55 protein-coding genes are annotated in these 46,859 nt (G+C 32.8%); 6 read left to right on the forward strand and 49 right to left on the reverse strand.

Annotated features, from left to right (window positions below; all coding sequences use genetic code 11):
- Positions 1-32: 32 nt before the first annotated feature.
- Genes arsB through CAAU_RS05995 form a run of 3 tightly spaced genes read right to left on the reverse strand, consistent with a single transcriptional unit; the run spans position 33 to position 2,162 of the window.
- Positions 33-1,076 (reverse strand): ACR3 family arsenite efflux transporter, encoded by a 1,044-nt coding sequence (gene arsB / locus CAAU_RS05985; RefSeq protein ID WP_008908529.1) that lies wholly within the window; start codon positions 1,074-1,076, stop codon positions 33-35.
- Between the two features lie 16 nt (positions 1,077-1,092).
- Positions 1,093-1,803, reverse strand: a complete 711-nt coding sequence (locus CAAU_RS05990; RefSeq protein ID WP_008908530.1) for a metallophosphoesterase family protein — start codon at positions 1,801-1,803, stop codon at positions 1,093-1,095.
- A gap of 11 nt (positions 1,804-1,814) precedes the next feature.
- Positions 1,815-2,162 carry an ArsR/SmtB family transcription factor gene (locus CAAU_RS05995; protein WP_008908531.1) on the reverse strand — a complete coding sequence of 116 codons (348 nt, stop codon included), beginning with the start codon at positions 2,160-2,162 and terminating at the stop codon, positions 1,815-1,817.
- A gap of 461 nt (positions 2,163-2,623) precedes the next feature.
- Here CAAU_RS05995 and CAAU_RS06000 point away from each other — a divergent pair, with 461 nt between their 5' ends.
- Complete coding sequence (locus tag CAAU_RS06000) at positions 2,624-3,292, forward strand: beta/alpha barrel domain-containing protein (protein ID WP_008908532.1); 669 nt, start codon at positions 2,624-2,626, stop codon at positions 3,290-3,292.
- On the opposite strand, the gene CAAU_RS06005 is transcribed toward CAAU_RS06000, so the two are convergent.
- The 6 genes from CAAU_RS06005 to CAAU_RS06030 all read right to left on the reverse strand — a co-directional run bounded on the left by CAAU_RS06005 (position 3,289) and on the right by CAAU_RS06030 (position 17,965).
- Positions 3,289-3,987 carry an NAD-dependent protein deacylase gene (locus tag CAAU_RS06005; protein ID WP_008908533.1) on the reverse strand — a complete coding sequence of 233 codons (699 nt, stop codon included), beginning with the start codon at positions 3,985-3,987 and terminating at the stop codon, positions 3,289-3,291. The genes CAAU_RS06000 and CAAU_RS06005 overlap by 4 nt on opposite strands.
- 73 nt (positions 3,988-4,060) lie before the next feature.
- On the reverse strand, positions 4,061-5,752 hold the full coding sequence (locus CAAU_RS06010; protein WP_008908534.1) for a methyl-accepting chemotaxis protein: 1,692 nt from the start codon (positions 5,750-5,752) through the stop codon (positions 4,061-4,063).
- Positions 5,749-10,038 (reverse strand): 2-hydroxyacyl-CoA dehydratase, encoded by a 4,290-nt coding sequence (locus tag CAAU_RS06015; protein ID WP_008908535.1) that lies wholly within the window; start codon positions 10,036-10,038, stop codon positions 5,749-5,751. The genes CAAU_RS06010 and CAAU_RS06015 overlap by 4 nt, the downstream gene beginning before the upstream one ends.
- Positions 10,039-10,245: 207 nt before the next feature.
- Positions 10,246-11,919: a putative ABC transporter permease subunit gene (locus CAAU_RS06020; RefSeq protein WP_008908536.1), complete on the reverse strand. Its 1,674-nt coding sequence runs from the start codon at positions 11,917-11,919 to the stop codon at positions 10,246-10,248.
- Entirely contained in the window at positions 11,912-12,640 is a 729-nt protein-coding gene (locus tag CAAU_RS06025; RefSeq protein ID WP_008908537.1) for an ABC transporter ATP-binding protein, read from the reverse strand. Before CAAU_RS06025 ends, CAAU_RS06020 begins: the two co-directional genes overlap by 8 nt.
- 51 nt (positions 12,641-12,691) lie before the next feature.
- Positions 12,692-17,965 carry a diguanylate cyclase gene (locus CAAU_RS06030; protein ID WP_008908538.1) on the reverse strand — a complete coding sequence of 1,758 codons (5,274 nt, stop codon included), beginning with the start codon at positions 17,963-17,965 and terminating at the stop codon, positions 12,692-12,694.
- 199 nt (positions 17,966-18,164) lie between these two features.
- Here CAAU_RS06030 and CAAU_RS06035 point away from each other — a divergent pair, with 199 nt between their 5' ends.
- The 5 genes from CAAU_RS06035 (at position 18,165) to amrS (ending at position 23,185) form a co-directional block, all read left to right on the forward strand.
- Positions 18,165-18,392, forward strand: coding sequence for a hypothetical protein (locus tag CAAU_RS06035; protein ID WP_008908539.1), 228 nt, complete (start codon positions 18,165-18,167; stop codon positions 18,390-18,392).
- Positions 18,393-18,394: 2 nt separating this feature from the next.
- Complete coding sequence (locus CAAU_RS06040) at positions 18,395-19,966, forward strand: Na/Pi cotransporter family protein (protein ID WP_008908540.1); 1,572 nt, start codon at positions 18,395-18,397, stop codon at positions 19,964-19,966.
- 96 nt (positions 19,967-20,062) lie between these two features.
- Complete coding sequence (gene cwlD, locus CAAU_RS06045; protein ID WP_008908541.1) at positions 20,063-20,746, forward strand: N-acetylmuramoyl-L-alanine amidase CwlD; 684 nt, start codon at positions 20,063-20,065, stop codon at positions 20,744-20,746.
- Positions 20,747-20,795: 49 nt separating this feature from the next.
- Positions 20,796-22,193, forward strand: a complete 1,398-nt coding sequence (amrA, locus tag CAAU_RS06050; protein ID WP_008908542.1) for an AmmeMemoRadiSam system protein A — start codon at positions 20,796-20,798, stop codon at positions 22,191-22,193.
- A 5-nt stretch (positions 22,194-22,198) separates the two neighbouring features.
- Entirely contained in the window at positions 22,199-23,185 is a 987-nt protein-coding gene (amrS, locus tag CAAU_RS06055) for an AmmeMemoRadiSam system radical SAM enzyme (protein ID WP_008908543.1), read from the forward strand.
- Positions 23,186-23,502: 317 nt separating this feature from the next.
- Here the strand turns inward: amrS and CAAU_RS13910 are convergent, their stop codons facing one another.
- The 40 genes from CAAU_RS13910 to CAAU_RS06255 all read right to left on the reverse strand — a co-directional run.
- On the reverse strand, positions 23,503-26,277 hold the full coding sequence (locus CAAU_RS13910) for an EAL domain-containing protein (protein ID WP_008908544.1): 2,775 nt from the start codon (positions 26,275-26,277) through the stop codon (positions 23,503-23,505).
- Between the two features lie 115 nt (positions 26,278-26,392).
- Positions 26,393-26,785: a 30S ribosomal protein S9 gene (gene rpsI / locus CAAU_RS06065; protein WP_008908545.1), complete on the reverse strand. Its 393-nt coding sequence runs from the start codon at positions 26,783-26,785 to the stop codon at positions 26,393-26,395.
- 24 nt (positions 26,786-26,809) lie between these two features.
- The gene (gene rplM / locus CAAU_RS06070) at positions 26,810-27,244 is read right to left on the reverse strand and encodes a 50S ribosomal protein L13 (protein ID WP_008908546.1); all 435 of its coding nucleotides are present in this window, start codon (positions 27,242-27,244) and stop codon (positions 26,810-26,812) included.
- 110 nt (positions 27,245-27,354) lie between these two features.
- Positions 27,355-28,089 carry a tRNA pseudouridine(38-40) synthase TruA gene (truA, locus tag CAAU_RS06075; protein ID WP_008908547.1) on the reverse strand — a complete coding sequence of 245 codons (735 nt, stop codon included), beginning with the start codon at positions 28,087-28,089 and terminating at the stop codon, positions 27,355-27,357.
- Complete coding sequence (locus tag CAAU_RS06080; RefSeq protein WP_008908548.1) at positions 28,086-28,889, reverse strand: energy-coupling factor transporter transmembrane component T family protein; 804 nt, start codon at positions 28,887-28,889, stop codon at positions 28,086-28,088. Before CAAU_RS06080 ends, truA begins: the two co-directional genes overlap by 4 nt.
- Positions 28,886-29,746, reverse strand: coding sequence for an energy-coupling factor transporter ATPase (locus CAAU_RS06085; protein WP_008908549.1), 861 nt, complete (start codon positions 29,744-29,746; stop codon positions 28,886-28,888). Before CAAU_RS06085 ends, CAAU_RS06080 begins: the two co-directional genes overlap by 4 nt.
- The gene (locus CAAU_RS06090; protein WP_008908550.1) at positions 29,731-30,573 is read right to left on the reverse strand and encodes an energy-coupling factor transporter ATPase; all 843 of its coding nucleotides are present in this window, start codon (positions 30,571-30,573) and stop codon (positions 29,731-29,733) included. Before CAAU_RS06090 ends, CAAU_RS06085 begins: the two co-directional genes overlap by 16 nt.
- 72 nt (positions 30,574-30,645) lie before the next feature.
- Complete coding sequence (gene rplQ / locus CAAU_RS06095; protein WP_040306110.1) at positions 30,646-30,990, reverse strand: 50S ribosomal protein L17; 345 nt, start codon at positions 30,988-30,990, stop codon at positions 30,646-30,648.
- Between the two features lie 24 nt (positions 30,991-31,014).
- On the reverse strand, positions 31,015-31,962 hold the full coding sequence (locus tag CAAU_RS06100; RefSeq protein WP_008908552.1) for a DNA-directed RNA polymerase subunit alpha: 948 nt from the start codon (positions 31,960-31,962) through the stop codon (positions 31,015-31,017).
- A 58-nt stretch (positions 31,963-32,020) separates the two neighbouring features.
- Complete coding sequence (rpsD, locus tag CAAU_RS06105) at positions 32,021-32,641, reverse strand: 30S ribosomal protein S4 (protein ID WP_008908553.1); 621 nt, start codon at positions 32,639-32,641, stop codon at positions 32,021-32,023.
- 18 nt (positions 32,642-32,659) lie between these two features.
- A complete protein-coding gene (gene rpsK, locus CAAU_RS06110) occupies positions 32,660-33,058 on the reverse strand; it encodes a 30S ribosomal protein S11 (protein WP_008908554.1) in 399 nt (132 codons plus the stop codon).
- A 17-nt stretch (positions 33,059-33,075) separates the two neighbouring features.
- Positions 33,076-33,453: a 30S ribosomal protein S13 gene (gene rpsM / locus CAAU_RS06115; protein ID WP_008908555.1), complete on the reverse strand. Its 378-nt coding sequence runs from the start codon at positions 33,451-33,453 to the stop codon at positions 33,076-33,078.
- A 79-nt stretch (positions 33,454-33,532) separates the two neighbouring features.
- Positions 33,533-33,646: a 50S ribosomal protein L36 gene (gene rpmJ, locus CAAU_RS06120; RefSeq protein WP_008908556.1), complete on the reverse strand. Its 114-nt coding sequence runs from the start codon at positions 33,644-33,646 to the stop codon at positions 33,533-33,535.
- Between the two features lie 12 nt (positions 33,647-33,658).
- Positions 33,659-33,877, reverse strand: coding sequence for a translation initiation factor IF-1 (gene infA, locus CAAU_RS06125; protein WP_008908557.1), 219 nt, complete (start codon positions 33,875-33,877; stop codon positions 33,659-33,661).
- Between the two features lie 17 nt (positions 33,878-33,894).
- Positions 33,895-34,164 carry a KOW domain-containing RNA-binding protein gene (locus tag CAAU_RS06130; protein WP_008908558.1) on the reverse strand — a complete coding sequence of 90 codons (270 nt, stop codon included), beginning with the start codon at positions 34,162-34,164 and terminating at the stop codon, positions 33,895-33,897.
- 16 nt (positions 34,165-34,180) lie between these two features.
- Positions 34,181-34,927: a type I methionyl aminopeptidase gene (map, locus tag CAAU_RS06135; protein WP_008908559.1), complete on the reverse strand. Its 747-nt coding sequence runs from the start codon at positions 34,925-34,927 to the stop codon at positions 34,181-34,183.
- Positions 34,924-35,577 (reverse strand): adenylate kinase, encoded by a 654-nt coding sequence (locus tag CAAU_RS06140; RefSeq protein WP_008908560.1) that lies wholly within the window; start codon positions 35,575-35,577, stop codon positions 34,924-34,926. The genes map and CAAU_RS06140 overlap by 4 nt, the downstream gene beginning before the upstream one ends.
- 24 nt (positions 35,578-35,601) lie before the next feature.
- Entirely contained in the window at positions 35,602-36,876 is a 1,275-nt protein-coding gene (gene secY / locus CAAU_RS06145; protein ID WP_040306102.1) for a preprotein translocase subunit SecY, read from the reverse strand.
- A gap of 1 nt (position 36,877) precedes the next feature.
- On the reverse strand, positions 36,878-37,318 hold the full coding sequence (gene rplO, locus CAAU_RS06150; protein ID WP_008908562.1) for a 50S ribosomal protein L15: 441 nt from the start codon (positions 37,316-37,318) through the stop codon (positions 36,878-36,880).
- 19 nt (positions 37,319-37,337) lie between these two features.
- Positions 37,338-37,517 (reverse strand): 50S ribosomal protein L30, encoded by a 180-nt coding sequence (gene rpmD, locus CAAU_RS06155; protein ID WP_008908563.1) that lies wholly within the window; start codon positions 37,515-37,517, stop codon positions 37,338-37,340.
- Positions 37,518-37,529: 12 nt separating this feature from the next.
- Positions 37,530-38,030 (reverse strand): 30S ribosomal protein S5, encoded by a 501-nt coding sequence (rpsE, locus tag CAAU_RS06160; RefSeq protein ID WP_008908564.1) that lies wholly within the window; start codon positions 38,028-38,030, stop codon positions 37,530-37,532.
- A gap of 19 nt (positions 38,031-38,049) precedes the next feature.
- The gene (gene rplR, locus CAAU_RS06165) at positions 38,050-38,418 is read right to left on the reverse strand and encodes a 50S ribosomal protein L18 (RefSeq protein ID WP_008908565.1); all 369 of its coding nucleotides are present in this window, start codon (positions 38,416-38,418) and stop codon (positions 38,050-38,052) included.
- A 19-nt stretch (positions 38,419-38,437) separates the two neighbouring features.
- Positions 38,438-38,980 (reverse strand): 50S ribosomal protein L6, encoded by a 543-nt coding sequence (gene rplF, locus CAAU_RS06170; protein WP_008908566.1) that lies wholly within the window; start codon positions 38,978-38,980, stop codon positions 38,438-38,440.
- A gap of 24 nt (positions 38,981-39,004) precedes the next feature.
- Positions 39,005-39,403 (reverse strand): 30S ribosomal protein S8, encoded by a 399-nt coding sequence (rpsH, locus tag CAAU_RS06175; protein ID WP_008908567.1) that lies wholly within the window; start codon positions 39,401-39,403, stop codon positions 39,005-39,007.
- A 28-nt stretch (positions 39,404-39,431) separates the two neighbouring features.
- Complete coding sequence (locus CAAU_RS06180) at positions 39,432-39,617, reverse strand: type Z 30S ribosomal protein S14 (RefSeq protein ID WP_008908568.1); 186 nt, start codon at positions 39,615-39,617, stop codon at positions 39,432-39,434.
- Positions 39,618-39,633: 16 nt separating this feature from the next.
- Positions 39,634-40,176: a 50S ribosomal protein L5 gene (rplE, locus tag CAAU_RS06185; protein WP_008908569.1), complete on the reverse strand. Its 543-nt coding sequence runs from the start codon at positions 40,174-40,176 to the stop codon at positions 39,634-39,636.
- Between the two features lie 22 nt (positions 40,177-40,198).
- On the reverse strand, positions 40,199-40,516 hold the full coding sequence (rplX, locus tag CAAU_RS06190; RefSeq protein WP_008908570.1) for a 50S ribosomal protein L24: 318 nt from the start codon (positions 40,514-40,516) through the stop codon (positions 40,199-40,201).
- A 15-nt stretch (positions 40,517-40,531) separates the two neighbouring features.
- Entirely contained in the window at positions 40,532-40,900 is a 369-nt protein-coding gene (gene rplN / locus CAAU_RS06195; RefSeq protein WP_008908571.1) for a 50S ribosomal protein L14, read from the reverse strand.
- A gap of 24 nt (positions 40,901-40,924) precedes the next feature.
- Complete coding sequence (gene rpsQ, locus CAAU_RS06200) at positions 40,925-41,179, reverse strand: 30S ribosomal protein S17 (RefSeq protein ID WP_008908572.1); 255 nt, start codon at positions 41,177-41,179, stop codon at positions 40,925-40,927.
- Positions 41,180-41,197: 18 nt separating this feature from the next.
- Positions 41,198-41,410, reverse strand: coding sequence for a 50S ribosomal protein L29 (gene rpmC, locus CAAU_RS06205; RefSeq protein WP_008908573.1), 213 nt, complete (start codon positions 41,408-41,410; stop codon positions 41,198-41,200).
- Positions 41,400-41,840: a 50S ribosomal protein L16 gene (gene rplP / locus CAAU_RS06210; RefSeq protein ID WP_008908574.1), complete on the reverse strand. Its 441-nt coding sequence runs from the start codon at positions 41,838-41,840 to the stop codon at positions 41,400-41,402. Before rplP ends, rpmC begins: the two co-directional genes overlap by 11 nt.
- Positions 41,841-41,865: 25 nt before the next feature.
- The gene (rpsC, locus tag CAAU_RS06215) at positions 41,866-42,540 is read right to left on the reverse strand and encodes a 30S ribosomal protein S3 (protein WP_008908575.1); all 675 of its coding nucleotides are present in this window, start codon (positions 42,538-42,540) and stop codon (positions 41,866-41,868) included.
- 19 nt (positions 42,541-42,559) lie between these two features.
- Positions 42,560-42,904 carry a 50S ribosomal protein L22 gene (gene rplV, locus CAAU_RS06220; protein WP_008908576.1) on the reverse strand — a complete coding sequence of 115 codons (345 nt, stop codon included), beginning with the start codon at positions 42,902-42,904 and terminating at the stop codon, positions 42,560-42,562.
- An 18-nt stretch (positions 42,905-42,922) separates the two neighbouring features.
- A complete protein-coding gene (gene rpsS / locus CAAU_RS06225) occupies positions 42,923-43,207 on the reverse strand; it encodes a 30S ribosomal protein S19 (protein ID WP_008908577.1) in 285 nt (94 codons plus the stop codon).
- A gap of 74 nt (positions 43,208-43,281) precedes the next feature.
- The gene (gene rplB / locus CAAU_RS06230) at positions 43,282-44,109 is read right to left on the reverse strand and encodes a 50S ribosomal protein L2 (protein WP_008908578.1); all 828 of its coding nucleotides are present in this window, start codon (positions 44,107-44,109) and stop codon (positions 43,282-43,284) included.
- A 63-nt stretch (positions 44,110-44,172) separates the two neighbouring features.
- Positions 44,173-44,472 carry a 50S ribosomal protein L23 gene (gene rplW / locus CAAU_RS06235; protein WP_008908579.1) on the reverse strand — a complete coding sequence of 100 codons (300 nt, stop codon included), beginning with the start codon at positions 44,470-44,472 and terminating at the stop codon, positions 44,173-44,175.
- Positions 44,472-45,092: a 50S ribosomal protein L4 gene (gene rplD, locus CAAU_RS06240; protein WP_008908580.1), complete on the reverse strand. Its 621-nt coding sequence runs from the start codon at positions 45,090-45,092 to the stop codon at positions 44,472-44,474. Before rplD ends, rplW begins: the two co-directional genes overlap by 1 nt.
- Before the next feature lie 23 nt (positions 45,093-45,115).
- Positions 45,116-45,757, reverse strand: coding sequence for a 50S ribosomal protein L3 (rplC, locus tag CAAU_RS06245; RefSeq protein ID WP_008908581.1), 642 nt, complete (start codon positions 45,755-45,757; stop codon positions 45,116-45,118).
- A gap of 48 nt (positions 45,758-45,805) precedes the next feature.
- Positions 45,806-46,114 carry a 30S ribosomal protein S10 gene (gene rpsJ / locus CAAU_RS06250; RefSeq protein ID WP_008908582.1) on the reverse strand — a complete coding sequence of 103 codons (309 nt, stop codon included), beginning with the start codon at positions 46,112-46,114 and terminating at the stop codon, positions 45,806-45,808.
- A 343-nt stretch (positions 46,115-46,457) separates the two neighbouring features.
- Positions 46,458-46,859, reverse strand: a 402-nt coding sequence (locus CAAU_RS06255; protein ID WP_083852824.1) for an EF-Tu C-terminal domain-related protein, incomplete at its 5' end; no start/stop codon positions are given.

A 46,859-nucleotide genomic window follows, 5' to 3' on the forward strand; every position in this document is an offset into this window, starting at 1 on the left:
CTTTTTATACATAGCATGGGACTTTTTTATAATTATTTATGTGCTTCAAAATACCCTCTTGTAGCATTAGCAATTCTAACTAATGTTAACATGATTGGAACTTCTGTTAAAACACCTACAACCGTCGCAAGGGCTGCTCCAGATGTAAGTCCGAATAAGGATATTGCAACTGCAACTGCAAGCTCAAAGAAGTTGCTTGCTCCAATCATAGCTGCTGGTGCTGCAATATCGTGTGGAAGCTTCCAAACCTTTGACCAGCCATAAGCTATGAAGAATATTAAAAAGGTTTGAATTGTAAGTGGAACAGCTATTAAAAGTATGTGGAATGGATTATTTACAATTATTTCACCTTGGAATGAGAATATAATCACTAGTGTCAATAAAAGTCCGATTATAGTTATATTATCAAACTTCTTTAAAAATACGTTTTCAAAATAATCTATTCCCTTGTTGGCTATTACTCTTTTTCTTGTAAAGTATCCAAAGGTCAATGGAATTACCACAAATAATATTGTTGAAAGTATTAATGTATCATATGGAACCCTTACATTAGAAACCCCAAGTAAAAATGCAACAATTGGTGTAAATGCAAATAAAATTATAAGGTCGTTTGTTGCAACTTGAACAAGCGTATAGGCTGGATCTCCGTTTGTTAAATAGCTCCATACGAACACCATTGCTGTGCATGGTGCCGCACCAAGCAATACTGCACCTGCAAGGTATTCTGTCGATAGGTTTTCAGGAATATACGCTTTAAATACTATTTTTAAAAAGAAATATGCAATTAAATACATTGTAAAGGGTTTTATAAGCCAGTTTGTAACCCAAGTTACAATAAGTCCCTTTGGTTTTTGCCCTATCTTTTTAACGCTTGAAAAGTCAATTTTAAGCATCATAGGATAAATCATAAGCCAAATTAAAATTGCAACTGGAATTGATACATGAGCATATTCCATTCTACTTAGAAATTTGGGAATGGATGGAATATACTGTCCAATTAAGACTCCAGCGACGATACAAAGTGCAACCCATATACTTAAATATCTTTCGAATAAACTTAAACCCTTTTTAGCCATAAAAACTCCCCCTTAATTATGCTTTTCCTGTTCTTATATTTTCAGCGAACTTTTCTGGAAGTCCATTTTTTAAAATTTCTTCTGCAACAGTTTCATAATTATAAGGAACAGAATGGATTTCAACATCTAACTCTTCCCCTACGTTTATTATAATATAGTTAGCATTTGGACTTCCGTTTTTGGGCTTTCCAACGCTACCTGCATTTATAAGATATTTATCTTTATATTTCTTAACATAAGGAATATGTGTATGTCCACAAACTAAAGCATCATATTTAAACTCGCCCATAACCTCTTCTGCTTCCTTAGAATTCTCCTTTAAATATTCGTTAATTCTTCTTGGGCTTCCATGAACAAACATAATATTCTTACCCTCAAATTTTAAAACCATTTCTAATGGAAGTTCCCTTAAAAATCTTTTATTTTCTTCAGTTACCGTTTCAATTGTATAATTTAACGAAATAGAGGCATTCTCCATATCCTTTGGATCTGGATAGTCACAACCACAAATAAACTTTTCATAGCCAACTGCATCATCGTAATTTCCCATAATCGTTAGAATATTTTTTTCCCTTAAAAGTTCAATTACCTCATTAGGATAAGTGCAGTATCCAACTAAATCCCCTGTGCAAACTGTAATGTCAACCCCCCTTTTCTTTATATCTTCTAATACAGCCTTTAGGGCTAATAAATTGCTGTGAATGTCTGAAATAACTGCAATTCTCATAAAAATCCTCCTTAATCTAAATTATCACAGCCTTTACCTTGGGCTTTAAATTTTAAAAGGTTTTCATATTCTTCCTTCAGCTTTTTAACCTTTTCTGTTTCATGGAATAGTAATTCCTTTAAAAATGGATATTTATTTAATATTTCTTCATTTAACCTATAGTAAACATATTGCTGTTTTTTGGTTCCAGTTATCATCTTGCTTCTACTCAATCTTGTAAGATGTCTTGATGCATTCGATTGAGTTAGATTAAGTAATTTTTCAATTTCACAGACGCAAAGCTCTTCACCTTTTAAAAGGTTTAATATTCTAAGTCGCGTTTCATCTGCAACTTCTTTTAATATCTCTACAAGTTCCATAAAAGCACCTCTTTGTTATATGATTATATAATCATATTCAGACTGTTGAAAAAGTTGTTTTTTGATAAGCCCCGTGAAGGATTTCCTTGGCATTCGCTCATTTCGCTAAGCAATTCTAAGCTTTTCTTTGTTTTCAAAAGTCCTACCCTCGTGAGCCGACATCCGTGTCGGCCACTCGGCTCTGCACGTCCGTGTGCAGAATTACGGACTTTTGAAAAGTCGAAAAGCAAGAATTGCTAGAGCTTATGAGAGATGCCTTTTTGAAATCCATTCACGGGGCTCTTGCAAAGTCTAAACACCAATGAGAGTTTGTCTACAATCTGATATGATTATATAATCATATTATCATATTGTAATAGTAAAGTAAATATTCCATGTAGAAGTTTGTTATAATTTTTTTCTTTATTTAATTTTAAAGTTGGTATAAAATATCAAAAAGGCTAAAAATGGGAGGAATGAATATGCCGGATAAATATATTCCAGAAATAAAGGGTATATTGCGCAATAACATTATTGAAGTTCCCCAGGTTATAAGGGAAGCAAGTGGTATTATAGTATTTGGTAGAAGAATTAAGTCTTTAATATTTTCAACCGATGTCGCAATCATTAGAAATACAAACGCAGATGCAGTAATTGCCGTTTATCCCTTTACTCCACAGCCGGTTATTGCAGAGGCTATACTTAACGTTTCTGAAGTTCCAGTATTTTGTGGTGTAGGCGGAGGCATAACTACTGGAAAAAGGGCAATAAGAATCGCACGACATGTTGAATTCCAAGGTGCAATTGGCGTTGTAGTAAACGCACCAACACCAAATGAATTAATAAAAGCTATGAGGGAAGAAATAGATATACCTATAGTAGTCACGGTGGTTTCTGAAAAGGAAGACTTCAGAGGAAGGATAGAGGCTGGTGCAAGCATTTTCAATGTTTCAGGAGCTGCTAATACACCTAACATCGTAAGAAGGATAAGGGAGGAGTTCCCCCATGTGCCCATTATAGCAACAGGAGGCCCGAGTGACGAAACAATAAGGGAAACAATAAAGGCTGGTGCAAACGCAATAACCTATACTCCTCCAACTACTGGTGAAATATTTGGAAAAATCATGGATAAATACAGAACTACATTTTAAAAGGACATGATCTCCTTCATCGCTATTGAAAAAGGTTTTCTAATTATTATAGTTGCCATAGAATCATATGGTGTTGGACTTGTGTTTATAAAAATAACCTCATCTCCATTAAAATAATCTAAAAGAGAATTTGCTGGATAAACGGTTAAACTTGTTCCTGCAACTATTAAAACATCCGCCTTCTTAATATGATAGACAGCCCTTGATATTTTGTCTGGATCTAGGACTTCACCATATAGAATTATATTAGGCCTTACTATCCCTCCACAGTCACATATAAAAAATTTATCATCCTCCCTGCCGCATCCCATACAGTAATATTCTCTTAAACTGCCATGAAGTTCTACAACTTCCTTAGATCCAGCCTTCTGGTGTAGTCCATCTATGTTTTGAGTAATTATAGCTTTTAATTTACCTAATTTTTCAAGCTCAGCTAATGCCCTATGTCCATCATTAGGTTCAACATCAAAGGATAGTTTCTCCTGTAAAAAGGAATAAAATATTTTAGGATGCTTAAGGACAAAATCTATATGCAATATTTCTTCCGGATTATATCCCATAAATGTTTTTTTGTATAAGCCCTTGTCACCTCTAAAGTCTGGTATTCCTGATTCTGTAGATGTTCCAGCCCCACCAAAGAAAACAATATATTGGGCATTTTTAATAGCTTCCCTTGCTTTATCAATTTCTTTCACTATAATCACCCCTTACAGTTATATTTATAACCAAAAACAAAACTAAAATTACAAAAGGTGCCCTTTGGCACCTTTATAGTTTAAACTGTTTTACATCTTCAACTAAAGCATCCATCATACTACTTAAGTTTTGTGCAGAATCTGCAACCTTTGAAGATAATGATGACATCTCCTCAGACGTTGCTGATATTTCCTCAACTGAAGCTGAAGTTTCTTGAATTATAGCACTTAGATTCTCAACACTTGAAAGAACACCATCTTTATCGTTTACTGTTTCATTTAAAAAGACATATGCGTCTTCAATTAAAGGAACTGTATTTTGTATTGAATGTATTATTCCTTCTAACTTCTCAGCCGTTCTATCAACAGTTGTGATTTGTTCATTAATAAATTTATCAACTTCTTCAGCTGCAGAGTAAACATCCTTTGCTTCTTCACCTAGCCCTCTTATAATATTTCTTATTTCATCTGAAAACTTTTTAGATTCTTCAGCAAGTTTTCTTACTTCATCGGCTACAACTGCAAAGCCCCTTCCAGCTTCACCAGCCCTTGCGGCTTCAATTGCTGCATTTAGCGCTAAAAGATTTGTTTGTTCAGAAATATTATTTATTATATCAACTATATTTTCAATCTGATTAAAGGAGCTTGATAAAGTTTGTAACTTAGTTGTAACAACTTCAAAGGATTGCTTAATTCCATTTATTGCCCTTAATAGTCCATCCAATTCATCCTTACCTTCATTTGCCTTATAGGATGTATCCTCTGCTCCTTCTTTTACTTCCTTTAGCTTAGAATACATTTTGTCTATCTTTTCTCCAAAGGATTCAAAAAGCCTTACAACCTGTGCAACTTCTAAGTTTTCATTTTCCGTAGCGGTTGCAACCTGAGAAATTGAGGAAGAAACCTGTTCTGAAGATGCAGCCATTTCTTCAGCTACTGAAACAAGTTCCCTTGAGGAAGTCTTTACTGAATTTGCATTTTCATTTATCTTGCTTATAATACCCACTAAAGATTGTTTTAAAGAGACTATAGCCTTTGATATTTCTCCTATTTCATCACGTCTTTTTAAATACCTTTCTTCTATATTTGCCGTTAGGTCACCCTTTGCAATTACATCTAATATTTGCTTGGTAGACTGCAGTGGATTAATTATTATTCTATCCATAAATATCATAATAAGAATCGATAAAACAACAACCAAAGCTAAAGTAAACAACACAAGAGCTTTAACAACAGGCATAACTAATTTATCTATTTTTTCCTTGTCAAGCCCCACAAAGAACATACCAATGGGAGTTTGGCTTGTATCCTTTATAGGAATATATATACCTTGGTATGTTTTTTGCTTTAACTTTATATCCCCAACATAATCTTTACCCTTTTTAATTACTTCTTCTATAACTTTATTATCGACCTTACTTCCAACAATCCTCATACCATTTTCTTCAATTGTTGTCGTAACTCTTGTGTCATATAAAAAGATCGAACATTCAATATCTGCTTTTTTCTTCAAGTTATCAACTGAAGAAAAATCATAATTTATCTTATGGCTTCCCTTGTAAAGCTCCCCATAGGAAACCCTCCAGGAACCTGGGTATTGAAAATCAAAAATCTCAAGAGCAAGATTAGCCGTTTGCCTTAGCATCCCTCGAGTTAACGCTCTAGTAAACTCTACATAAACAATTCCATTAATGACAATACTAAATAGCACTATTATTGAAATTACTAAAAACCATATCTTTTCTTTTGTAGTTGTTTTTTTCATAGTTTGCCCCCCGTATCTGCTTTAATCATTCTATAATTTTCAAAATTATTTACGTTTATATTATCGTCTTTCTTCTCTAAATTTTTATATGCATTTGACAACATTAATTTAATTCTGTTGATTTGATTTACTTCACTTGCACCTGGGTCATAGTCTATTGCTACAATATTGGACTGTGGATATCTTCTTCTTAATTCTTTTATCATGCCTTTTCCTACGATATGATTGGGCAAGCATCCAAAGGGCTGAAGGCATACGATATTGGGCACATCATTTTCAATCAGCTCCATCATCTCACCAGTTAAAAACCATCCCTCTCCAGTCATATTACCAAGGGAAAGTAGAGTTTTTGCAAGGTTTGCCTTTTCCTCTATAGTGGATGGAGGAGTAAATCTTTTACTTTCATTAAGTGCCTTCCTTATTTCTCTTCTATAAAGTTCAATAACTTTTATTGATAATAAACCTCCTAATCTTGCTTTAAGATCCCCAGTAAGATTATGATATTTAAATTCTTCATCATAAGCAGAATAAAGAAGAAAATCTGCAAGATCAGGGACAACTACCTCTGCTCCTTCTTCTTCTAGTAGCTTAACTATTTGATTATTTGCTGTAGGATGATACTTTACTAGAATTTCTCCTACAACTCCAACCCTTGGCTTTTTTATCTTAGCAATTTCTATATTATCAAATTCCTCAACTACTTCCCAAACATTCTTTTTAAAATCTTTTAAGCTACAGGATTTTATATTCTCAATTATTTTTTTCTTCCATTTTTCATATAAAAGTTCTGTAGAACCCTTAATTTTTTCATAGGGCCTTGTTCTTAATATGAGTCTCATTAATAAATCTCCATAGCAAACTGCCATAAGTCCCCTATGAAGTAAGATAGGTGTTATTTTGAATCCTGGATGTTTTTCTAATCCCTTCGCATTTAAAGATAAAATAGGAATATTAGAAAGGCCTGCATCCTTTAAGGCTTTTTTCAGTAAGCTTATATAATTTGTAGCTCTGCATCCTCCTCCCGTCTGACTCATTATAACTGCAGTAGAATTTAAATCATATTTGCCTGACTTTAAGGCATTTATAATCTGCCCTATAACGACGATTGCAGGATAGCATGCATCATTATTTACATATCTTAACCCCTCATCAATTGCATTTGCATCAACAGATGGCAATACTTCAAGTTTATAACCGCTAAATTCAAAGGCCTTTTCAAGAATTTCAAAGTGAACAGGTGACATTTGTGGAGCTAAAATAGTATATTTCTTTTTCATTTCCTTGGTAAATACCACTTTGCTTTCAACATTATATTTGATTTCACTTTTTTGATTTTTCCTTTTTCTTTCCTCTAGTGCTGCAAAAAGGCTTCTAATTCTTATTTTAATTGCTCCTAGGTTTGTTCCTTCATCGATTTTAATTGAAGTATATATCTTTCCTCTATTTTCCAATATTTCTTTAACCTGATCAGTTACAATTGCATCGAGACCACATCCGAAGGAATTTAATTCAATAAGATCTATATTATCATGTTTTGAAACAAAATACGCTGCTCTATATAGTCTTGAATGATATGTCCACTGGTCAACAACCCTAAGCCTATTTTTAACTTCACCTAAGTGGTCCACAGAATCCTCAGTTAAAACCGCAGCATTAAATGAAGTTATTATGTTAGCTATCCCATGATTTATTTCAGGATCTATATGATAAGGTCTTCCTGCAAGAACTATAGCCCTAATCCCCTCTTTTTTGATGTATTCTAAGGTTTCCTCTCCTTTTTTTCTAATATCATTTTTAAAATTTTCAAGTTCTTTTAAACCTAATGCTAATGCATTATCAAGTTCAGCTAAAGAAATATTAAATCCTTCAAAAGTCTCAAACAAAACCTTCCTTAACATTTTATAATTATCTAAACTTATAAAGGGATTTAAAAACTTAATATTTTTCTCCTTTATTACATCCATGTTGTTTTTTATAACCTCAGAATATGAAGTAACTATAGGGCAATTATAGTGATTGTCCGCTTCATTAAATTCTTTTTTCTCATAAACAACAGATGGATAAAATATAATGTCAACTCCCTTTTTAACTAAGTTCATAATATGACCGTGAACAACCTTTGCAGGATAACATATAGTATCTGATGGTATTGTTTCCATTCCATCCTCATAAAGCTTCTTAGTAGTCTTGTCTGATAACACCACTTCAAAGCCTAAAGCAGTGAAAAAAGTATGCCAAAGAGGATAATTTTCATAAATATTTAATACCCTTGGTATTCCGATTTTACCCCTTGGTGCATTTTTTAAGGCTTTATAATCAAATAGTCTGTTATTCTTATATTCATAAAGATTAGGCACCTCTTTTTTTGCAATAAAGTTTCCAGCTCCTCTTTCGCATCTATTCCCTGTTACAAATTTTCTCCCATCTTTAAAAGTGCTAATAGTTAAAAAACAGTTATTGCTGCACAATTTACATCTTGTAAAGGATTGTTCTACTTGAAATCTATTTAATTCTTCTAAATTTAATATCTTTGACCTTGCCCCTTCTTGATATCTTTCCTTTGCAATCAATGCAGCTCCAAAGGCTCCCATAAGCCCTGCTATATCAGGCCTTACTATATCTTTTCCTGATATTATTTCAAAAGCCCTTAATACCGCATCATTATAAAATGTTCCCCCTTGAAGTATTATTTTTTCACCAAGATCATCTATGTTCCTTATCTTTATTACCTTCATAAGAGCATTTTTAATAACCGAATAGGATAACCCAGCAGAAATATCCCCAATTGTCGCTCCCTCTTTTTGTGCCTGTTTAACTTTAGAATTCATGAATACTGTGCATCTTGAGCCTAAGTCAACTGGCTTTTTAGCAAAGAAGGCTTCCTTTGAAAATGTTTCAACATCCATCCCTAAAGATTTAGCAAAGGATTCAATAAATGAGCCACATCCTGAAGAGCAGGCCTCATTTAAAATTATGCCTTCAATTACCCCATCCTTAACTTTTATGCACTTCATATCTTGTCCACCAATATCCAGGATAAAATCTACCCCATTTAAGAACTTTTCTGCTGCCTTATAGTGGGCAATAGTTTCAACTTCACCTTCATCTATTGATAGGGCTGTTTTAATGAGTCCCTCTCCATAACCAGTTATGCAGGAGTTTGCTATATAAGCATCCTTTGGTAATTTACTATAAATATCTTTTAAAACATTTATCACAGATTTTAAAGGATTTCCTTCATTGCTTGAATAATAGCTATATAATAAATTGTCTTCTTCATCTATTAAAACCGCCTTTGTAGTAGTCGAACCAGCATCTATACCTAAAAAACATCCTCCTGAAAAATCATTTAAGTCCTTTCGTTTTATTCTATGCTTATCATGCCTTCTTTTAAAATCATGATACTCTTTTTCAGTTATAAAAAGAGGTCTAAGAAGGCCTACTTCCTTTGAACCAAAACTACCATTATTAATCTTATCTATTACCTTCTCTAAATTAACCGGTGCCTTTTCCTTAGAAAGTAGAGCAGCACCAAGTGCTACAAAAAGATGCGAATTCTCCGGAATTATAACTTCATCTTCTATTAAATTAAGGGTTTTTATAAATCTTTTTCTAAGTTCACTTAAAAAAAACAAAGGTCCTCCTAAAAAAGCAACTTTTCCTTTTATTTTTCTTCCTGCTGCTAGGCCTGCAATAGTTTGATTTACAACAGCCTGAAAAATCGATGCTGCAATATCCTCCTTTTTTGCACCTTCATTTATAAGAGCTTGAATATCTGTTTTAGCAAACACTCCACATCTTGATGCTATAGGATAAATTATTTTATGCATTTTTGACAGTTCATTAAGCCCCATAGCATCAGTTTTTAAAAGAGCGGCCATCTGATCTATAAATGCGCCCGTTCCACCTGCACAGCTTCCGTTCATTCTTTGTTCTAAATTACCATCGAAATATGTAATTTTAGCATCCTCTCCACCTAGTTCAATAGCAACACTCGTTTCAGGAATAAATTTTTCAACCGCCTTTGTTGATGCTATAACCTCCTGCTCAAAGGGAATATTAAGCCAATTTGCTATTCCTATTCCTGCTGAGCCTGTTATAACTATTCTTGCTGTAGCCTTATTAAGCATCTGTTCTAATTCATAAAAAATTTCCTTTATCGTATTTAAAACGTCAGCAAAATGTCGTTTATACCTACTAAAAACTATATTATCATTATCATTTAAAACCACTACCTTTACTGTTGTTGAACCTACATCAACCCCTATCCAATAATTCTTTGTCATCTTATCCCTTCCTTCTACCTTTCTGAAAGTCATCTGAAATCTATTCTATACCTCCTTAAAAAAAGCAACAAACTTAATAATTCTGTTTTTTATTCCTGTTTTTTTAATATTGACTAAAAAAAGCCATATATTAATATATATCTTTCGTTTACACCTATTATCTATAAAAATTAAGCTCTAAGGCTAAAAATTTCCTTAGAGCTTAATTTATATTTCTATTTCATAAAATCTTTTATCTGCATAGCTTAAAAGTTTTTGATACAAAATCACTGATATAATAAGCGGTATAACTATCAAAGCTATTAAAAGTCCATTGCTTTTAATATTAAATTTTACAATAAGAGCACCAAATAATCCTACAATTCCCATGGTTCCAAAAATTCCCACAACTCCATTTATGTTTTGCTTTATTGCCTTTTGTGGATTATCCCAATTTAGCTTAGGCCATTTTAATTCAGCAAAAACTTCTAAAATAAAAATCATCGTAAGAATTATGATAGAGGTTATTAAAATTATTAATAAGCTTATTGTATCAATTTTAAAGAAGGCTATGTCCATTATCAAAATAATAGCTGCAGCTAAAATTCCAAACATTAAACCGTGGATAATCTTTGCAGTTATATATAATTTAGGATTTATCGGAAGGGATTTTATAAATTCAAAGGCTCTTCCCTCCCTTGATATACATGTTGCAGCTATACTTGTTGAAGCCCCTAGAAAAACTATAATCCCTATCGAAATTAAATTCAAATAGTATGAAAAATCAGGATGATTCATCAACTTTTTAATAATGAATAAAATAGAATTATTTTGAAAGAATAGGGATGCACCCATAATTATCGGCAATAGAAATATTACCATCGGCCCATTTATAAAATACACTGGCTCTCTATTCATCAGTTTCAATTCTCTATCAATAAATGTTATAAGTAAATTTCTCTTTATTGTCGTTTTCTTTAGTTCCTTTTCATCCATTCTTTTAACATTTTTTTGGACTTCTGTGCTCCCAATTAAAGTATCATAATAAATATTAGACATAGTAGTTAACAATAAAACCAAAGCACCAACAGCAATTGCAATAAAAATCAATAAATAAACAAAACTTTCTAATGTTCCATTATTTATGATAGCCTTTGCTGCAATTGCAGCTGGATAATATAACTTGCTTGTTAAATCGATCAAACCATTTGGTGCAGTTAATTTTTGCATAATAAGCTCTGGATTTTTATCAAAATTAGTCATTTGATTAGTAAAATACTGAAAAAGAACTCCAAGACCTAATGCTAAAAATCCAGATATATACATTACAAAATCCTTCTTTTTTAAAAGTTTACCAAACTTCATAATAGGAGTTATTATAAAATATCCTATTACAAGAGGAATAATCGGAATAGTTAAAGTTATTAATAAAGAATTTATATAATATAAAACCCCTTCACCATTTTTTATGCCATAGACTATTATTCCCGTTGCCATTATAACAAACGCAAATAAGGCTTCTGAAAGAAAGCTAATTGTAAATTTAGCAAGAAATAAATTCCAAGCTTTTAATGGCAAGGATAGTATTATGTCACCCTCTTGATTGAGAAAATAAGTTGCAATTACAGTTAATATCCCTATAAAAAATGTAAAGGCTGTTGAAATAATAATGGTATTTAATACCACAAGCCCCTGCTGATTAATAGGCTTAAGAAGATCATACATTTTTAAATTGAAGGCTGTAAACATGGCTATCAATCCTGAAAAAGAATACAATATTAGTCCCAACAATCCTAAAGTCTTAACCGCTTTCTTCTTATTATATTTTAAATCCCTAACTAACCCACTAAATCCAAAAACCGAATTAATATAAAATTTTACTGTTGAAATTGCTTTATTCATTATCTACCAACTCCAAGAATAAATTTTCAAGGCTATCATTTTCTTCTCTTATTTGTCTTAGCTCATCAATCGTTCCAGTAAATATTATCTCACCCTTTTTTATTATCCCTATCCTATCACAAAGCCTTTCTGCAACCTCCATGATATGCGTTGAAAAAAATACAGTATTTCCATTATCAGCATGTTTTTTCATCATTTCCTTTAATAGAAAAGCAGCCTTGGGATCTAGTCCTACAAGAGGTTCATCTAAAATCCATACAGGGGGATTGTGAATTAAAGCACCTATTATTATCAATTTTTGTTTCATTCCATGGGAATAACTACCAATACTTGAGTTTAAGGCGTCTTTTATTTCAAAAATCTCCGCAAGTTCATTTATTTTTTTATATCTTTGTTTACCGTCTACCTCATAAATATCTGCAATAAAATTTAAATACTCAATACCTGTTAGTCTATTAAAAATTTCAGGATTATCAGGAACAAATCCTATCTGCTTTTTTGCCTTAATCGGCTCACTTACTACATTAATCCCATTTATAAATATTTGCCCTTCATCAGGTTTTAGGATTCCTGTTATCATTTTTATTGTCGTTGTTTTTCCAGCACCGTTAGGTCCTAAAAATCCAAATATTTCTCCCTTTTTTACCTCAAGATTAATACTGTTAACAGCCTTTACCCTTCCCCTCGCATAGGTCTTTGAAACATTGTTAATTATAATCATAAATACACCTTCCTTTATAATATGAATCAGAAGGAAAATCTCCTTCTGATTTTATAATAACATAGCTAATATATTAGCTAAAACGCTTACATAATTGTAATCTTCAAATTTATATTCCTTGTCATTTGATGGTGCTAAAATGTATATGATCCCCTTTAAAACCTTATCCTTCACAATCGGAACTAACATTACTGAATAAAACAAAGGAACATTCTTAACAACATCATACTCGAATACTTCATCCCAGTCAATACCATAAAAACCTTTTTGTTCCTTTAAAACTTTATTCAACAATCTAGTATTAATGTTGTTAAATTTAATCCAGTTATCGTCATTAACCTTCCTCCAAAGTTGATTATATATCTTTCCATCCTCAAGAAAAAGTATACCCGCATATCTACCCTCAGAAGAGTCTAAAAGTCTTCCTAAAAACTTAAAAACAATCTCCTCTTTGCTTAAATTTTCTTTTATTAGTTCCGTTAGTTCAATCATAGTCAATATTTTAGTGGTATCCCTAAGGTCGTTTCCTGTTAAAAACCCGCTTAATTTATCAGTAACTCTTCCTTTTTGCTCAAAGGTTTCATCCCATAATTCACATCTATTCTTTCCTCTTTCTTTTGCTACATATAATGCCTTATCCGCCTTTTCTAAAAGTTCCTCCTTCCACTCAGCATCATCCGGAAAGGATGCTATACCAAAACTTGCAGTTACTGCCCTTCCATCTACAAATAAACTTGTTTCCATCTTTTTTCTAATCCTCTCCGCTAAATTCAGGGCATCATGTTTATTGGTATCAGGCAATAGTATCAAAAACTCTTCACCGCCATATCTAAAAAACAAATCGTTTTTTCTTATATTGGATTTTACAACTTCACCTAGTTTTTTTAATATTTTATCTCCAAGTAAATGTCCGTATTTATCATTTATCTTTTTAAAGTTATCTATATCTATCATTACAACTGAAAAAAATCCACTATTCAATTCTGCATTTTCTATATTTTCATCTAATAGATCGTCTAACATCTTTCTTGTATAGGCAGATGTTAACTTGTCTATTATAGCCGTATTAATAATATTAATATTTTCAATATACCCTATTAGTAAGTTTACTAAAGGCTTACATTCTTCTATAGCCTCCTCCGAAAAATTATTAATAATCTTATCAGTTTCTAAAATTACATATCCATAGTTTCTTTTTATGTCATATGTAGAAATTCTAAACTTATCTTTTCTTTTATTTTTTATTAAAGGGATACAAATCCAGTTAACAACATTGCCGTATTCATCTGATTTTTTTACAATAATGGATTTTTCTAATCTTTTAGCTTTATCGATAATTAAACTATAATTATTGATGTCAACTTTTTCTTTGCTTACAAGTATTTCCGGATTTTTAGAATCAGTAATTAATAGATAATTTGTTGCTAGGGTAATATAGGACATATATTTCATTATTAATAAAATATCACTGTTTGAATCTAGTGTAATTTTATTTAATAAATCATTAATATTGCTAATATTTAAGTTTAATTCCTCTTTAAAACTAGATTTTATTTTTTGTATTGTATTTCCTTTTAAATTATTAATTTGGGAACTAATTAAATGGTCTGCATATTCAGTTAATTTGTTAAGTTCTAAACTCTCCTCTTCATTTATATCGATTTCTAAAATTTTGCTCATTTTAGTTAATGTATTATGGAAATTTGAAATCGATATAAATTTAATTTTATATTCCTCTGGCAAATCCTTCAAAAGACTTAGCATTAAGGTAAGTGAAGCTGCATAGAAATTAACTGCCTTGTAAACATTATTATTATAGTAATAATCTCCTAAAATTCTGTTTGCCATCATGCTTAATTCTATCAATTTATTTTCTTTTAATTTTGGTAGTATTTCTTCTAATGCAAGAATTTTATTTTTATTTAGTAAAATATCTAGATACTCTATTCTAAGTTTCAAACCAACTGGTAACTCATTAAGTTCAAAATCGTTAATCAAATCAAATATTTTTTTCGCAAAGTTAATTTTATTTAGCTTGACAAATTTAAAAGCTAAATGATAGTAGATATATATTTTTTCGACGCTGTTTTTATATTTTTTTATTATATTAGATAACGAATCCATAACATCGTCTAGTCTTTCTAAGTCTTTTGAAATATTTAAAATTAATAGAAAAGCCTCTGCATCCCATTTAATTTTTATATCATTGTTTTGATGTATCCTTAATACTTCCTTTAAATATTCATGTGCTTTATCAATGTCCCCAAATTTATAAAATAGTTGTGCACTAAAATAATAATATAAGCCATCATAAATATTCTGATTAGTATTATTTTTAAGCTCATCCTTAGCCTTTAAATGATAGAAATAAGCCTTAGAATAATTTCCCAGTCTTAAATAAATACCTATTAAAAAGCAATAAATATAAAAAGTATATGCTTTATATCCCAATTCATCAATAATATCCAAGGCAGTGCTGAAGCATTCTAAGGCTTCTGTTGTATTAAATTTTATATAATTTATCTCTCCAATATTAATAAGTGAAAGGGCTTTTAGAAAGGCAACCCCCTCTTTCTCTGCTAAGTTTTTCATTTCTTCAAGATAATTCAAGGCATTGTCATAATCCTGATAAAAATCTGAATATATAATACTTAAATTGTTTAATACCCGTATCATTTCTTGTTTGCTTTCATTTAACTCGAAATAATATAGAGCCTTTTTATAATAATCAATGGCCATTTCCGGCTCAGATGATAAATAGCAACAATCCCCTAAAAGTTTAATAAATTTTCCCTTTATTTCAGGGCAATTATCATCACACATTTCAAGAGCTTGCTTACATATGTTTCTAACATCCTCTAACTTATCATTATTTCTATAATAAACTGCCGTGTTAAATTGATATTCAAGATAGCCTCTTTTATAATCATGAATCTGTAATAAATTTTTTATTTCCTCTAAAGATTTTATGATTTTGTTTTTATCATTTTTATTTATATATATTTCCACCAACTTATTCATTGAATCTATAGCACTATTATAGTCCTTTAAATTTAAGGCCCAAAGCTTTGCTTGTTTGAAAAGTTCAATTGCCTTCTTTACATTTCCAACTTCTAAGTAAATATATCCGAGACTCATTAATATATCTACTTTTCTATAATCTGCTTCCCTTTCCTTAAAATATTTTAATGCCCTTTCATAATACGAAATAGCATCACTTTTATTATTTAGCCTTTTCATCAATATAGCATTATAGATACAATATTCGATTATTTTTTCTACTTCATTTGCCCTTTCATAGTGATATAATATTTCTTCTTTGAGACTATATGGATTCAAATAAATTCTATTGCTCTTTTCTAAAAATTTTCCTGCCTTAAGATGCAAATCTACCTTTACCTTCTCATCAATTCTATTGTAAATTAAACGTTTAAGCATTTGATTTTGTAAATCGTAAAGAATTCCTTCATCGCTTATTTTGCTTATAATAATTCCTTTATTCTCTAAACTCCTTAGAATATTACCCAATTTATTTTTATCTTTATTTAAAAATTCACCTAGAACATCTGTAGTAACTCCATTTTGAAATATCGAAAGAACCTCAAGGACGATTATATCTTCTTCATCTAGTTCATTAATTTGATTAAAAATAGCTTGTTCTACTGAATTAGGTAGTATCATCCTGTCATAATCATCATCAAATTTACTGCTCCAAATTCCTGTTGAACTATTAATAAATAAATCTCCCCTTAGATAAAGATCCTTAATTATTTCAACAATAAATAGTGGATTACCATAAGTTATTTCAAATATTTTGTTTGAAAACAATCTTGGAGTATACCCCATAGATAAAAGATTTTTTATCATCTCCGAAGCATACTCTTTCGACAATCCCTTTAATTTTATTTCTATGGTATTTTGTTCTTTTCTTATGTCGTTTATTAATGCCCTTATATCATTACTAATTAATCCATCGCTTTTAAAAGAAATTATAAACATTGCTTGTTCTGCAATTTTAGAGGTTAAAATATCCTTTGCCATTAAATATGAAAATTTATCAAGGGAATTAAAATCATCGATTATAATAACAATTCTTTCATCTTTATATTTGTTTTTTATGTATCTATATATCGTGTTTATCATTCTAATTCTATTTTTTTCATTATATAACTCTTCACTTATTATACTATTTTTAAACTCTTCAAAGGTATTTAACAATTCCTCCCTATATTCATCCTGTAAATTTTCACTACCCTCTGAAAATATTTTTCTTGCAATTTCCAGGAAAACTTTTCTGCTGTTAGATTCAGCTTCATTATAATAGCTAAAACAGTTGATATTTTTTAATCTAAATAAAAACTCTAATTCCTTTAATAATCTTGTTTTTCCAATTCCTGTTTCACCAGATATTAAAACACATCCTTTATTTTTTCTAAAAGAATCGAATATCTTTTTGATTTCTTTATCTCTTCCTGAAAGCTTTATATTAAAATTAATTTTCTCCAAATCTTCCACTTCAAATGGAATATAATTCTTATTCAAGAGACTATTTAAATCATTTATAACCTTTGTTATACTGTCATATCTTTCTGCAGGATCTTCTTTTATCATCTTTTTAATAATATCATTAATTCCTAAATATTCTTTTGGCAAAACATCCTTTAACTTAGAAAATCCATCATCTATCTTAACAAATTTTATACCTCCCAGTAAAATTACCAAAAATAATACCCCTAATGAATATATATCAGACTTTACTGTATGTTCTTCACCCTCTATAACTTCAGGTGCCTTGAAAATTATTTGACTTCTATTAGTTTTTACAAATTCACCTATTCTTGCTGTTACTATGTCATTCAATTTAACAGTAAGCTTATTTTCTACCTTAACAAAATTAATATTAGATAAATTAATGGAATTATAGAGACACCCCTTAAGATGCAGAAAGTTTATTGTTTTTGCAATTTCTATAAAAAGATTCAATTTTTCATCAATGTCTAATCCTTCTAATACATTTAAAGGCTGGACATCTTCAACAAACTCAGTAGTATAGAAATATTGATAATTTTTATCCAATCTACCGTTTTTATTTTCTATAATATCAAAACTATATAATCTTTTTAAGTTACTGTGAACAATTGAAGTTAACATAATAAAATTATCTGCTAAAAAATCATAAAATTCCCAATCAACATAATCAAAATTAATAATATTTAAGTCTAAAACTCCTTGAGATCTTTTGATATCAATAGCTTGATAGGAAGCTAGTCCATCATTTTGATAAATCTTCTTTATAAGTCTATATCTGTTATTTATTATTCTCATCGCCTCATCCCAACCCTTTTTTCCATTGATAAGTAAGTAATATTATAATTTAACAAAAAATTAAAACAATAGTTTTTGTGATGTAAATCACAAAATTTACCTTTATTTATAATGAAATTTATCTTATTTAAATTATAATATTTTTCTACAGGATAATTTATGATATAATATTAAACAAAATAACATGACGAGGTGGAGTATGCGTAGATTTGGATATCCTTATTTCGGCAAAAGATACTTATATGATATAAAAAATAAAACTCTTCATGACCTTTTAAATGAAAAGGAAGAATGTCATATCGATTTAATACATGAAGATGATATTGACATGTATAGTTCATTAAATGAAGCTGCATTACTTATGGATCATCCTTTTTATTATGAGTGCCCTTTCTGCATGAAAAAGGCTGAAAGCAAAGAGGGATAATTATGGAAGATGGATTTGGAATAATTGCTTTTTTTGCTGCGCTATCATTGTTATCATATTCAATTTATTGGATTAATTCGGTCTTTGAAAAAATAATTGAAAATTATCTGGAAAATTCTAAAAAAGGATTTAAAAAAAGGGTGTATACTGATATTTTATTTGGGACATTTTATACCTTCCTTACTCTAGGATTAAATTACTCTATTAACATAACTTCTAGCCTTTTAAACGTAGAAGCATTATCAGTATTAAATAGCTTTATAATCTTTTTAGGTTCCCTTTTAGGAACAATTATAATAGTTTATGTATTTAGCTTTAGATTGATGTTTCATTTATGGGCTTACTTGATAGTCTTAGGAACAGGTATTTTCTTCCTTACTAAAACGAAAAAATTCAAGGACATCGGAAGAACAATAGTATCCTATGGATTTGTTTTTCTTTCCTCCCATTTTATTTATTCTACTTTAATTAAGAGCGAAGCAATGTTTTTTTTGAGTAAAAATATTATTATTTTATCTTTAGTAGTTTTTATTTTAACTATAATTTTTCAAAACAATATTTTTATATTCCCAATGATTTTTGCAATTTTATCATCTAACAATTTAAGCAAATATTATATAGTAGACCTATTGCTTCTTTCCAACATAGCATTGATATTAAAAGCAATAATTAATAATTACAGGAAAAATTCAATAGCTAAAAAGTCCTTGTCAATATTACTAATATATAATGGACTTATATTTATAATTTTTTTAATTTTACAGAAATTAATACATAAACAACTAAATTTAAATTTTTATCAAATATATGCGTTGTATGTAGGAATAATTGTGACTTTAACTCTTTTAATGGTTTTAATAATTAATCCTTACAAAAAATTTGATTTGATTAAGAATAATTATATAAGCAAAAAAAAGTTTTTGCTCCTACATGAAATTAACCTTCATAATCCTTCAATTGCAGTTATACAGATAATAAAAGAAATAATAAATATGGGTTACGATGCATTAAATAACGTAAGGAGAAGTTTAGATTTAATATTAAATTACGATCCAATGATTTCCCAAAATCTACTTATAATAGAAAATGACATAAATCATTATGAAAAGGAAATTACAGAATCCCTTGTAAAGCTATCTAATACAGAAATAAACGAACATCAGTCTAAAATTATTGCTGCCCTTTATCACATTATAAATGATATAGAAAGAATCGGCGACCATGCCGAAAACCTATACGAACTTGCTGAGCATAAGTATAAAAATTCCCTAATTTTTTCAGATGAGGCCATCGTTGAAATAAAATTTATGTATCAATATGTAATAGAGGCTGTTGACTTAGCTTTATCTTCCCTTAAAGATGGTGACCTTCAAAAGGCTATGAAAACAATTGAGCTTGAAAGTAAAATAGATAAACTAGACAAGCAGCTAAGAAATGGTCACATAGATAGATTAAATACTGGTATATGTTATCCTGAAAGCGGCGCAATATTTTTAGATATCATTTCTAATCTTGAAAGAATCGGTGATCATGCAAACAATATTGCTCAGTTAGTCATTGAAATTAATCAGTAAGGCTGTCCAATTTGGACAGCCTTATTTTATATAGAAGAATATTAAATATGATATCTACATAATATATTATTGATTTGAATTTAGGCAGGTGAAAGCATGAAAAAAGCGATCGCTTCAATTATTATATTAACTCTGTGTTTTACTTCGATAGTTTATGTTCAAGTAAAACTTAATAAAGAGGTATTAAATATGACAAAGGATATAGTAATTGTTGTAGATGCCGGACATGGAGGTATAGACGGTGGTGCTATTGGTAAAAATGGAACGATTGAAAAAAACATAAATCTTGAAATTGCTAAAAAACTAAAGGGCTATATTGAAAGTCATGGTGATACATGCATTATGATAAGGGAAGTTGATGAGGGGTTATATTCCTACGAAACAAGAAAAGGCAGAAAAGCCGAAGATCTTAAGAATAGGAAACAGATAATTAAGGAAAACAAAGCCGACATATTTATAAGCATCCATTTAAACTACTTCCCTGATTCAAGATATTATGGTGCACAAACCTTTTACCCATCTAATGATTTTGAAAGCGAAAAATTAGCAAAATTCATCCAAGCACAGTTAATAAAAGTGTTAGATAGAAATAATAATCGTGTCGCTAAACCCAGCGATACCTATTATATTTTAAAGGATAACGGTATCCCCTCTGTAATAGTTGAATGCGGCTTCTTATCAAATCCTGAGGAAGAATATCTATTAAATCAGGATGAATATCAAAATAAAATTGCCTGGGCTATATATTGCGGCGTTTTAGATTATTTTGAAAAAAGGTAGATTATGGTAAAATATTATTAAATCCTGTTTTACTAAAGAGGTGTTTGTTATGCCTATAGTAGGACAATTTCTTATGCCCCACCCTCCAATAATAATTCCTGAAGTTGGAAGGGGAGAAGAAAAAATTGCAAAGAAAACAATCGATGCCTGCACAAAAATTGCAAAGGAAATTGCAAGTATTAAGCCCGATACAATTATTATCATAACTCCCCATGGACCTGTTTTTGGTGATGCTGTTGCTATTTGTAATTCCTCATTTATTGATGGCAGTTTAAAAAATTTTAATGCACCATCTTTATCTTTTAAATTCAAAGTAAATAAAGAATTAGCAAATAAAATCATTGAATTGGCGGATGTATCTGAAATTCCAATTGCACCATTAGGTGAAAATTCTCATGTTGAATATAATATTAGATTAAGCTTAGATCATGGTGCCATCGTTCCTCTTTATTTTATAACAAAAGAATATAAAGATTTTTCCATTATTCACATAACCTATGGCATGATAAATCCAATAAAGTTATATGAATTGGGGATTAAAATAGCCGATGCTTTCAAAAATTCAAAGGAAAGGGCTGTTGTCATTGCCAGTGGTGACCTTTCCCATAAAGCAAGCAGTAAAAGCCCCTATGGATTTGATGAATATGGTCCAAAATTTGATTGCCAATTATTAGATTATCTAAAGGAAGGCAAAGCTGTTGAAATCTTTAAAATGGATAAATCCTTAATCAAACGGGCTGCAGAATGTGGGTTAAGATCCCTTTACATCCTTCTTGGAACTTTAGATGAATATAATTTTACATCTGAAATATTATCATATGAAGCTCCTTTCGGAATAGGCTATGCAAATGTAAAATTTATAATAGATAAAAAAGTAGAAAGTAAATTAGAGGCTATAAATCTTGCGGTAAAGAAAAGTTTAAAAGAAAAAAGAGCAAATGAAAACCCATATGTAAAACTAGCAAGGGAAAGCTTAGAATATTATATAAAAAAGCAAAAATATATTAAAATTCCAAATTACGTTACAGATGAGATGTTAAATGAAAAGAGAGGTGTATTTGTTTCTATATATAAAAACGGAGAACTTAGAGGTTGCATAGGGACAATATATCCATTAACAAACTCCATTGCAGAGGAAATCATAAGAAATTCCATCGAATCAGGGACTAATGATCCAAGATTTTATCCAGTTGAAGAGGATGAACTTGACGAACTTGAATATTCGGTTGATGTATTAATGCCACCCGAGTCTGCTACAAAAGATGATCTTGATCCTAAACGCTATGGCGTTATCGTAAGAAGGGGCACAAGGGCTGGACTTTTGCTTCCTAATTTAGAAGGAGTAGATACAGTTGAAATGCAGTTACAAATAGCTTTAAAAAAAGCAGGGATATCGCCAGATGAAAATTATTCCATAGAGCGCTTTGAAGTTAAAAGATACAGGTGATGTAAATGAGGGAAGCTCAATTTTATAATAAAATAGAAGACCTCATTTTTTGCAATCTATGTCCCCATGGTTGTAAACTCAGCGAAGGTCAAAACGGAACTTGTAGAGTGCGAAAGGTAATAGACGGGAAGCTTTACTCTTTAAATTATGGGAAAATTTCTGCCATAAACCTTGATCCTATCGAAAAAAAACCCCTTTATCACTATAAACCTGGAAGTTTAATTTTATCCGTAGGTTCTGTTGGATGTAATTTTTCCTGTGGTTTCTGTCAAAACTTTACAATATCCCAGACTGGTGAAACTTTTTTTACAACATTTATATCGCCTGAGGAATTAATTAGTATTGCTTTAAAATATAAAGAAAAAGGAAACATCGGTATAGCCTTCACATACAATGAACCTTCAATTTTTTATGAATATATATACGATACAATTACATTACTTAAAGATGAATTGGACATTATTTTAGTTTCAAATGGATATGTTAATCAATCTCCATTAAAGGATATTATTAAACATGTTAAAGCAATAAACTTTGACTTAAAAGCCTACAATGAAGATTTCTATGAAAAAATATGTCACGGGAGCTTAGAACCTGTTTTAAAATCAATAGAAATTGCCTACAATTATACTCATGTTGAAATAACAACCCTAATAATTCCTGGACTTAATGATTCAGAAGAAGAAATCGATAAGCTCTCCCTTTGGATTTCAAAACTTAGCCCTAATATTCCCCTTCACTTAACACGATACTTTCCTAATTATAAATTCCAAATTGAAGCTACTCCAATTGAAACACTTGTAAAGCTTCAAAGAATTGCTAAAAAACATCTAAATTTTGTTTATCTAGGAAACGTATTATTACCCTCTAATACTGTATGTCCTAATTGCAATAAAACTCTAATTAAAAGGAATGGCTTTGAAGTTCAATCCTTTATGACATCAAACCAATGTCCTTTTTGCTCCTTTGAAATTGAATACATAAAAATATAACCTGCAAAATGCAGGTTACAGATTGTAGACAAACTCTCATTGGTGTTGAGACTTTGCAAGAGCCCTGGAAGGATTAGAAAAAGCATCTCTCATGAGCTCTAGCAATTCTTGCTTTTCGACTTGTCAAAAGTCCGTAATTCTGCACACGGATGTGCAGAGCCGAGTGGCCGACACGGATGTCGGCTCACGAGGGTAGGACTTTTGAAAACAAAGAAAAGCTTAGAATTGCTTAGCGAAATGAACGAATGCCGGGAAATCCTTCACGGGGCTTATCAAAAAACAACTTTTTCAACAGTCTGTAACCTGCAAAATGCAGGTTATATTTTTATTTTGTTTAATAAATTAAGGTTTCTTATAAACTCCTCCACATCGATTGGTTTACTAAAGAAATAGCCTTGAAATTCATCGCATCCTAAATTTCTTAATAATTTAAGCTGTTCCTTATTTTCAACTCCTTCTGCAACAGTTTTAACCCCTAAAGACTTTGCCATAGAAGTTATAGCTAATATAACACCATTAAAACCATCTTGGCCTGCTTTGGAAATAAATGACCTATCAATCTTTATATAGTCAATTGGAAGTTGACTCAAATAATTGATGGAAGAATATCCCGTGCCAAAGTCATCTAAAGCGATCTTTATCCCTAGCTTTTTTACTTCTTTAAATATATGTGTTGAAATATTAAAGTCCCTAATCAATACGTTTTCTGTAATTTCGAATATCCAATTTTCCAAAATATTTTTTTCATCAAATAAATATTTTATATTATTTAAGAAATCCTTATTCTCCAACTGCTTTGCAGAAATATTAATGCATAAATCTATATATATGCCTTTTTCTATAAGCTTTTGCCTAATTCTATAGGCCTCCTTCAGAATCCAGTTACCTACATCAACTATCATCCCATTTTTCTCTGCTACTTTAATAAATTCATCTGGTGGATATACAATTCTATTATTTCTAATCCATCTTAATAACAATTCACCTTTAGTTATAACAAATTCTCCATTATTACTTTCCCTAAATATAGGCTGAATATATAAACGAAGCTCATTGTTTACCAATGCCCTTCTTAATCCAGTTTCTATTTCTCTAAATTTTTTATTTTTTTTCTCAATCTCTTGTGAGAAAAACAAAAATCCCCCCTTTTCTTTTTCTTTTACTTCATATAAAGTAGCATCTACCTTTCTAAGAAGCCCTTCAAAAGTTATGTCATCCTTAGGATACTTTACTATTCCTATGCTTGCACTAGCTTTTATATCAAAATTATTTATAAATAAAGGTTTAGAAATTTCATTTATAATTTTGTTTGCAAAGTCCCTAACTTTATATTCATTATCTATATTAAAGGTTAAAACAATAAATTCATCCTCTCCCAATCTAAAAACAATATCGCCTTTATCAATACAAGAGATTATTCTATCTGCTACGTTTATCAGTACTTTATCTCCTATATCATGTCCCAATGTATCATTTATAACTTTAAACCCATCAAGATCAATAAATAAAAGTGCAAATGATTTACAAATCGTATCGTCAATTATTTCTTTTAATTTTTTCATAAAAAAGTTTCTATTAGGTAGGTTGGTTAATAGATCATAATAAGCAAGTTTTTCAAGCTCTTCTTCTTTTTCTTTTAACTTTGAAATATCAGATAGTATAAGTATATAAACTTTATATCCATTGAATTGTAAAAAAGTAGCTGATAACCAGACAGGAAGGCTAACATCATTTTTATTATAAATTCTTGCTTCTCCCCTCCAATATCCCTTTTGTTGAACAATATCAAATATATTATGAAAATTTATATTATCAAATTCAAAATTTAAAATATCTATTTTATTTTGAATTAGATCTTCTTCCTTAAACCCAAACATATTTTTAATAGCTTTATTTACTTTTAAAATTCTTTTATCAGAGTCTAAAATAATAACCCCTTCTAAAGTTTCAGATAATATTTTGTCAGATAATAGTATTTCTTTATTTTTAATTTTCAATTCTTTTGTTCTTTTCTTTACCCTTATTTCAAGCCTTCTATTTATATCTTCTAAATTATTCTGTTTTGCTATGATTTCAGACTTTAGTATATCAATACTTTTAGCTAAATCTGATATTTCATCCTTTCGTCCATAAAGATCAATATTAAGTTTATTTTCCATTTTGTAGGTAAAGTCTTTAATGTTGTTCATTATCTGTTCTAATGGCTTATTTATTAATTTGCTAAATTTAAAATTCAATATCAAAACTATCAATACGCCAAAAAGTAAAATAGTAAGTGCAATAACAATTCCCATATATTCTATTTTGTTTTCCATATCTTTGGGAACATAAATTTTAAATAAGAATAATAAATTTCCAGTTAGATCTTTTATCGGATAGTAGGCTACATAGGTATCCTTATTTTCTATTGTTAAAATAACTTCTTTTTGGCTTATTTTCACCTTATTTTTTGACTTTATTAGCCCCTCTATTTTGTCTAGCTCGTTTTTATTTAAATCCAATAAATTTATAAACTCATACTTACTTTGTGTGTTTAATTTTATTTCATCCAACCTTTTACCAAAAATTATTATCCCTTTCCTATCTCCTGTTCCATCACTTTTATGGATCCCCTCTCCTGCAAAACAATAAATATCTTTATCAAATTCTAAAAAACCTACAAAATTACTTTTGTGTAAACCTGTTAAAATAAATTTATCTAATAACCCTTCATCAAAATAATCCTTAATTTCTTCATTTTTTCTTGTGATTCCATAAATCAAATTTCCATTATTATCTAATATCGCAGCTAAAGACACACCTATATTTTTTAGAGAAGCAAAACTATAATTTTTTTCTATATAATCCTTATGTTTATAAATAACAAAATCATAAGACTCGTCCCAAATAGCATAATCCCTTGTGGTTACATGTAATAACTCCAGTTCTTTTTCTAAAAGGTCCATTTCCCTTTGAATTTCATTACTAATTATGCTTTCCATAAACATTTTAAATTTTGGTCTTATATAAAAACTCTGAAAGAATATTATAAATAAAAAATATGCCAAAATATTTAATACTATTGTTTTTAATATTTTATATTTTAATCTCATAATATCACTTCCAACTGAATAGTTTAGGTTACTATATATTATGATTAAATGTCGATTTTCGACACATTCAGTTGAAAATGATAAAAAATAAAACCCTCCACTTGGAGGGTTTGTATTATCTCTTTGAGAATTGTGGTGCTCTTCTTGCCTTCTTTAAGCCGTATTTCTTTCTTTCTACCATTCTTGGGTCTCTTGTTAAGAAACCAGCCTTCTTTAAAACAGGCTTTAAATCTGCATCAGCTTGAACTAACGCTCTTGCAATACCATGTCTTATAGCACCTGCTTGGCCTGTAAATCCACCGCCATGAACGTTAACAAGAACATCGTATTTATTTAATGTTCCTGTTAAAACGAGTGGTTGCTTAACGATAACCTTTAAAGTTTCTAATCCAAAATAATCATCTAATGATCTTTTATTTATGATTATATTTCCTTCACCAGGAACTAATCTAACCCTTGCAACAGATGTCTTTCTTCTACCTGTTCCATAGTATTGAACTCTTTCCATCAGCGTATCCTCCCTTCAGGCTCATTAATACTTAAGTTCAAGAACTTCTGGCTTTTGTGCTTCGTGGTTGTGAGCTGCGCCTCTATAAACCTTTAACTTCTTGAACATTTGTCTTCCTAATCTTCCCTTTGGAAGCATTCTTCTAACCGCTTCTTCTATAGCAAGCTCTGGTTTTGTTTCAAGAAGCTTTCTGTAGGATATTTCCTTTAGTCCACCTGGATATAATGAGTGATGTCTGTAGAACTTTTGATCAAGTTTCTTTCCTGTTAAAGCAACCTTTTCAGCGTTTATAACTATAACATAGTCACCGCAATCAACGTTTGGAGTATAAATTGGCTTATGCTTTCCTCTTAAAATTGTAGCAATTTGGCTTGCAAGTCTTCCAAGAGTCTTATCTGTAGCATCAACTACATGCCATTTTCTTTGAACTTCTTCCTTCTTTGCCATGTAAGTTTTCATCGTTTTCCCTCCCTAACTTTAATCCTAATTTATCTAAAAGGATCCGGGGCTAGTGGTCCTTTTTTGCGCATAATCACACTATTTTATTTTAATACAACTATCCTGGCGTGTCAATAGTATACTTTTTCTAAACATAAACCTTGTGCCGGTGCTGTAGGGCCAGCCTTTTTTCTATCTCTGCTATCAATTATAAAAGGAATATCGTCAGGCTTAATTCTACCTTTCCCAACTTCTATTAAAGTTCCAGCAATAATCCTTACCATATTATATAAAAATCCGTTGGCTTCTATAAACATTTTTATAATATCTTCATCTTTAATCAATTCAAGCCTTTTAATAGTCCTTACATTTCCCTTGACTGAACTACCTGTGCTTTTGAAGGCGCTAAAATCATGTTCGCCTAAAAAATATTTAGATGCCCTAATCATGTCTTCAATATTAAGTTCATAAGGGATATGGGCTGAATAGTTCTTAAGTAAGGCCGATGGTATTTTTCTATTTAATATTGTATAGCTATATTTTTTACCTTTACTACTATATCTTGAATGAAAATCTAATGGAACTTCCTGTGAAGATAAAATAACGATATCATCAGGAAGAAAACTATTTATGGCATAACAGATTTTTTCAGGAGGGACTGTGGAACTTGTCAAAAAGTTAGCAACTTGTCCTTTTGCATGAACTCCTGCATCAGTTCTGCTTGAACTAATTATTTCTGTTTTTTCTCCTGTTACTTTTTCTATTGCCTTTTCAATGGTCTCCTGAATTGATACTCCATTTTTCTGCCTTTGCCAACCACAATATCTCGTTCCATCATACTCTATAACTATCTTTATATTTTTCATCTCCATCGCCTACTTATTATACAAATTATAGAAAAAGCTATAAAAGCTGCAATTGCAATATAATCCCTTTTATCAGTCTTTAATTGTTTCATTCTTGTTCTATTTTCTCCGCCTCTATAACACCTTGCCTCCATTGCAAGAGCAAGTTCATCAGCCCTTCTAAAGGCACTTATAAATAAAGGCACTAAAACTGGAATTAAGTTTTTTGCCTTTTTAATTATACCGCCGGAATCAAAATCCGCCCCTCTTGCCATTTGAGCCTTCATAATTTTGTCTGTTTCGTCAAGAAGGGTTGGAATAAACCTTAAAGCTATCGTCATCATCATTGCAAGTTCATGGGCTGGAACTCCTATTTTTTTAAATGGATTAAGAAGTCTTTCTATCCCATCCGTCAATGAAATAGGTGATGTTGTAAGTGTTAAAACAGATGTTCCTACAATTAACAAAATCAATCTCATGGACATAAATAGTGCAAGATCTATCCCCTTGTCTGTAAAGGGTATTAAATTAAATAGCTTAAATATGACCTTTCCCGGAGTTAATGTCGCGTTTAGAACCGCAGTAAATATTATAAGCCAAATAACACCTTTTATACCATTGAATAAATATTTGATTGGTATTTTAGCTAGCATTACTACTAGTAAAGTAAAAGCTATAACCACTAAATATCCATAAAAATTGTTTATTAAAAAAATTAAAATGATATATAGAAAGGCTAATAGTATTTTCACCCTTGGATCAAGCTTATGAATGAAAGAATCCCCAGGAAGATATTGTCCGATAGTAATATCCTTAATCATATTTTTCTCTCCTTAAAAAGTCTTAATATCTCCCTTTTTGCTTCCTCTAAAGTTATAATATCTTCATTTATGTTAAAGCCCTTCTCTTTAAGTTTCTTTGCAAGATATTTAACTTGAGGAACAGATAAACCTATTTTTTCTAATGTATCAATTTGATTAAAAACTTCCCTAGGGGAACCCTCTATTACTATTTTACCTTTGTCAAGAACTATTAATCTATCCGCAAGCTGAGCCACCTCATCCATACTATGGGTGACCATAATAATAGTCATTTTATATTCTTTGTGCATTCTTTTTATTTGTTTTAGGACCTCGTCCCTACCCTTTGGATCCAATCCTGCCGTAGGCTCATCAAGGATTAGGACCTTAGGCTCCATCGCCAATACACCTGCTATTGCAACACGCCTTTTCTGACCCCCGCTTAATTCAAAGGGGGATCTGTCTTTATAAGTTTCATAGTCAAGTCCGACAAAATCCATTGCCCTTTTTACCCTTTTTTCTATTTCCTCATTGGTTAAACCCAAATTAGTCGGTCCAAAGGCAATGTCTTTATAAACAGTCTCCTCAAACAGCTGATGTTCAGGATACTGAAATACTATTCCAACCTTTTGTCTTATGCTTTTTAAGCTTATCCCTTTATCAGTTATAGAAATATCATCTATATAAACCTTGCCAAAGGTAGGCTTTAAAAGTCCATTTAATTGCTGTATTAATGTTGATTTACCTGAACCTGTATGTCCTATTAAACCAACAAATTCCCCATCCTTAATCTCTAAATTTATATTGTCTAATGCCTTTTTTTCAAAGGGAGTATTAGGCATATAGACATATGTTAAATTTTCTACTTTAACTGGCATAAGGCATCCACCATCTCTTCAATAGTTAAAATATCTTCATTAATGTCTAACCCTTCTTTTCTTAAATCATGTGCTAGTTGCATCATCTGAGGCACATCAAGCCCAAGCTTTTTTAACAATGTTACCTTCTTAAAGACCTCCCGGGGTATCCCTTCAAGAACAACCTTGCCATCCGATATTACTACAACTCGATCAGCCTCAACTGCTTCCTCCATGAAATGAGTTATTAATACAATCGTAATTCCTTCTTCCATATTTAATCTTTTTATCGTTTGAAGGACTTCCTTTCTTCCTGAAGGGTCAAGCATTGCAGTAGGTTCATCTAAAACTATACAGGATGGCTTCATTGCAAGGACTCCTGCTATAGCAACCCTTTGCTTTTGTCCTCCAGAAAGTAGGTGAGGTCCATGTTTTGCATAATCAATCATTTCAACAGCCTTTAGTGCATCATCAACTCTTTTTCTAATTTCTTCCGACGGAACCCCAAGGTTTTCAGGGCCAAATGCAACATCTTCTTCTACTATTGTTGCTACGATTTGATTATCAGGGTTTTGAAATACCATCCCAACTTTACTTCTTATATCCCATAAATGTTCATTATCCCTAGTATCTATTCCTTCCACAATTACCCTTCCGTTATCAGGAAGTAAAATTGCATTAAAATGCTTAGCAAGGGTTGATTTCCCAGAACCGTTGTGCCCTATAATTGCTACAAATTCTCCTTTTTTTATCTCTAAATTTATACCCTCTAATGCAACAGTTTTAACTTCATCATTAATATCTTTTTTATAAAAATAGTGCACATTTTCAACCTTTATCATTTCCATAAAATGCACCTTCTTTTAAAAATTAAGAAAAAGGGATTAAGTATTAAAATACTTAACTTAATCCCCTTAATATTACACGAGTTCTATTATAACCATTGGTGCAGAGTCGCCTCTTCTTGGTCCAAGTTTTAAAATTCTAGTGTATCCACCATTTCTTCCTTCATATTTCTTTGCTATTTCATCAAAAAGCTTTTTAACAACTTCTTCTTCTCTTATATATGCAAGAACTTGTCTTCTTGAATGTAAATCTCCTCTTTTTGCAAGAGTAATCATCTTTTCAGCAATGCTTCTTATTTCCTTAGCTTTAGCTTCTGTTGTGATTATTTTGCCGTCCTCTGACTTAAAGAAGCTTGTAACTAAGTTTCTTAGCATAGCTACTCTTTGATCAGTAGGACGACCTAATTTACGGTGCCCCATATACTTTGCCACTTTCTATCCCTCCTACTCCTCTGACTTCTTTAAGCTGAAACCAAGAGATTCTAATTTTTGTTGAACTTCTTCTAAAGATTTCTTTCCTAAATTTCTTACTCTCATTAGATCTTCTTCTGTCTTCTGAACAAGATCTCCTACTGTATTTATTCCTGCCCTCTTTAAGCAGTTAAATGCCCTTTGGGAAAGATCAAGTTCTTCAATTGTCATTTCCAATACTTTATCCTTCTTTTCGTCCTCTTTATCTATAAGGACTTCAACCTTATCAACTTGATCTGTAAGTGAAAGTAATATTCTAAAATGCTCTATTAAAAGCTTTGCTGAAAGGCTTATTGCATCATCTGGAGTTAATGTTCCATTTGTCCAAAGCTCTAATGTTAGTTTATCATAATCTGTTCTTTGCCCAACACGTGTATTTTCTACTACATAGTTAACCCTCTTGATTGGCGTATAAATTGAGTCTACTGGTATAACTCCAATAGTATGGGCTTGTTCTTTATTTCTTTCAGCTGGAACATATCCTCTTCCTTGATTTATTGTCATCTCTATATAAAGCCTTCCACCTTCACTAACTGTAGCAATGTGATGATCCTTGTTTATAATTTCAACTGAACCATCACATTTTATATCTTTCCCTGTAACAACACATGGGCCAATTACATCTATAACAGCCGTTTTAGGAAATTCTCCTTCTGCCTTAATAGCTAGTCCTTTAACATTTAAAATGATTTCAACTACATCTTCCTTAACATTTGGAACAGTTGAAAATTCATGTAATACTCCATCTATCTTAATTGAAGTTACTGCTGCGCCTGGCAATGAAGAAAGAAGAACTCTTCTCATTGCATTGCCAAGCGTAGTTCCATAACCTCTTTCTAGTGGTTCTATAACATACTTAGCGTAATTATTGACATCGTCACGCTCAATGCACTCAACTTTTGGTTTTTCAATATCAAACATTAACGAACCCTCCTTTTGATAACTTTAAACACCGAGGGCAACTGATTCTAATTAATCATTACTTGCTGTAAAGCTCAACTATTAATGTTTCATTTACAGGAATATCGATATCTTCTCTTTGTGGTAATGCTGTTACTTGGCCTTCCATTTTTTCTTTGTCAACAGTTAGCCATTTTGGTGTTGTTGTTGCAACTTCCTGTAAAGACTTGAACTTTTCTAAATTCTTGCTACCTTCTTTTACTGCTATTACGTCATTTACTCTAACTTGATATGAAGGAATTGTTACCTTCTTGCCATTTACTGTAAAATGACCATGTCTTACAAGCTGTCTTGCTTCTGCTCTTGAACCAGCAAAACCAAGTCTAAACACAACATTGTCAAGTCTCATTTCAAGAAGTCTTAAAAGGTTTTCACCGGCAATACCCTTTTGTCTTTCAGCTTCTTCATAGTATTTTCTAAATTGTGACTCTAAAACTCCATAAATTCTCTTTGCCTTTTGCTTTTCTCTTAATTGTAAACCATAGTTAGTTAGCTTTTTCTTATTATGACCATGCTGACCAGGAGCATATGGTCTTCTAACTATAGCACATTTATCTGAATAGCATCTATCTCCTTTAAGATATAGCTTAACTCCTTCTCTTCTGCATAGTTTGCAGGATGGTCCTGTATATCTAGCCATTTATTACACCTCCTATAATCAGACTCTTCTTCTCTTTGGTGGTCTACATCCGTTATGTGGAATTGGAGTTACGTCCTTTATAAGGCTAACCTCTAAACCTGCAGCTTGAAGTGCTCTTATAGCAGCTTCTCTACCTGCACCAGGTCCTTTAACATATACTTCAACAGTCTTCATGCCATGTTCAATAGCTGTTTTTGCAGCTGTTTCAGCTGCCATTTGTGCTGCAAATGGAGTGCTCTTTCTTGAGCCTCTGAATCCAAGTGCACCAGCACTTGACCACGCAATTGCATTGCCATTAACATCTGTTATTGTAACTATTGTATTATTGAAAGTTGATTTGATGTGAGCTGCGCCACGATCAACATGCTTACGTTCTCTTCTCTTTCTAACTTTCTTACCTTTAGCCTGTGCTGCCATTCATCGTCCCTCCTTTATTATTTTCCTGCCTTTTTCTTTCCACCAATTGTTCTTCTTGGTCCCTTTCTTGTTCTAGCATTTGTTCTTGTTCTTTGACCTCTAACTGGTAGACCTCTTCTATGTCTTAATCCTCTATAGCAACCAATTTCCATTAATCTCTTGATATTTAAAGCTATTTCTCTTCTTAAATCACCTTCAACAGTGAAGTTCTTATCGATGTATTCTCTGAGCTTTGCTACTTCTTCTTCTGTAAGGTCCTTAACTCTTGTATCTGGATTGATACCAGTTTCTTGCAATATCTTGTTTGCACTTGGTCTTCCAATACCATAAATGTAAGTTAGGGCTATCTCAATACGTTTTTCTCTTGGCAAGTCAACACCTGCAATTCTAGCCATTGTATTTTTACACCTCCTGTAAACTGATTAAAACTTTATATATATCACCGAGCCTTCGGTGCAGCCGCGTTCAAAGTCATTAACCTTGTTTTTGCTTATGCTTTGGATTTTCACATATAACCATTATTCTTCCATGTCTTTTAATTACTTTGCATTTTTCGCAAATTGGTTTTACTGATGGTCTAACCTTCATGGCTATCCCTCCTTACTTTCCTCTCCAAATTATTCTACCACGATTTAAATCGTATGGTGATACTTCAACTGTAACTTTGTCTCCAGGAAGAATTTTAATAAAATTCATCCTAAGCTTTCCAGATATATGAGCTAAAATAACATGCCCATTTTCTAATTCTACCCTAAACATCGCATTTGGTAAAGCTTCAATTACAGTCCCCTGTAATTCGATAACATCGTCCTTCGACATAAGGTGGACACACCTCCTTATAATAACCCCATTGACTGCAGCGCTTTTCTTAAATCTGAATCCTTTATTTTCTTATTCAATTGAAAGGCCTCCTGAATATCCTTAGCAATCCAGTCGTGAAAAACTAAATGCTTAATTTTTTTCTTCTTAGGCCTTTCAATTTTTCTTAAGTCTCCATCTGCAATAAGGACATAATTTTCATCCACAATTCCTACCACGATGAAATATCGTCCTTTATCCCTACCTGCCCTGGAGTGAACTATTTGTCCAAGGGCAATACCTTCCATAAAATCCACCTCTATTTTATATTATTGTCAATATTTCAGGTCCATTTTCAAGTATTACAATTGTATTTTCATAATGTGCCGATAATTTTTTATCTGCAGTTACCACTGTCCACCCATCATCTAATTCAATTACTGCAAAAGTTCCCATATTCACCATAGGCTCTATAGCTAAAACCATACCTACTGCCAATTTTGGTCCTCTTCCAGCTTTGCCATAATTGGGCACTGGTGGTTCCTCATGCAGTTCTTTTCCGATGCCGTGGCCAACATAGTCTCTAACAACAGAATAGCCATTTGATTCAACAAATGTCTGAATGGCATTGGATATATCTCCAATTCTATTCCCAGCCCTGGCATATTTAATGCCTTCATAAAAGCTCTTCTCTGTTATATCAATTAGCCTTTTAGCTTCTTCTGAGATATGACCAACGGCAAAGGTCCTTGCTGCATCACTGTGGAAACCCTCATAAAAAACTCCGCAGTCAATGCTTATAATGTCGCCCTCTTTTAAAATTCTATCACCGGGTATCCCGTGAACGACTTCTTCATTTATTGAAGTGCAAAGGCTTCCGGGATACCCGTAATATCCTTTAAAAGAAGGTTTTGCACCATGACTAATAATAAATTCCTCTGCGAATTTATCAAGTTCCTTTGTCGTTATGCCTGGTCTAATTTGCTTTTCTAATAAGTTTAATAGTTCAGCAACAATTCTACCAGACCTTCTTATTTTATCAACTTCACTTTTTGATTTTAAATAAATCATTTAGGTTCTCTCCCTAATGCTATGCATATATCTTCAAAAACCTTTGCTATGTCCTGATATCCATCAATATTTCGAAGCAAACCTTTCTTACCATAGTAATCCACTATAGGTTCAGTTTGTCTTCGATATACTTCTAATCTCTCATTAACCGTTTCAATTGAATCGTCATCCCTTTGAATAAGCTTTGAAGAACAATAGTCGCAGATGCCTTCCACCTTTGGTGGATTAGTCTCAACATTGAAACTTGCACCACAGTTTAGGCAAACTCTTCTACCTGAAAGTCTTCTTTTTAAAACATCTGTTGGAACAATTATGTTTATAGCAGCGTCAAGTTTTAAGCCTCGACTCTTTAGAAATTCTTCTAAGGCATCTGCCTGCCTTACAGTTCTTGGAAAACCATCAAGCAAAAAACCATTCATACAATCTTGCTGATTTAATCTTTCTAGGCATATCTCTATAGTTATATCGTCTGGAACCAATTGCCCATTATCGATATATTCCTTCGCCTTTAAACCTATATGGGTTTTCTCTGCAATATTCTTTCTAAAAATGTCCCCCGTTGATATATGAGGTATATTGAAGGTTTTGACAATGTTTTTTGCTTGAGTCCCCTTACCAGCACCAGGAGGGCCAAGCAAAATCAATCTCATTTATATACATACCTCCAAACCAAATTATTTAAGGAATCCTTCATAATGTCTCATTGATAGTTGAGCTGTTAGTTGCTTATTTAATTCAAGTGCAACACCTACAACTATCAATAAAGCTGTTCCACCAAACTGAATATTACCAAGATGTGTTACATGTTGTAATACAATTGGTAAAACTGCAACTAATGATGCAAAGAAACCACCAATTACAGTCATTCTATTTATAATTCTTGTTAAATACTCTTCAGTTGGCTTTCCAGGTCTTAATCCTGGGATAAAACCGCCACTCTTTTGTAGGTTTTGTGCAACTTCATCTGGCTTAAATGTAACCGATGTATAGAACCAAGTAAAGAATATAATTAAGAAAATATATACAATTGGATAAACCCATCCCTTTGGACTTAAAAAGCCTGAATTAAATAGAGCATAAACCGGATGAGTTGGCTCTAAAGTCAATTGAGTAATTATTTGTGGAAATTGTAATACTGATATTGCAAAAATTATCGCTATAACTCCAGCTGAATTTAAGTTGATTGGAATATGTGTGCTCTGTCCTCCGTATGTCCTCATTCCAACTTTTCTTTGAGCATACTGCACAGGAATTCTTCTTTCTCCAAGGTCCATTGCAACGACTCCAGCTATAACAAGAACTGCAAAGGCTAAGAATAATATTACTTCGATATAATTTGCAGTTCCTCCCTTTATAGCAACTCCTATAGAATAGCCCATAGTTGGTATTCTAGCAAGAATTCCCGCAAAGATTATCATGGATGAGCCGTTTCCTATACCGTATTCAGTAATCTTTTCTCCAAGCCACATTACAAATGTGGTTCCTGCGGTTAAAGTTATCATTATTAACAATATCTGTCCCCATGAATTATCTAATAAAGCACCATTGTTTCTTAGATATAGTGCAATACTAAAGGATTGAATTAGAGCAAAAACAACAGTTCCGTATCTTGTATATTCTGCAATCTTCTTTCTTCCCTCTTCCCCTTGCTTTGAAAGCTCTTCAAGCCTTGGAATAGCAATTACAAGAAGGCTGAAGATAATTGAAGAGTTAATATATGGAACAATACCCATTGCAAAAATACTAAATTCCTTAAAAGCACCGCCTGAAATTATATCTAAGAATCCAAAGAGTAACCCTTGATCTACAAGTTGCTTTAATTGATCAAGGTTAATTCCAGGCACGGGAATAAAAACTCCCGCCCTGTATACCATGAGGACAAATATAGTAAAGAGAATTCTTCTCCTTAAATCCGGAATACTGAACGCATTACGTAAGGTTTTTAACATATTAAATCACCTCTATCTTGCCTCCGGCAGCTTCTATCTTTTTAACAGCTGATTCGCTGAACTTATGAGCCTTTACTGTTAAAGCCTTCTCTAAATTACCATTGCCAAGAACTTTAACTCCGTCCATAAGCTTTCTTATTATTTTCTTTTCTAATAGAAGTTCTGGAGTAACAACTGTTCCAGCTTCGAATTTATTTAAATCTTCAACATTAACTTCTGCATATTCCTTTGCAAATATATTTGTAAAGCCTCTCTTTGGAAGTCTTCTTTGAAGTGGCATTTGACCGCCTTCAAATCCTGGTCTTACTCCGCCACCTGATCTAGAAGTTTGGCCCTTTTGACCTCTACCTGCAGTCTTACCTTGACCAGTTGCAGTTCCTCTACCCTTTCTTTTTGGCTCCTTTCTTGTTCCGGGAGCTGGTCTTAACTCATGTAGCTTCATTTAAAGCACCTCCCTCGTATTATACTTCTTCTACCTTTAGCATGTATTTAACCTTATTTACCATACCTCTTATTTGAGGAGTATCTTCATGCTCAACAGTTCTACCTATCTTTGTTAAGCCGAGGGCTCTTACTGTAGCTCTGTGATCGGGCTTTTTTCCGATTGTGCTTCTTACAAGTGTAATTCTTAGCTTACCCACGGTCTTCCCCTCCTAACCTAAAATCTCTTCTACTGTCTTGCCTCTGAGCCTTGCTATTTCTTCTGGAGTCTTAAGTTTCATTAAAGCATCCATAGTTGCATTAACCATATTTCTTGCATTATTTGAACCAAGTGACTTTGCTCTAACATCCTTTATACCTGCAAGCTCAAGAACCGCACGAACAGGACCACCAGCTATGATACCTGTTCCTTCTGGAGCTGGCATTAATAATACTTTTCCTGCTCCAAACTCACCAATCATTTCATGTGGGATAGTAGTTTCGTATCTTGCAACCTTTATAAGATGCTTCTTTGCATCTTCTATTGCCTTTCTTATTGCATCTGGAACTTCAGCAGCTTTACCTGTTCCAACTCCTACATATCCATCTTCGTTTCCAACAACTACAAGAGCGCTAAATCTGAAGTTTCTACCACCCTTAACAACTTTAGCAACTCTATTTATATAAACAACTTTTTCCTTAAGCCCTTTAATCTTGCTTGGATCTATTCTCATCTATTTCCCTCCTTCTCCATTAGAAGTCAAGGCCTGCTTCTCTAGCGCCTTCAGCAAGTTCTTTTACTCTTCCATGATAAATATATCCGCCTCTATCGAAAACAACCTTTGTAATACCCTTTTCTAATGCTCTCTTTGCGATAAGTTTTCCTACTTCCCTTGCAGCTTCTTTGTTGCTACCTACTGCAATCTTATCTCTTAATTCCTTATCCAAAGTTGAAGCTGCAACCAAAGTTACTCCAAGCTCATCGTTTATAATTTGTGCATACATATGCTTTTCGCTTCTATATACATTTAATCTTGGGCGTTCAGCTGTTCCAAAAACCTTTTTACGAACTCTTAAATGTCTTCTCATTCTTTGTTCGTTTCTGGATGGCTTACTAAACATCAAAGCTCACTCCTTTCTATTACTTCTTACCAGTCTTTCCTTCCTTACGTCTGATTACTTCGTCGATATACTTAATTCCCTTTCCTTTGTATGGTTCTGGTTCTCTAACGCTTCTAATTCTTGCTGCAACCTGACCAACAAGTTCCTTGTCGATTCCCTTTACAACTATTTGGTTTGCAGCAGGAACATCGAATTCTATTCCTTCAACAGCATCTATCTCAACAGGATGTGAATATCCAACAGTTAAAACAAGTTTCTTTCCTTGCTTTGCTGCTCTGTAACCAACACCAACAAGTTCAAGTGTCTTTTGATATCCTTCTGTAACACCAACAACCATATTCTTTATAAGAGCTCTTGTTAAACCGTGAAGTGCTCTTATTTCCTTTTCATCGTTTGGTCTTGTTACTACAATCTTACCATCTTCAACAGCGATATTTATTTTTTTGCTCATTTGCTTTGTAAGTGTGCCCTTTGGCCCTTTAACTGTTACTAAATTGTCGTCGCTAACTGTAACAGTAACGCCTTGAGGTATAACTACAGGAAGTCTACCTACTCTTGACATGACTGCACCTCCTATTCTTCAAAATTACCAAATGTAGCAGATAACTTCTCCACCTATTCCTTCTTTTCTTGCTTGTTTGTCTGTCATAATTCCTTTTGATGTTGAAAGAATTGCTATTCCGAGTCCTCCAAGAACCTTTGGAACATTATCCTTTTGAGCGTAAACTCTTAATCCTGGCTTTGAAATTCTTCTTATACCTGAAATTACTCTTTCCTTATTTGGACCATATTTCATTGTAAGCTTAAGCATCGGAACAGAACCGTCTTGATACTCTTCCATTGCCGCTAGATATCCTTCTTCAACCATTATCTCTGCAATCCTCTTCTTTATCTTTGAGGCAGGAACTTCAACATATTCGTGTCTTACTATATTTGCATTTCTGATACGAGTTAGCATATCAGCAATTGGGTCAGTCATAACCATAATTTCTGGCCTCCTTTCAACTTATATATTACCAACTTGCCTTCTTGCAACCTGGAATTTCACCTTTATAAGCTAGTTCTCTAAAGCATATTCTGCAAACGCCGAACTTTCTAAGAACTGCGTGTGGTCTTCCACATATTCTACATCTTGTATATGCTCTTGTTGAGAACTTTGGTTTTCTTTGCCACTTTGCAATCATTGCCTTACGTGCCACGGAACTCCCTCCTTTTTTATTGAGCGAATGGCATTCCTAATAATCTTAATAACTCTCTAGCTTCTTCATCTGTCTTTGCTGTAGTTACAAAGATTATGTCCATTCCTCTTACCTTTTCTACCTTATCATATTCAATTTCTGGGAATATTAATTGTTCCTTTATACCAAGTGCATAATTTCCTCTTCCATCGAATGCCTTATTTGAAACTCCCTTGAAGTCTCTAACTCTTGGAAGTGCAACGTTAATTAACTTATCAACAAACTCATACATTCTTGTTCCTCTTAATGTAACTTTACATCCAATTGGCATTCCTTCTCTGATCTTGAAGTTTGAAACTGACTTTTTAGCTCTTGTAACAACTGCCTTTTGTCCTGCAATTGTTGTTAAATCATTTACAGCTGCTTCTAAAAGCTTTGGATTATCCTTTGCATCGCCAACTCCCATATTTATAACGACTTTTTCAAGTCTTGGAACTTCCATTATGCTTTTGTATCCGAACTTTTCACGTAAAGCTGGAACAACTTCCTTTTCATACTTTTCCTTTAGTCTTGGAACCATTTAGTTAACCTCCTTTCAAGGTTTAGAATGTCTCGTTGCAGTGTTTGCAAACTCTAACCTTTGATCCATCTTCTAAGAATTTATGTGCAATTCTTGTTGGCTTATTGCACTTTGTGCAGTAAAGCATAACATTTGACGCATGTATTGGTGCTTCTTGCTTTATTATTCCACCTTGTCTATTTGCCATGTTTGGTCTTACATGCTTTGAAACTATATTAACTCCCTTAACGATTACTCTATTCTTTTCTGGGAATACCTTTAAAACTTCACCTTTTTTTCCTTTATCCTTACCAGAGATTACTAGAACTGTATCTCCTCTTTTAACATGAACCTTAGGCATTTAGGCCACCTCCCTTTATAATACCTCTGGTGCAAGTGAAAGAATCTTTGTAAATTCTTTTTCTCTTAATTCTCTTGCTACAGGTCCGAAAATTCTTGTTCCTCTTGGAGTCTTATCTTCCTTGATGATAACTGCAGCGTTTTCATCGAATCTTATATAAGTTCCATCTGGTCTTCTTACACCTTTAACTGATCTTACAATAACTGCTTTAACTACGTCTCCTTTTTTAACAACACCTCCGGGTGTTGCACTCTTAACGCTAGCTACTATTATATCTCCTATATTTGCATATCTTCTATTTGAACCGCCAAGAACTCTGATGCACATAAGTTCTTTAGCACCAGTGTTGTCAGCAACCTTTAATCTTGTTTGTGGTTGAATCATAAATTAAACCTCCTTTCAGAGAAATTATTTTGCTCTCTCGATTATTTCAACAAGTCTCCATCTCTTTTCCTTGCTAAGAGGTCTTGTTTCCATGATCTTTACGATATCACCGATCTTAGCTTCATTGTTTTCATCATGAGCCTTAAACTTAGTAGTCCTCTTTACTGTTTTGCCGTAGAGTGGGTGACGAACAAGTTTTTCTACAGCAACAACTATTGTCTTATCCATTTTATCTGAAACTACTTTTCCTATTCTAACCTTTCTAAGTCCTCTTTCCACAGGCTATACCTCCCTTCATTATCTGCCCATAGCCTTAAGTTCTTTCTCTCTCATTATTGTCTTAAGTTGCGCAATTGATTTTTTAACTTCCCTAATTCTCATTGGGTTTTCAAGTTGACCAGTAGCATGTTGAAATCTCAAATTAAAAAGTTCTGCCTTTAGCTCTATTATTCTCTTTTGAATTTCTTCAGCTGTTGCTTCTCTCATTGCCTTTAATTCATTAGCCTTCATTTACTTCACCACCCATCTCAAAGTCACTTTTTGTTACAAACTTTGATTTAACAGGAAGTTTATGTGATGCAAGTCTCATCGCTTCTCTTGCTACTTCTTCGTTAACTCCGCTTAACTCAAACATGATTCTTCCTGGCTTAACAACTGCTACCCAGTATTCTGGTGAACCTTTACCTGAACCCATACGTGTTTCAGCAGGTTTCTTTGTAACTGGCTTATCTGGGAATATCTTTATCCAGAGCTTTCCGCCTCTTTTTATATATCTATTGATTGCAATTCTTGCTGCTTCTATTTGGTTGCTTGTTACCCAGCCTGGTTCAGTTGCAACCAAACCGTAATCGCCGTAAGCAAGAGTGTTACCTCTTGTTGCCTTACCCTTCATTCTTCCACGTTGAACCTTACGATGCTTAACTCTTTTTGGCATTAACATGTCCAATTCCTCCTTCCCAATTCCATTATTCGTTAGCAGCCTCTGTTGTCTCAGTTACCTGTGGTCTTCTCTTTCCAAGAACTTCTCCCTTATATATCCAAACTTTAACACCTATCTTGCCATAAGTTGTATGAGCTTCAGCAAATCCATAATCTATATCAGCTCTTAATGTTTGAAGTGGAATAGTTCCTTCATGGTATCCTTCTGTTCTTGCCATTTCAGCACCGCCAAGTCTTCCTGAAACTGCAGTCTTGATACCCTTTATTCCAAATCTCATAGCTCTTGATATAGCTTGCTTCATTGCCTTTCTAAAGGAAACTCTCTTTTCGATTTGTGCTGCTATGTTTTCAGCAACAAGCTGTGCATCTATTTCTGGATTCTTAATTTCAACTATGTTTATAAGGATGTTCTTTCCTGTCATCTTTTCGATTTGTGCCTTTAATTCTTCAACACCTTGGCCACCTTTACCAATAACGATACCTGGCTTTGCAGTGTGAATGTTGATTCTTACTTTATTAGCAGTTCTTTCAATCACTACTCTTGAAATGCCTGCTTGATAGTATTTATTCTTTATAAACTTTCTTATTTTGTTGTCTTCAATTAGAAGATCAGCAAAATGCTTATCATCGGCATACCATTTAGCATCCCAATCCTTAATTATACCTACTCTTAATCCATGTGGATTTACTTTTTGACCCACGCGATGACCCTCCTTCCGGTTATGCTCTTTCCTTTAATACCACTGTTATGTGGCTTGTTCTTTTCTTTATTTCAAATGCTCTACCTTGTGCATGTGGTTGATATCTCTTTAGTGTTGGTCCTTGATTTGCATAAATTTCTGCGATATAAAGCTTTGATACATCCATGTTGTGATTGTTTTCAGCATTTGCAATAGCTGATTTTAAAACCTTCTCAACTATTGGAGCTGCTGCTCTTGGAGTAAGCTTTAAGATTGATAAAGCTTCACCAACGTTCTTACCTCTTATAAGATCTATAACAACTTGAACTTTTCTTGGTGATATTCTAACATATCTTGCATGGGCTTTAGCTACTTTTGCCTCCATCGAAGCACCCTCCCTTCATTACTTCTTAACCTTTGATGACTTTTCTGTATCGTCATGTCCTTTAAATGTTCTTGTTGGTGCAAATTCACCTAACTTATGTCCAATCATATCTTCTGTTATATATACAGGAACATGCTTTCTTCCGTCATAAACTGCAATTGTATGTCCTATCATTTGTGGAAGTATAGTTGATCTTCTTGACCAAGTCTTTATAACCTTCTTTTCACCTGCTTTATTCATTTCAACAATTTTCTTTAATAAATGATCATCACAGAAAGGTCCCTTTTTTAATGATCTACCCAACTTTGTTTCCTCCCTTCTAGGTTATTTAGGAAGCAGAGCATATAAGGCACGCCTTATATTTCTGCTCCCTTAAATTACTTTCTTTTCTTAACGATGAATTTATCTGAGTATTTCTTATTCTTTCTTGTCTTGTATCCAAGAGTTGGTTTACCCCATGGTGTAAGTGGTCCTGGATGACCGATTGGAGCCTTACCTTCACCACCACCGTGTGGATGGTCAACTGGGTTCATTGCAGAACCTCTTACAGTTGGTCTTATACCCATATGTCTCTTTCTTCCTGCTTTACCAATTCTAACAAGTTCATGACTTAAGTTACCAACGATACCAACTGTAGCCCTACAATCAAGTCTTATAAGTCTTATTTCTCCGGATGGTAGTCTTACATGAGCGTAATCTCCTTCTTTTGCAAGAAGCTGTGCTGTTCCACCAGCAGCTCTAACAAGCTGACCACCTTTTCCAGGATATAATTCAATATTATGAATGAAAGTACCAACTGGTATATTTCTTAATGGTAGTGCATTACCTACTTTAATATCAACATTTTCACCAGACATTACAATGTCTCCAACCTTTAATTCGTTTGGAGCGATGATGTATCTCTTTTCTCCATCTGCATAAGCTAAAAGTGCGATGAATGCTGATCTGTTTGGATCGTATTCTATTGCAGTAACTTTAGCTGGGATATTGTCCTTATTTCTCTTAAAGTCGATGATTCTGTATTTTATCTTATATCCGCCACCTCTGTGACGAACAGTAATTCTACCTTGGTTATTTCTTCCTGAATTCTTCTTTAAAGTTATAACCAATGACTTCTCAGGTTCCTTTTTAGTTATCTCTGAATAGTCAAGAACTGACATATTTCTTCTACCTGGAGAAGTTGGCTTATATACTTTGATTCCCATTTCTTTCCCTCCTTCGTCTCGCTTATCTGGCCCATAGCCAATAACGCTTTATTTTATATCTTATTAGGCACCAAATCCTTCAAAGAATTCAATTCCTTTGCTGTCTGCTGTAAGCTTAACAATTGCCTTCTTGTAATCTGGTCTCTTTCCAAAATTAAATCCTACTCTCTTTTTCTTTCCTTGGTAGTTAATTGTCTTAACTGATTCAACCTTAACACCAAAAATTTGTTCAATAGCATCCTTTATCATTGACTTATTTGCATCAGGATGCACGAGGAAAGTGTATTGTCTTAAAGCCATTTGATTCATTGATTTTTCAGTTATTATTGGTCTTATGATAATATCATAATTTGTAAGCTTCATTATGCATACACCTCCTCAATCAATCTTGCAGCATCCTGAGTAACTATAAACTTGTCATACTTTAATATATCATAAACGTTTAAGTTGTTAACAGGAATAACATGTGCATTTTCAATGTTTCTAACTGACTTGTAGATAACTTCATCTGATTCCTTAACAACTATTAATGTCTTGTTGGCATTAAACTTCTTTAACATTTCAGCTATTGTCTTAGTTTTTGGAGCATCTAATGTTAATTTATCAAGAACAATAATTTGATTTTCAGCAACCTTTGAAGAAAGCGCTGACTTTAATGCAACCCTCTTAAGCTTCTTTGGTAATGTATAGCTGTAATCTCTTGGCTTTGGTGCAAATACAATACCACCGTGTCTCCATTGTGGTGATCTGATAGAACCATGTCTTGCTCTACCTGTTCCCTTTTGTCTCCATGGCTTCTTTCCACCACCAGAAACTTCTGCTCTTGTTAATGCTGATTGAGTTCCTTGTCTTCTATTTGCAAGGATATTTACAACTACCTGATGCATTGCCTCTTTGTTTATTGGAGCGCCAAAAACTGCATCAGAAAGCTCAATTTCACCAACTTTTTCAGCATTCATATTAAATAAATCTACCTTAGGCATCCTACATCCTCCTTTCCTCTGTGTTATGCCTTCTTAACTGCCTTAACAGAATCTCTAATTATTACAAGACCCTTCTTTGGACCTGGAACAGCACCCTTTACAAGGATTACATTCTTTTCTGGGTCAACCTTTACAACTTCAAGATTTAATATTGTTGACTTTTCTGCTCCCATATGTCCTGGCATCTTCTTACCCTTGAAGGTTCTTGATGGGAATGATGAAGCACCCATTGAACCAACCCTTCTATGATACTTTGAACCGTGGGACATTGGTCCTCTGTTTGCATTCCATCTCTTTATAACGCCTTGGAATCCTTTTCCCTTTGAAGTTCCAGTTACGTCAACCTTTTCTCCCTCAGAAAATATATCAACCTTGATTTCGCTTCCTACTTCATAAGCACTAACATCTTCAAGTCTTAATTCTTTTAAGAATCTCTTTGGGGCTATATTTGCCTTAGCAAAGTGTCCTTTTTCTGGCTTATTTACAAGCTTTTCTCTTATATCTTCAAAACCAACTTGAATAGCATTGTATCCATCTGTTTCAACTGTCTTTTTTTGAACTACAACACATGGACCTGCTTGAATTACTGTTACTGGAACGACCTTACCATCTTCTGTGAATATTTGTGTCATTCCTAATTTTCTTCCTAATATTGCTTTTTTCATCTTGGCACCTCCTTAAATATTAGCGGAATGCTTAAAGCATTCATAATATTAGAGCTTAATTTCAATATCAACACCAGCTGGTAAATCCAATCTCATAAGAGCATCAACAGTTTTTTGAGTTGGGTTCAATATGTCGATAAGTCTCTTGTGAGTTCTTATTTCGAACTGTTCTCTTGAGTCCTTATACTTATGAACCGCTCTTAATATTGTGATAACATCCTTTTCAGTTGGAAGTGGAACTGGTCCTGATACTGAAGCTCCAGTTTTCTTTGCTGTTTCTACTATCTTTTGAGCTGATGAATCTAGTAGATTATGATCGAAAGCCTTAAGCTTAATTCTGATTTTTTGTTTTGCCATTTTCTTACCCTCCTTTTCATCGCACGCTTTGTTTTTTCACGCACGACAACGGTAGCTTAACACACACATCCGGGTGTATCATTGTTTTGTCCACACTTAACTACCTTTGTCGCCCGATTCTTTGATCAGACATACTCAGCAAGAATTCCCCGAAGTCCGGCAACCTCTTGCTTCATCGCATATTTTCGTATTACAACTCTTATATTTTACAATATTATTTTAAAATTGACAAGACCTTTATAGATATTTTTTATTTAAAAAATCCATAAAAATTAGGGGTAGCCCCTAAAAATTTTTATAAAGATATATTATGAGGTTATCCAAGCGGATAACCTCATATAAATTATTCAAAAATCTTAGCAACAACACCAGCGCCTACTGTTCTTCCACCTTCTCTGATGGCGAATCTTAATCCTTCTTCCATCGCGATTGGTGTTATAAGTTCAACTTCCATGTTGATGTGGTCGCCTGGCATGCACATTTCTACTCCTTCTGGTAACTTGATTGTTCCTGTTACGTCTGTTGTTCTGAAGTAGAATTGTGGTCTGTATCCATTGAAGAATGGAGTATGTCTTCCTCCTTCTTCCTTCTTTAATACGTATACTTGACCTTCAAACTTCTTGTGTGGATTTACTGAACCTGGCTTCGCAAGAACTTGACCTCTTTCAATTTCGTCTCTGTTTACTCCTCTTAATAGTGCTCCTATGTTGTCTCCTGCTTCTGCCATGTCAAGAACCTTTCTGAA

This window comes from Caloramator australicus RC3, from assembly GCF_000297115.1.
GTDB classification, from domain to species: Bacteria; Bacillota; Clostridia; order Clostridiales; family Caloramatoraceae; genus Caloramator; species Caloramator australicus.

Coding starts and splice junctions, on each gene's coding strand:
- rplP (WP_008908574.1), bottom strand. CDS start 41,840: ATGTTAATGCCAAAAAGAGTTAAGCATCGTAAGGTTCAACGTGGAAGA.
- rplF (WP_008908566.1), bottom strand. CDS start 38,980: ATGTCAAGAGTAGGTAGACTTCCTGTAGTTATACCTCAAGGCGTTACT.
- rpmC (WP_008908573.1), bottom strand. CDS start 41,410: ATGAAGGCTAATGAATTAAAGGCAATGAGAGAAGCAACAGCTGAAGAA.
- CAAU_RS13910 (WP_008908544.1), bottom strand. CDS start 26,277: ATGAGATTAAAATATAAAATATTAAAAACAATAGTATTAAATATTTTG.
- amrA (WP_008908542.1), top strand. CDS start 20,796: ATGCCTATAGTAGGACAATTTCTTATGCCCCACCCTCCAATAATAATT.
- map (WP_008908559.1), bottom strand. CDS start 34,927: ATGATTTATTTAAAATCAAAAAGTGAAGTTGATAAAATAAGAAGGTCT.
- rplC (WP_008908581.1), bottom strand. CDS start 45,757: ATGAAAAAAGCAATATTAGGAAGAAAATTAGGAATGACACAAATATTC.
- CAAU_RS05990 (WP_008908530.1), bottom strand. CDS start 1,803: ATGAGAATTGCAGTTATTTCAGACATTCACAGCAATTTATTAGCCCTA.
- rplR (WP_008908565.1), bottom strand. CDS start 38,418: ATGTTTAGTAAGCCATCCAGAAACGAACAAAGAATGAGAAGACATTTA.
- CAAU_RS06000 (WP_008908532.1), top strand. CDS start 2,624: ATGCCGGATAAATATATTCCAGAAATAAAGGGTATATTGCGCAATAAC.
- CAAU_RS06130 (WP_008908558.1), bottom strand. CDS start 34,164: ATGGAAGGTATTGCCCTTGGACAAATAGTTCACTCCAGGGCAGGTAGG.
- rplX (WP_008908570.1), bottom strand. CDS start 40,516: ATGCCTAAGGTTCATGTTAAAAGAGGAGATACAGTTCTAGTAATCTCT.
- rplW (WP_008908579.1), bottom strand. CDS start 44,472: ATGAAGCTTACAAATTATGATATTATCATAAGACCAATAATAACTGAA.
- rpmJ (WP_008908556.1), bottom strand. CDS start 33,646: ATGAAGGTTAGACCATCAGTAAAACCAATTTGCGAAAAATGCAAAGTA.
- rplQ (WP_040306110.1), bottom strand. CDS start 30,990: ATGGGGCACCGTAAATTAGGTCGTCCTACTGATCAAAGAGTAGCTATG.
- rpsD (WP_008908553.1), bottom strand. CDS start 32,641: ATGGCTAGATATACAGGACCATCCTGCAAACTATGCAGAAGAGAAGGA.
- rplV (WP_008908576.1), bottom strand. CDS start 42,904: ATGGAGGCAAAAGTAGCTAAAGCCCATGCAAGATATGTTAGAATATCA.
- arsB (WP_008908529.1), bottom strand. CDS start 1,076: ATGGCTAAAAAGGGTTTAAGTTTATTCGAAAGATATTTAAGTATATGG.
- CAAU_RS06140 (WP_008908560.1), bottom strand. CDS start 35,577: ATGAGATTGATTTTGCTTGGCCCTCCTGGTGCTGGTAAGGGGACTCAA.
- rplM (WP_008908546.1), bottom strand. CDS start 27,244: ATGAAAACTTACATGGCAAAGAAGGAAGAAGTTCAAAGAAAATGGCAT.
- rplD (WP_008908580.1), bottom strand. CDS start 45,092: ATGCCTAAGGTAGATTTATTTAATATGAATGCTGAAAAAGTTGGTGAA.
- infA (WP_008908557.1), bottom strand. CDS start 33,877: ATGTCGAAGGACGATGTTATCGAATTACAGGGGACTGTAATTGAAGCT.
- CAAU_RS06020 (WP_008908536.1), bottom strand. CDS start 11,919: ATGAATAAAGCAATTTCAACAGTAAAATTTTATATTAATTCGGTTTTT.
- rpsE (WP_008908564.1), bottom strand. CDS start 38,030: ATGAGAATAGATCCAAGCAAGATTAAAGGGCTTAAGGAAAAAGTTGTT.
- amrS (WP_008908543.1), top strand. CDS start 22,199: ATGAGGGAAGCTCAATTTTATAATAAAATAGAAGACCTCATTTTTTGC.
- secY (WP_040306102.1), bottom strand. CDS start 36,876: ATGTTAAAAACCTTACGTAATGCGTTCAGTATTCCGGATTTAAGGAGA.
- rpsI (WP_008908545.1), bottom strand. CDS start 26,785: ATGGAAAGAGTTCAATACTATGGAACAGGTAGAAGAAAGACATCTGTT.
- CAAU_RS06025 (WP_008908537.1), bottom strand. CDS start 12,640: ATGATTATAATTAACAATGTTTCAAAGACCTATGCGAGGGGAAGGGTA.
- rpsJ (WP_008908582.1), bottom strand. CDS start 46,114: ATGGCAAAACAAAAAATCAGAATTAAGCTTAAGGCTTTCGATCATAAT.
- truA (WP_008908547.1), bottom strand. CDS start 28,089: ATGAAAAATATAAAGATAGTTATAGAGTATGATGGAACGAGATATTGT.
- cwlD (WP_008908541.1), top strand. CDS start 20,063: ATGAAAAAAGCGATCGCTTCAATTATTATATTAACTCTGTGTTTTACT.
- CAAU_RS06085 (WP_008908549.1), bottom strand. CDS start 29,746: ATGCCAGTTAAAGTAGAAAATTTAACATATGTCTATATGCCTAATACT.
- CAAU_RS06030 (WP_008908538.1), bottom strand. CDS start 17,965: ATGAGAATAATAAATAACAGATATAGACTTATAAAGAAGATTTATCAA.
- CAAU_RS06010 (WP_008908534.1), bottom strand. CDS start 5,752: ATGAAAAAAACAACTACAAAAGAAAAGATATGGTTTTTAGTAATTTCA.
- rplB (WP_008908578.1), bottom strand. CDS start 44,109: ATGGGAATCAAAGTATATAAGCCAACTTCTCCAGGTAGAAGAAATATG.
- rpsM (WP_008908555.1), bottom strand. CDS start 33,453: ATGGCTAGAATTGCAGGTGTTGACTTGCCAAGAGAAAAACGTATTGAG.
- rpsK (WP_008908554.1), bottom strand. CDS start 33,058: ATGGCAGCACAGGCTAAAGGTAAGAAAGTTAGAAAGAGAAGAGAACGT.
- CAAU_RS06035 (WP_008908539.1), top strand. CDS start 18,165: ATGCGTAGATTTGGATATCCTTATTTCGGCAAAAGATACTTATATGAT.
- CAAU_RS05995 (WP_008908531.1), bottom strand. CDS start 2,162: ATGGAACTTGTAGAGATATTAAAAGAAGTTGCAGATGAAACGCGACTT.
- rpsH (WP_008908567.1), bottom strand. CDS start 39,403: ATGGTTATGACTGACCCAATTGCTGATATGCTAACTCGTATCAGAAAT.
- rplN (WP_008908571.1), bottom strand. CDS start 40,900: ATGATTCAACCACAAACAAGATTAAAGGTTGCTGACAACACTGGTGCT.
- rplE (WP_008908569.1), bottom strand. CDS start 40,176: ATGGTTCCAAGACTAAAGGAAAAGTATGAAAAGGAAGTTGTTCCAGCT.
- CAAU_RS06015 (WP_008908535.1), bottom strand. CDS start 10,038: ATGACAAAGAATTATTGGATAGGGGTTGATGTAGGTTCAACAACAGTA.
- CAAU_RS06080 (WP_008908548.1), bottom strand. CDS start 28,889: ATGATTAAGGATATTACTATCGGACAATATCTTCCTGGGGATTCTTTC.
- CAAU_RS06090 (WP_008908550.1), bottom strand. CDS start 30,573: ATGGAAATGATAAAGGTTGAAAATGTGCACTATTTTTATAAAAAAGAT.
- rplO (WP_008908562.1), bottom strand. CDS start 37,318: ATGAAGCTACATGAGTTAAGACCAGCTCCCGGAACAAGAAAGGAGCCA.
- CAAU_RS06040 (WP_008908540.1), top strand. CDS start 18,395: ATGGAAGATGGATTTGGAATAATTGCTTTTTTTGCTGCGCTATCATTG.
- CAAU_RS06100 (WP_008908552.1), bottom strand. CDS start 31,962: ATGTTTGATATTGAAAAACCAAAAGTTGAGTGCATTGAGCGTGACGAT.